Origin of the sequence: Siccirubricoccus phaeus (genome assembly GCF_008360935.1) — a bacterium.
Classification (GTDB): domain Bacteria; phylum Pseudomonadota; class Alphaproteobacteria; order Acetobacterales; family Acetobacteraceae; genus Siccirubricoccus; species Siccirubricoccus phaeus.
Genome location: NZ_SRXO01000019.1, coordinates 55,315 through 112,578 on the forward strand (window position 1 = coordinate 55,315; position 57,264 = coordinate 112,578).

41 protein-coding genes (1 of these 41 only partly in view) are annotated in these 57,264 nt (G+C 72.0%); 22 read left to right on the forward strand and 19 right to left on the reverse strand.

Annotated elements, in window-relative coordinates:
- Nucleotides 1–974: the 3' portion of a Bug family tripartite tricarboxylate transporter substrate binding protein gene (locus E5N76_RS22275; RefSeq protein WP_149539531.1), read on the forward strand. Its footprint begins 43 nt before the window's first position; 974 of the gene's 1,017 nt are visible here — the last part of the coding sequence; its start codon lies beyond the left edge, outside the window; it ends in the stop codon at nt 972–974.
- Between the two features lie 393 nt (nt 975–1,367).
- Nucleotides 1,368–2,435, forward strand: coding sequence for an aspartate-semialdehyde dehydrogenase (locus E5N76_RS22280; protein WP_235907825.1), 1,068 nt, complete (start codon nt 1,368–1,370; stop codon nt 2,433–2,435).
- Nucleotides 2,436–2,867: 432 nt separating this feature from the next.
- Here the strand turns inward: E5N76_RS22280 and E5N76_RS31300 are convergent, their stop codons facing one another.
- The 5 genes from E5N76_RS31300 to E5N76_RS22305 form a co-directional block, all read right to left on the reverse strand.
- Nucleotides 2,868–4,427 (reverse strand): hypothetical protein, encoded by a 1,560-nt coding sequence (locus E5N76_RS31300; RefSeq protein WP_149539532.1) that lies wholly within the window; start codon nt 4,425–4,427, stop codon nt 2,868–2,870.
- Nucleotides 4,428–4,864: 437 nt separating this feature from the next.
- On the reverse strand, nt 4,865–6,409 hold the full coding sequence (locus E5N76_RS22290; protein WP_149539533.1) for a D-aminopeptidase: 1,545 nt from the start codon (nt 6,407–6,409) through the stop codon (nt 4,865–4,867).
- Between the two features lie 257 nt (nt 6,410–6,666).
- Nucleotides 6,667–8,487, reverse strand: a complete 1,821-nt coding sequence (locus E5N76_RS22295) for a glycosyltransferase (protein ID WP_149539534.1) — start codon at nt 8,485–8,487, stop codon at nt 6,667–6,669.
- A 354-nt stretch (nt 8,488–8,841) separates the two neighbouring features.
- Nucleotides 8,842–9,558, reverse strand: coding sequence for a response regulator transcription factor (locus E5N76_RS22300; RefSeq protein ID WP_187830328.1), 717 nt, complete (start codon nt 9,556–9,558; stop codon nt 8,842–8,844).
- A gap of 309 nt (nt 9,559–9,867) precedes the next feature.
- Nucleotides 9,868–11,112, reverse strand: a complete 1,245-nt coding sequence (locus tag E5N76_RS22305) for a glycosyltransferase family 4 protein (RefSeq protein ID WP_149539536.1) — start codon at nt 11,110–11,112, stop codon at nt 9,868–9,870.
- A gap of 366 nt (nt 11,113–11,478) precedes the next feature.
- On the opposite strand from E5N76_RS22305, the gene E5N76_RS22310 reads away from it, so the two are divergent.
- The gene (locus E5N76_RS22310; RefSeq protein WP_149539537.1) at nt 11,479–12,549 is read left to right on the forward strand and encodes a hypothetical protein; all 1,071 of its coding nucleotides are present in this window, start codon (nt 11,479–11,481) and stop codon (nt 12,547–12,549) included.
- Between the two features lie 15 nt (nt 12,550–12,564).
- Here the strand turns inward: E5N76_RS22310 and E5N76_RS22315 are convergent, their stop codons facing one another.
- Entirely contained in the window at nt 12,565–13,602 is a 1,038-nt protein-coding gene (locus E5N76_RS22315; RefSeq protein ID WP_149539538.1) for an ABC transporter substrate-binding protein, read from the reverse strand.
- Between the two features lie 222 nt (nt 13,603–13,824).
- A complete protein-coding gene (locus E5N76_RS29745) occupies nt 13,825–14,274 on the reverse strand; it encodes a hypothetical protein (RefSeq protein WP_207792074.1) in 450 nt (149 codons plus the stop codon).
- Between the two features lie 176 nt (nt 14,275–14,450).
- Between E5N76_RS29745 and E5N76_RS22325 the strand changes: the two genes are divergently transcribed.
- The 6 genes from E5N76_RS22325 (at nt 14,451) to E5N76_RS22350 (ending at nt 24,922) form a co-directional block, all read left to right on the forward strand.
- Nucleotides 14,451–15,989, forward strand: coding sequence for an acetolactate synthase large subunit (locus E5N76_RS22325; protein ID WP_149539539.1), 1,539 nt, complete (start codon nt 14,451–14,453; stop codon nt 15,987–15,989).
- Nucleotides 15,990–16,377: 388 nt separating this feature from the next.
- The gene (locus E5N76_RS22330; RefSeq protein WP_149539540.1) at nt 16,378–17,739 is read left to right on the forward strand and encodes an efflux RND transporter periplasmic adaptor subunit; all 1,362 of its coding nucleotides are present in this window, start codon (nt 16,378–16,380) and stop codon (nt 17,737–17,739) included.
- Nucleotides 17,740–17,933: 194 nt separating this feature from the next.
- Complete coding sequence (locus tag E5N76_RS22335; protein ID WP_149539541.1) at nt 17,934–21,083, forward strand: efflux RND transporter permease subunit; 3,150 nt, start codon at nt 17,934–17,936, stop codon at nt 21,081–21,083.
- A 26-nt stretch (nt 21,084–21,109) separates the two neighbouring features.
- Nucleotides 21,110–22,621 carry a TolC family protein gene (locus E5N76_RS22340; RefSeq protein WP_187830329.1) on the forward strand — a complete coding sequence of 504 codons (1,512 nt, stop codon included), beginning with the start codon at nt 21,110–21,112 and terminating at the stop codon, nt 22,619–22,621.
- A gap of 212 nt (nt 22,622–22,833) precedes the next feature.
- Complete coding sequence (locus tag E5N76_RS22345) at nt 22,834–23,607, forward strand: short-chain dehydrogenase/reductase (protein ID WP_149539543.1); 774 nt, start codon at nt 22,834–22,836, stop codon at nt 23,605–23,607.
- Nucleotides 23,608–23,755: 148 nt separating this feature from the next.
- On the forward strand, nt 23,756–24,922 hold the full coding sequence (locus tag E5N76_RS22350; RefSeq protein ID WP_149539544.1) for an acyl-CoA dehydrogenase family protein: 1,167 nt from the start codon (nt 23,756–23,758) through the stop codon (nt 24,920–24,922).
- Between the two features lie 13 nt (nt 24,923–24,935).
- Here E5N76_RS22350 and E5N76_RS22355 read toward each other — a convergent pair whose 3' ends face one another.
- Nucleotides 24,936–25,328: a hypothetical protein gene (locus E5N76_RS22355; protein WP_149539545.1), complete on the reverse strand. Its 393-nt coding sequence runs from the start codon at nt 25,326–25,328 to the stop codon at nt 24,936–24,938.
- Between the two features lie 278 nt (nt 25,329–25,606).
- A complete protein-coding gene (locus E5N76_RS22360; RefSeq protein WP_149539546.1) occupies nt 25,607–26,416 on the reverse strand; it encodes an alpha/beta hydrolase in 810 nt (269 codons plus the stop codon).
- 159 nt (nt 26,417–26,575) lie between these two features.
- Here E5N76_RS22360 and E5N76_RS22365 point away from each other — a divergent pair, with 159 nt between their 5' ends.
- The 4 genes from E5N76_RS22365 to E5N76_RS22380 all read left to right on the forward strand — a co-directional run bounded on the left by E5N76_RS22365 (nt 26,576) and on the right by E5N76_RS22380 (nt 31,071).
- Nucleotides 26,576–27,250 (forward strand): DUF1194 domain-containing protein, encoded by a 675-nt coding sequence (locus E5N76_RS22365; RefSeq protein ID WP_149539547.1) that lies wholly within the window; start codon nt 26,576–26,578, stop codon nt 27,248–27,250.
- 12 nt (nt 27,251–27,262) lie between these two features.
- On the forward strand, nt 27,263–28,378 hold the full coding sequence (locus E5N76_RS22370; protein ID WP_149539548.1) for a 2-aminoethylphosphonate--pyruvate transaminase: 1,116 nt from the start codon (nt 27,263–27,265) through the stop codon (nt 28,376–28,378).
- A gap of 203 nt (nt 28,379–28,581) precedes the next feature.
- Entirely contained in the window at nt 28,582–29,787 is a 1,206-nt protein-coding gene (locus tag E5N76_RS22375; RefSeq protein ID WP_149539549.1) for an acyl-CoA dehydrogenase family protein, read from the forward strand.
- Nucleotides 29,788–29,943: 156 nt separating this feature from the next.
- Nucleotides 29,944–31,071: an acyl-CoA dehydrogenase family protein gene (locus tag E5N76_RS22380; protein ID WP_149539550.1), complete on the forward strand. Its 1,128-nt coding sequence runs from the start codon at nt 29,944–29,946 to the stop codon at nt 31,069–31,071.
- 275 nt (nt 31,072–31,346) lie between these two features.
- On the opposite strand, the gene creD is transcribed toward E5N76_RS22380, so the two are convergent.
- Complete coding sequence (gene creD / locus E5N76_RS22385; protein ID WP_187830330.1) at nt 31,347–32,663, reverse strand: cell envelope integrity protein CreD; 1,317 nt, start codon at nt 32,661–32,663, stop codon at nt 31,347–31,349.
- A gap of 121 nt (nt 32,664–32,784) precedes the next feature.
- Here creD and E5N76_RS22390 point away from each other — a divergent pair, with 121 nt between their 5' ends.
- Both E5N76_RS22390 and E5N76_RS22395 read left to right on the forward strand, forming a co-directional pair.
- Nucleotides 32,785–33,462: a response regulator transcription factor gene (locus tag E5N76_RS22390; RefSeq protein WP_149539552.1), complete on the forward strand. Its 678-nt coding sequence runs from the start codon at nt 32,785–32,787 to the stop codon at nt 33,460–33,462.
- A gap of 148 nt (nt 33,463–33,610) precedes the next feature.
- On the forward strand, nt 33,611–35,332 hold the full coding sequence (locus tag E5N76_RS22395; RefSeq protein WP_235907826.1) for a sensor histidine kinase: 1,722 nt from the start codon (nt 33,611–33,613) through the stop codon (nt 35,330–35,332).
- Nucleotides 35,333–35,529: 197 nt separating this feature from the next.
- On the opposite strand, the gene E5N76_RS22400 is transcribed toward E5N76_RS22395, so the two are convergent.
- Both E5N76_RS22400 and E5N76_RS22405 read right to left on the reverse strand, forming a co-directional pair.
- Nucleotides 35,530–37,965, reverse strand: coding sequence for a penicillin-binding protein 1A (locus E5N76_RS22400; RefSeq protein ID WP_149539553.1), 2,436 nt, complete (start codon nt 37,963–37,965; stop codon nt 35,530–35,532).
- A gap of 318 nt (nt 37,966–38,283) precedes the next feature.
- Nucleotides 38,284–39,432: an N-acetylmuramoyl-L-alanine amidase family protein gene (locus E5N76_RS22405; protein ID WP_149539554.1), complete on the reverse strand. Its 1,149-nt coding sequence runs from the start codon at nt 39,430–39,432 to the stop codon at nt 38,284–38,286.
- Nucleotides 39,433–40,137: 705 nt separating this feature from the next.
- On the opposite strand from E5N76_RS22405, the gene E5N76_RS22410 reads away from it, so the two are divergent.
- Nucleotides 40,138–43,122: an Rne/Rng family ribonuclease gene (locus E5N76_RS22410; protein ID WP_149539555.1), complete on the forward strand. Its 2,985-nt coding sequence runs from the start codon at nt 40,138–40,140 to the stop codon at nt 43,120–43,122.
- Between the two features lie 215 nt (nt 43,123–43,337).
- Here E5N76_RS22410 and E5N76_RS22415 read toward each other — a convergent pair whose 3' ends face one another.
- Nucleotides 43,338–44,693: an LLM class flavin-dependent oxidoreductase gene (locus E5N76_RS22415; RefSeq protein WP_149539556.1), complete on the reverse strand. Its 1,356-nt coding sequence runs from the start codon at nt 44,691–44,693 to the stop codon at nt 43,338–43,340.
- A 178-nt stretch (nt 44,694–44,871) separates the two neighbouring features.
- On the opposite strand from E5N76_RS22415, the gene E5N76_RS22420 reads away from it, so the two are divergent.
- The 3 genes from E5N76_RS22420 to E5N76_RS22430 all read left to right on the forward strand — a co-directional run bounded on the left by E5N76_RS22420 (nt 44,872) and on the right by E5N76_RS22430 (nt 47,727).
- Entirely contained in the window at nt 44,872–45,570 is a 699-nt protein-coding gene (locus E5N76_RS22420; protein WP_149539557.1) for a CoA transferase subunit A, read from the forward strand.
- An 11-nt stretch (nt 45,571–45,581) separates the two neighbouring features.
- Nucleotides 45,582–46,241: a 3-oxoacid CoA-transferase subunit B gene (locus E5N76_RS22425; protein WP_149539558.1), complete on the forward strand. Its 660-nt coding sequence runs from the start codon at nt 45,582–45,584 to the stop codon at nt 46,239–46,241.
- 175 nt (nt 46,242–46,416) lie between these two features.
- Complete coding sequence (locus E5N76_RS22430; RefSeq protein ID WP_149539559.1) at nt 46,417–47,727, forward strand: NtaA/DmoA family FMN-dependent monooxygenase; 1,311 nt, start codon at nt 46,417–46,419, stop codon at nt 47,725–47,727.
- Between the two features lie 99 nt (nt 47,728–47,826).
- Here the strand turns inward: E5N76_RS22430 and E5N76_RS22435 are convergent, their stop codons facing one another.
- From E5N76_RS22435 to E5N76_RS22445, 3 genes are all read right to left on the reverse strand, one after another.
- A complete protein-coding gene (locus E5N76_RS22435) occupies nt 47,827–48,978 on the reverse strand; it encodes a phytanoyl-CoA dioxygenase family protein (protein WP_149539560.1) in 1,152 nt (383 codons plus the stop codon).
- Nucleotides 48,979–48,989: 11 nt separating this feature from the next.
- A complete protein-coding gene (locus tag E5N76_RS22440) occupies nt 48,990–50,072 on the reverse strand; it encodes an amidohydrolase family protein (RefSeq protein WP_149539561.1) in 1,083 nt (360 codons plus the stop codon).
- Between the two features lie 191 nt (nt 50,073–50,263).
- Nucleotides 50,264–50,797, reverse strand: a complete 534-nt coding sequence (locus tag E5N76_RS22445) for a 4-vinyl reductase (protein ID WP_149539562.1) — start codon at nt 50,795–50,797, stop codon at nt 50,264–50,266.
- Nucleotides 50,798–51,017: 220 nt separating this feature from the next.
- Here E5N76_RS22445 and E5N76_RS22450 point away from each other — a divergent pair, with 220 nt between their 5' ends.
- Nucleotides 51,018–51,746 (forward strand): transporter substrate-binding domain-containing protein, encoded by a 729-nt coding sequence (locus E5N76_RS22450; RefSeq protein ID WP_149539563.1) that lies wholly within the window; start codon nt 51,018–51,020, stop codon nt 51,744–51,746.
- Between the two features lie 369 nt (nt 51,747–52,115).
- Here the strand turns inward: E5N76_RS22450 and E5N76_RS22455 are convergent, their stop codons facing one another.
- The 3 genes from E5N76_RS22455 to E5N76_RS22465 form a co-directional block, all read right to left on the reverse strand.
- Nucleotides 52,116–53,495, reverse strand: a complete 1,380-nt coding sequence (locus E5N76_RS22455) for a sensor histidine kinase (protein ID WP_149539564.1) — start codon at nt 53,493–53,495, stop codon at nt 52,116–52,118.
- Nucleotides 53,495–54,160: a response regulator transcription factor gene (locus E5N76_RS22460; protein ID WP_235907827.1), complete on the reverse strand. Its 666-nt coding sequence runs from the start codon at nt 54,158–54,160 to the stop codon at nt 53,495–53,497. The genes E5N76_RS22455 and E5N76_RS22460 overlap by 1 nt, the downstream gene beginning before the upstream one ends.
- 573 nt (nt 54,161–54,733) lie before the next feature.
- Nucleotides 54,734–55,387, reverse strand: coding sequence for a pyridoxamine 5'-phosphate oxidase family protein (locus tag E5N76_RS22465; protein WP_149539565.1), 654 nt, complete (start codon nt 55,385–55,387; stop codon nt 54,734–54,736).
- 118 nt (nt 55,388–55,505) lie between these two features.
- On the opposite strand from E5N76_RS22465, the gene E5N76_RS22470 reads away from it, so the two are divergent.
- Both E5N76_RS22470 and ruvC read left to right on the forward strand, forming a co-directional pair.
- Nucleotides 55,506–56,255 carry a YebC/PmpR family DNA-binding transcriptional regulator gene (locus E5N76_RS22470; protein ID WP_149539566.1) on the forward strand — a complete coding sequence of 250 codons (750 nt, stop codon included), beginning with the start codon at nt 55,506–55,508 and terminating at the stop codon, nt 56,253–56,255.
- A 283-nt stretch (nt 56,256–56,538) separates the two neighbouring features.
- On the forward strand, nt 56,539–57,051 hold the full coding sequence (gene ruvC, locus E5N76_RS22475; RefSeq protein ID WP_149539567.1) for a crossover junction endodeoxyribonuclease RuvC: 513 nt from the start codon (nt 56,539–56,541) through the stop codon (nt 57,049–57,051).
- The last annotated feature ends 213 nt before the right edge of the window (nt 57,052–57,264 follow it).

The following is a 57,264-nucleotide window of genomic DNA, read 5'->3' on the forward strand; positions in this document are numbered from 1 at the left end:
GGCTTGCCATGCCCGCCCTTGTCCCCGGGGCGGGTGCCCAAGGGAGTGCCCAGGGGAGTGCCCAAGGGAATGTGCAGGGGAATGCCTGGCCCAACCGGCCCATCCGCCTCGTCAGCCCCTTCGCGCCCGGCGGGCCGCAGGACGTGCCGGCGCGCCACTTCGTCGAATGGCTGACGCCGCGGCTCGGCCAGCCCGTGGTGTTCGACAGCCGGGCCGGGGCGGGTGGCGCCGTGGGGATGCAGTACGTCGCGCAGGCGAATGACGGCCACACCTTCCTCATCACCTCCAACGCCATCGCCACCCTGCCGGCGATCCGCCGCAACCTGGGCTTCGACCCCTTCACCGACCTGCTGCCGGTGACGCTGGTGATGCAATCCCCCTACACCCTGGTGGTGCGCGCCAACGGGCCGAAGAGCCTGGAGGATTTCCTCGCCGCCGCGCGGGCGGCGCCGAACCGGCTGACCTATGGCAGTTCCGGCGTCGGCGCCTCCACCCACCTGACCGGCGCCATGCTGTTCCAGAAAGCGGCGGTGCAGGTGACGCATGTGCCCTATCGCGGCGCGCAGCTCGTGATGAACGCGCTGCTGGCCGGCGACATCGACTGCTATATCGGCGATGTCGGCATTCCGCTGGAGCATATCCGCAGCGGCACGGTGCGCTGCATCGCGGTGACGACGACCGGGCGCGCCCCGCTGCTGCCGGATGTGCCCCCGGCCAGCGAGGTGGTGCCAGGCTATGCCTCGACCCTGTGGTACGGGCTGTTCGGCGGAAAATCGACGCCGCCGGAGGCGATCGCGCGCGTGCTGGCGGAGCTGGCGCCGCTGCGCGCGCCGGAAAGCGAGCTGCGCCTGCGCGTGGCGGAGCGCGGTTCGGAACTGCTGCTGACCGGGCCGGCGCCCCTGGCCGAGAGGCTGCGCGGGGAGGTGCCGCAATGGCGGGCGGTGGTGGCGGCGGCGGGGATCGAGCCGGAATAGGGTCGCCGCGGCCGCACCCGGCGGTTCCCCAGCCTTGCCCGCGCGCCGGCTTCGGCCGGCGCCCTCCATCCCGCCTGCAGCAAGGCCGAACCGCATGGCGCCCGGCAACCCGGCCGATCCCGCCGCCCGCTACCGGCGCCTCGCCGCGGTGGAAGCGGCCTGAGCAGCCGCGAAAGCAATTGCCGCCCCGCCGCGCGCCTGCTACGCACCATTCCATGCTCGGCATGGCCACCAGCAAGCGCACGACCGAAAAGACGACCGCTTCGGCGGGGCGTCCTCTGGCGGCTGCGCGGTGACCATCGCGGCATAACCCCCAGCAAGGCCCCGCCGGCAACGGACGGGGCCGGCCAGGACAGGGCGCCCCGTCTCCCCGGCTTCCAGGAGACGCAGCCCATGCCAGACACCATGCCACCTTCGCTTGCCGCCGCCGCCCTGGCGGGCGAGGCGCGCCTGCCGAACATCGCCATCCTCGGCGCCACCGGCGCGGTGGGGCATGCGTTACTGGCCAGCCTGGAAAGCCGCGGCTTCCCGGTGGGCGGGCTGCGCCTGCTCGCCTCGCCACGCTCGGCCGGGCAGCTTCTGGCCTTTCGCGGCCAGGAATTCGCCGTGGAGGCGCTGGCCGAGGACAGCTTCGCCGGCATCGACCTGGCCTTCTTCTCCGCCGGGGCCGCGCTGTCCCGCCAGGCGGCGCCCTGGGCGCGGGCGGCGGGGGCGGTGGTGGTGGACAATTCCTCCGCCTTCCGCATGGACCCCGCCGTGCCGCTGGTGGTGCCGGAGGTGAATGCGGGGGCGCTGGCCCGGCATGCCGGGCTGATCGCCAATCCGAATTGCGTCGCCGCCATCGCCACCGTGGCGCTGGCCCCGCTGGAGCGCGCCGCGCCGATCCGCCGGCTGAGCATCGCCACCTACCAGGCGGCCTCCGGCGCCGGCGCGGCGGCGATGGCGGAGCTGGAAGCGGCCACCGCCGCGGCGCTGCGCGGCGAGGCCTTCACCCCGCGCGTGCTGCCCCACCCCTACGCCTTCAACCTGTTCAGCCACAATGCGGCGATGGACCCGGAGACGGCGCATAATGGCGAGGAGCTGAAGGTGGTGGCGGAAAGCCGCCGCATCCTCGGCCGGCCGGAGCTGCCCATCGGCATCACCTGCATCCGCGTGCCGGTGCTGCGCGCCCATGGCATGGCCATCACCGCGGAGTTCGACGAACCGATGGCGCCGGAGCGGGCGCGGGCGCTGCTGGAAGCGGCGCCGGGGCTGCGCGTGGTGGACAACGCGGTAGCCAACCACTACCCGATGCCGGTCGAGGCCTCCGGCCGCGAGGAGGTGCTGGTGGGGCGCATCCGGCGCGATCTGGGCGACCCCTCCGGGCGCAGCCTGGCGATCTTCGTGGTGGGCGACCAATTGCTGAAGGGCGCGGCGCTGAACGCGGTGCAGATCGCGGAGCTGGTGCTGCGGGGCGGTTGATGCGGGGCTTTGCCCGGTGGCGGCCGTGCCGGCAACCCCCGGCGGGGGTGCAGGGGCAGCGCCCCCGCCAGGGGTAGGCGCACTGCCGGCAACGCTCCCCCCCGGACCCGGCCTGAGTTTCAGACCCAGCGTCCAACCAGCCGACTCACGGCGGGGTCCGGGGGGAAGCCTTCCCCCCCGGCGGAGGTGCAGGAGGCAGAGCCTCCTGCTGGGGGTGGCGGCACTGCCGCCAACGGGCAAAGCCCCCGTTCTTACCCGGCCGGCTGCATCCCCTTATCGCCTAGACCAGATCGCCGGAGGGCGGCATCGCCCGGAGGCGTGAAGCTGCTCTACAATCCATGAGCTAGAGCGGTTTCGCGCTGCACAGTCAGCGTGAAACCGCTCTAACCTCGCGCCCATGGGGCAGAGCCCCTGGTCCGGCTCAGGCCGACGTCACCCGATCAGGATCTGCATCGCCTCCCAGGGCGTCCCGCCCCGGGCCTCCTCCAGCACCCCGGTCAGCAGCGCGGCGGTGGAGAGCCCGGCCAGGCCCTCGGCCCCTGCCAGATGCGCCGCCGCCCATTGCGCATGGTGCAGCGCCGCCTGCGCCGCCCGGGGCAGGGCGGTGACCTCGCCCCCTGCCGCCGCCAGCATGGCGCCCGCCCTCTCCGCCGCGCCGCCGCTGCCCGCGCTGAAATCCGTGGGCAGGCCGAGGGACAGCACCTGCACCTCCGGCGCCGCCGTCACCCACACCCCCGCCGCCACCGTCGCCTGCCGCGCCGCGCCGCTCGCCGCCAGGCTGGCCAGCGCCCCGGCCCAGGACCGGCCCAGCGCCAGATCCTCCGCGATGTCCAGCGCCAGCAGCGGCTGGCCTAGATTCCCCGCCAGCAGCGCGGCGAAGCCGGCATCCGCCAGCTCAAGATGCGAGCCGGCAAAGGCGGCGCCCTCCAGCACGCCCCGGGCCAGCTCCTCCAGCGAGACGCCGATCTGCAACCGGGAGACGGCGATGGCCAGGCTGTCCGCATCCGGCCCGGCGCCGAAGGCGGCCATGTAGAGCCGCAGCACCGCGGCCGCCGGATCCTCCGCCGTGGTCACCAGCGTGCCGTCGGTGAATTCGTAGCGCTCCACCTGGCTGAAGCCGAGCCGGCCGGTGGGCGTCTCCGCCGTGCCGGCGGCGAGGTCCAGCACCACCGCCTCCCGCGCCGCGCCGAGGCGCAGCGTATCGATGCCGGCGCCGCCATCCAGCCGATCATCGCCGCCGCCGCCCGCCAGCGTGTCCTGCCCCACCCCGCCCAGCAGCCTGTCATCCCCCGCGCCGCCCAGCAGCAGATCGTTCAGCGCCGTCCCCACCAGCCGGTCGGCACCCGCACTGCCCTCGCCGCGCACCGCGTTGATGCTGCCGTCCCAGGACCAGACGAGGCCGAGCCCCTGCTCCGCCGCCTGGGTGCCGTACAGCGCCTGCACCGCCGCTTCATCCAGCGGCCGTGGCGCCATGGGCATGCCGGCCGTGCCGGCGGTGGAGGACATCACCGTGACGTCCCGCGTGGTGCCGGCGGGCGGGTGCTCCAGCCCCAGCGCATGGCCGATCTCATGCAGCAGGGTGGCGAAGCCGATGCGCGTCGGGCTGGGCGCCAGGCTGTCCGTGCGGAACAGGCTGAGGGAGAGGGCGACATCCCCGGCGATCACCGGATCTTCCGGCCCCCAGCCGGTGCCGGCCACGCCGAAGCCCAGGCTTTCCAGCCGGAAGCGCAGGTCGATGCCGGCGCCGCCTTGGGTGTCCGGCACCTCGATGAAGGCCAGGCCGCAGACCGCGGCCCAGGCGGCCAGGGCCTGGCGGGTGCTCTCCTGCTGCGCGGCGTTGAAGCCGGCCCATTGGCCGGCGGCGAGGGCGTTGCCCAGCGGGTCCAGCCCGTCCGTGGCGAAGCTGTAGGTCAGCACCAGCGGGCCGCCGCCGCGCCAGCCTGCGGCACCGGCCTCCAGCAGGGCATCCGCGGTGAGGCTGGCTTCGGCCATGCGCTGGGTCCTTCCGGAAGCGAGACATAGAGCGTCTTCACGCTGACTGCGCAGCGTGAAGACGCTCTATCTTATTGATGTAGAGCAGATTCACGCCTCCGGGCGATTCCGCCCTCCGGCGATCTGCTCTAGCCGGGCGTTAACCATTCAACAATCAAAAAAGAGACGATTCATCTTTCGAGGGCATTTTGTGACAATTTCTCAACCATCCAGGGGTGGCCCCGGGGCGAAGCCGCTTCGGCGCAGCGGGCAGCGAACGGGCGGCGCGCCGGGCAGGGCGCGGAGCCTGGCCCCGCCAGCGGTCCGGCGAGGACGTCGGTGTCCCGGCCAGGATGTAGTGTAGCCGCCGGGGCGGCGACCCGCCGGGTCAGCCCCTGCGGCCTGCAGCGCCACCCGCAGGGACTTGCGGCGTGCCGCGGGCCCTTTGCGGCAGGCGCTCAGGCGGCGCGGTCGTAGCGCAGGCCGCGGGCCAGCCAGCACCCGACCTGCGCGCCGGTGACACGCCCTGTCGGGTCACGGGTGAAGGCCAGGGTCCAGTCGCCCGGCGGCGTGTGGTCCAGGGCGCGCGGGCAGGGCAGCAGCCAGAGATCGGGGCCGACCGGCGTCAGCGCCTCCATCCGCCCCTGGCCCAGCGGGCCGGAGAACCCGCCGTAATGCAGCCCGCCGGCATCCGCCACCAGCAACTCCGCCCCCAGCTCGGCGCAGCCGTAGCGGCCGGCGATGCCGGGCGCCGCGACGCCGCCGGCGGGCACCAGGCGGGAGGCGAGATTCTCCCCGCCCCGCTCCAGCCACAGCCCGTCCGCCGCCGGGCGCAGCCGGGTGCGGCCGGATTGGGCGCTGCCATCCGGCAGCAGCTCCAGCAGCTCCGGGTTATGGCCGAAGCGCAGCCGGATGCGGCCGGGGCCGGCCGCCTCCACCCGCGCGGCAAGGCCGGTCTCGCTCTCCCGGTACACGCCCAGCCAGGCGGGCGGCGGCAGCTCGGCGGGCGGCGGCGGCGCGGCCTCCCCCAGCAGCGCGGCCAGCAGGGCCATCGCCGCGGCATTGGCGTCCGAGAGGTGGTTGAACATCACCACCACGGAAATCCGCTCCTCCGGCAGATGCAGCCGGTGGCTGCGCCAGCCGCGCAGCGCGCCGCCATGGCCCGTCATCGGCCGGCCGAAGGCGGTGCTGCGGCCGAGGCCGAAGCCATAGCTGGCCACCGCCCCATCGGCGAAGGCGACCGGGGCGGAAAGGCGGCGGTAGAGCGAGTCCGGGTCCTCCCGCGTCGCGTCGATCCAGCGCTCCCAGGCGATCATGTCATCCAGCGAGGCGGCGAGGCCGGCATCGCCGGTCCAGAGGATGCGGTTCTCCGCGGCGCGGAAACCGAGTGCCGGGTTGCCCTCATAGCCCTCCGTGCCATCAGGCAGGGCGCGGGTATCGGCGGCCAGCAGCGCGCCCGCCATGCCGGCGGGGGCGAAGAGGCGGTGGTGCAGCAGCTCGGCGAAGCCGCGGCCGGTATGGTCCTCCAGCGCGTCCGAGAGCAGGCGGAAATTCTGGTTCACATAGGAGAAGCGGGTGCCGGGCGCGAAATGCAGGCTTTGCGTGCCGGCGATGAGCTGCCGCGCCTCGGCCTCCCCGAACGGCGCCTCCACGGGGGAGCCCAGCAGCATGGCGACCGCCCAGTAATCCCGGAGGCCGGACTGGTTGTGGCAGAGCTGCAGGGCGGTGGGCACCGGGCCTGGCAGAAGCGGCAGGCGGGCAGCGATGAGCGGGTTCAGCACCGCCGGGTCCGGACAGGCGTCGAGCACCAGGGCGCAGGTGAACTGCTTGGTGATCGAGCACATGCGGAAGAGGGTGGCGGGGGTGAAGGGGATGCGCCGCTCGGCATTGGCGTAGCCCCAGGCGTGGCGGGCCAGCACCTCCCCCGCGCGCAGCACGGCGACGGCGCCGCCGGGGCCGGGAAAGTCTCGGGGCAGGGCGGCAAGGGCGATATCGAGCGACATGCCGGGAGTGTGACGTGACGGGGAGGGGGCGGCAATGCGGGGGCGCTGCGGGCGAGGATGGGGGCTCTGCCCCCATGCTCCCGGCAAAGGGCGCTGCCCTCTGCACGCCCGCCGGGGCCCAGGACCTGGCCCGAACCCCGGTCGGAGTCGGCAGGTTGAACCGCAAGACTCACACCGGGGTCCGGGGAGGGGTCCCCTCCCCGGCCGGGTCCAGGGGCAGCGCCCCTGGCGGGGGGTCCGGGGGCGGAGCCCCCGCTTCACCCCTCCCCCAAAATCCGCACCAGCCGCCGCCCGAATCGCTGCCGCGAGAACCGGCACGCCGCCCGCCCTGGCCTTGGCACCTGCGGCCCCAGGGCCGCGCGCAATTGCCGCGCCGCGTGCCGCGCCTCCGGCTCCGCCCAGCGCTGCCCCTGGCCCAGCACGTAATCCCCCGGCCGCAGCTTCACCAGGCGGGACCGCACGCCGAAATAGCCGGGCTCTGCCCGCATATCCGTGTTGCCGGACCAGTCGGTGACCACCGCCTTCGTGCCCAGCAGCAGCGCCTTGGCGATGTTCCGCCCGAATCCCTCCGCCCGATGCAGGGAGACCAGCGCGTCCGCCCGCTGGATCAGCGCCTCCAGCGCCGCATTGTCCCAGGCGCCGTCGATCCACAGCGCGCCCGGCAAATGGCGCAGCTTCGCCGCCAGGCGCCGCGCCTCGCCGCGCCGGCGGCGGCCGCGCGTGGTCTTCACCACCAGCACCGCGCCCTTCACCTGGCGCCGCACCGCGGCGAAGGCGGCGATCGCCGCCTCCGGATTCTTGCGGCTGAGATGGGAGGAGAAGTCGAACACCGTCAGCACCAGCCGCGCCCGCGGCGGCAAGGGCAGCTTCCGCCGCAGCAGCAGCCGCGCCGCCGGCGCCGGCCGCCCCGCCACCTCCACCGAGGAGGTGAGCCGCAGCACCCGCCCCGCCGCGGTGCCGGCGAAGGCCTGCTGCACGAAGCCCGCCGGCGTCATCACCGTGTCGAACATGCCGGCGGCCAGGCGCCAGCCCGGCGGCAGGCCCGGCAGCTCCCAGGGGGTGAAGAGGTCGGTGCGGTGGAACCCCTCGAAGTGGCGCCAATGGCGCAGCGCCCAGACCACCGCCTCGAACAGCGTGTCGCAGAACAGCGCCCGCTCGCCGCGCGGCGCCGGCGCCGCCAGCCCGCCGAGCAGGGCCAGCTTGTCCGGGTCGGCCTCGATCCAGCGGGCCGGGTGGGTGCTCACCACCTCGAAGGGCCGGCCGGCCTCCAGCAGGGCGCGGCAGGCGGAGAAGCAGTCATCGGCGATGCCGAGCACCTGCCGCCAGGGGCCGATCACCGTCAGCAGCCCGGGCCGCGCCTCCGGCGCCCCCGGCGTCTCCAGCCTTATGCCGTATTCCGCCGCAGCATGGCGGCGGAACCAGTCGCGCAGCAGGAAGGGCCGGTCGGCCAGCGCCGCGAGATCCGGGCGGAAGCGGGCGACAGCGCGGAGGAAGAGCGGCAGCCGGGCCTCGTCGCCGGTCAGCAGCAGGCGGCGATCGGGAATCGGCAGCAAATGCCAGGCGCCATGCTCGGCCAGGCCGAAGACGATGACCCAATCCACCATGGCCAGCGGCTCCGGCGGCACCACCGCCAGCATGTCCGGCCGGCGCAGGCGGATGGCATAGGCCAGCAGGCGGAAGAGCAGGGAGAAGCCGCCCGGCCCGGGCGCGGCGAGGCCGGCGGGCAGGTCGCGCGGCCGCAGCTCCGCCAGGGCGGGCAGGGCGGCGGCGAGCAGGGCGCCGGCTTCCGGCCGCAGCGCCAGGCGCTGGGCGAGGGCGCCGAGTCCCGCCCCCTGGCCCGCGCCATCCCGCGCCCAGGCGCCGAGGGCGGCGGCGAAGCCGGCGATGGCCGGCGCGCCGCCCAGCACCCCGAAGCGGTCCAGATGCGCGGCGAGGAAGCCGGGGAAGCGCTCGGCGATGCGCTGCAGATCGGCCGGGGCGAAGCGCTCCCCCAGGCCGATGGCCGCGGGGAAGCGCACCGCGGCGAGGGCAATGCGGAGGAGATCCTCGGCCGGCATGCCGGCGATGCGGTCGGACAAGGGCGGGTCAGCCTGTGGCGGCGGGGCGGGGCCGGAGCCTAGAGGAACTCGCCCAAGGGCGATATGGGCATGGGCGATACAGGTATGGGCGGTCCGGGCGGCGGGTCAGCGCCTGTGCCGGGAGGAGCCTCGGGGCCGGGCCGGCCCGGGATCCTGCGCCCTGGCCGGGACGCGGTGGCGGGCGATGCCGGCTGCCGCAGCAGGACCGCGGAGATCGTCATGGCAAGGCCCCGCCAGGACAGGTCGCAGACCCTGTCGCGGCAGGCTTCCGGGCGCAGGCAGTGCGCCGCCCATGGCCGGTGGCCCTCCCGGCAGTGCGGCGGGGCAGGAGGGGCGGGGGTGAAGCGCCGTCGCTCAGGCCACCGCCACCCTTGTGGTATTGCCGATGAAGCCGGCGAAGAGATAGCCGGCGCCGCGGATGGTCTTGATACTGTCCTGCTGGGTGGCGCCGAGCTTGCGGCGGAGGCGCAGCACGAGATTGTCCACCGTGCGGTCCTCTGCCCGGAAGGGGCGCTTGAACACCCGGGCGGCAATGACGTCGCGGGAGACCGGCTTGCCCATGCTCTCGGCGAGGATCTGCATCAGGTCGAATTCCGCCGTGGTCAGCGGGCATTCGCTGCCATCGGGGCGGAGGAGCTGGCGGCGTTCCGGGATGAGCTTCCAGCCGCCGACCGAAAGCGCGGCGACGGTTTCCACCGCCCCCCAATCGCCCCGGCGCAGCACCGCATGCAGCCGGGCGAGCAGCGCCCGGTGCGGCGTGGCCCGGTCCAGCAGCCCGTCCGCCCCGGCCTCCAGGGCAAGGATCTCGCTGATGTCGTCCGCCTGGCCGGAGAGGATGAGGCAGGGGACGATGGAAAGGTCGCGGATGCGGCGCAGCGTCTGCAGCGTCGCGCTCGGCTCGCCCTCGCAGCCCAGCAGCACGGCCTGGGGAGGGCGGCTGGCGAGGCGGGGCAGGAGGGCGACGGGGTCCGGATGCAATTCCGGGACGAAGCCATGTTCGGCCAGGAATTTCGCAAGCGGACGGCCGAACTGGCCGTCGGCTTCGATGATGGCAACACCTAACTGTCCCATGCTGCCCTCTCGCTGCATGCAGCCCAATTGCCGCCCTTCGGCCCGTCCGCCCGGCAGCCTGATTTATTTGTCCTATCCGGTACGTTTCGGCCCACGCCCCGGTTGCGCGGGCACTCAACCCTGCGGTGCAGAACCGCCGTTCGCGTCGCAACAGGAGTGTGCACCGCAACACAGGGTTGAGGCTTCACAAATCCTATTGGCGAGAGCTCAAAAATTTGTTACTGTAGCTTTATGTAATATTGTGCTGCAAATGGCATGTGGTCCTACTTACGTAATTTTTGGCTTACGTAATTTTGGCGCGCCAGCCGCTCAGATGGCGCGAGGGCATAGGGTGCCGGCCGCGACCTGATCGATCAGCGTCAGGAGCTGTGGCAGGCAAACCTTACTCAAATCATACTGGCTGACGATGGTGTCCCGCGCCGCCCGCCGCAGCGGCGCCATCGCCGTCGGGTCCCGCAGCGCCTGCACCACGGTCCCGGCGATCTCCTCCGGCCGGAAGAAATCCACCAGCAGCCCGTTCTCCCCATGCCGGATCACCTCCTCCACCGGCGGGGTGCGGGAGCCGATGACGAGGCATTCGCAGGCCATGGCCTCCAGCATCGACCAGGAGAGGACGAAGGGGTAGGTCAGGTAGACATGCGCGGCGGAGAGGCTGAGCAGCGCCTGCAGCGCCGCATGCGGCACCTTGCCGGGGAAGTGGATGCGGGAGAGGTCCAGCCTTCCCTCCAGCTCCTGCAGCATCACCTCCTTCCAGGTGCCGCCCTGCCGCGGCTTGCCGCCGTAATGCGGCTCCTCCCCGCCGACCATCACCACCTGGGCCTTGGGGCGCTGCGCCTGGATCTCCGGCAGGGCCCGCATGAAGCTGTGGAAGCCCCGATAAGGCTCCAGCCCGCGGCCGATGAAGGTCACCACCTCGTCGCCCGGGCGCAGGGTGCGGCCATCGGCCAGGGTGAAGGCGGGCTCCGCCAGGCGGCGGATCACCGGGGTGTCGATCCCCTCATGCACCACGGAAAGCTTCCGGCGCACCCAGTCCGGGAAGCGGCTGGCCTGCCATTGGGTGGCGGTATGGCCCCAATCGGAAACCTGCAGCGAGAGCAGATGGTTGGCGTTCAGCAGCCGCACCCGGCAGGCGTCGTCGATCGAGACCTCCCGGCCCGGCGGGTCGAAGCCGACATCGGCGCCGCTCGAGCTGTAATAGAATTCGTAATAATAGAGCAGCCTGGCGTCCGGCCAGACATCGCGGAGGAAGAGGCCCTCCCCCCAGCCCGGATGGCAGCAGACCACATCCGGGGTGAAGCCGCGCTCACGCAGCGCCAGGCCAGCGCGGGCGACCTGCTGGCCGCGATAGGTGGCGTTCTCCAGCCGGCGCAGGTAGCGGTGGGTCTTCTCCGGCCCGGTGGCCGGCGCCTTGTAGCGCACATGCTGCACGCCGGGCAGCTTCTCCCCGGCATTCTCGCCCAGGGCCACCACCTGGTACCCCTTGCGGGCGGCGAGGGCGGGGGCGACATGCCGGTACTGGGCGGGGAAATTCTGGTGGACGAACAAAACCCGCATGCCGAAGGGGCGCCCCTGCTTTCGCCAACCGCGCGATGGCGGCGCTGCCCTTCTGCCGGAAGCCCGGCGGCGGGGCAACGGCAGCTTACTGCCGGCTTTCGGCATGCCTCGCCCGGCACGGCCTGAAATCCGCGCGGGCGCTGCCGGGGAAAGGCGGGGCCGGGGCACGCCGGCCGAAACTCCCCGAAAACCCTGACTCAATCCCGGAGGTTGAAGTCCACCGGCCTTTTATGCCAGAAGCGCAGCGTAAATTCCCCTGCCATCGCGCCGTGGAGTCCCATTATGCGGTTAATTCGGCTGGCGACTTATCTCGCATTGCTTTGCCAATTTCTGTCACCTGCGGCCGAGGCTCAGCCAAGATTGGTGGTGGATGGCGAGCAGCAGACGCTCTATTCTTGGCAGTCCGCCCGGTGCGAAGACGAATACATTCCGGACAGCCCCGCCAGGGCGTTCCGCCGCGCCGATGGCCAGGTGGCGCTGATCGCCACCCACCGCGAGAATTGGATGATGGTGGGACCGGATTTCACCCAGCTCCGCCCGGTCTGCCGCTCCATCCTGCCCCGCGCCGCCTATCAGCCGCTGGGGCTCAACCTGCTCTGGATCCAGGGGATCTATACGCCGGACGGCCGGCATGTGGCGGCGCTGCTGAGCCATGACCGGAGCGCACCCACCAAGCGGGCTGGCTGCGTCCCGGACCCGAGCCGCAGGACGGCCAGATGCTGGCTGAACGACATCCTCGCTGCCGTCTCGGACGATATGGGCGAGAGCTTCCGGCTGCTGCCGCCCGGGGAGCGGCTGGTCGCCAGCCTCGGCGACGCCTATCCGAGCAACGGGACGCACCGCTTCGGCGTCTTCACCCTGAGCAATATCGCGCAGGGGCCGGACGGCTTTCACTACGTGATCGCCGCCGCGGAGGGGGATGGGATCCAGCGGCCGGGCAATTGCCTGCTGCGCAGCCAGGACCCGATGCGGCCGGAATTGTGGCGCGCCTGGGACGGCACCGATTTCACCGTGGACATGCGGCACCCGGGGACGCCGCAGCCCTGTGCCGTGCTGCCCTCGGCCAGCCTGCCGAGCGAGGTCCGTTCGCTGCTGTGGGATGCGAGGCAGCGGAGCTGGATCGCCGTCTTCCAGACGCGCCGCCGCGATCCGGCCAGCGGGCAGGCCTGGACGGGCATCGCCTACAGCGTCTCCCCCGACCTGTTCCGCTGGGGACCGCCGGTCCCCTTGCTGCAGGCCCCGACGCGGGCGCGGGAGGGTGGGGCGCGCTCCTTCATCGCCTACCCGTCCCTGATCGACCCGGCCAGCCGGTCGCGCAATTTCGACACGCTGGAGGGTGATGCGCCGCTGCTCACCTTCGCGGTCCGGCATCTCGACCGGGCCGGCCGGGGCTCCATGAACCGCGACATCGGCTATGTCCGGCTGCGGGTGCAGTGAGCGGCGGGGCCGGGCTCAGGCCCGGCCGATGCCCTTGTTCACCAGCGAGAGGTCGTAGGCCTTCTTCCAGTCCAGGTCGCGCGGCAGCACCCCCACCTCCGCCACCGCGGCATGGAAGCGCTGCCAGCGCGCCTCCGTCATCGCGCCGATGCCGAGCGTCGCGGCATCGCCGGAGCGGACGATGCCGGCCTCGTTCATCATCCGCGTGCCGAAGGCGATCAGCTCGTCCCCCATCTCCGGATTGGCCGATTTGATCAGCGCATTGGCCGGCGCCGTGTCGAAGCCGCCGGCCGGGCCTTGCAGATACTGGTCCCAGCCCTTCAGGCTGGCATCGACGAAGCGCTGCACGACCTCGCGCTTCTCGCTCAGCGTCCGCACGCCGATATTGATGGTGGTGCCGTAATTCTCGAAGCCGGCATCGTGCACCAGCAGCGTATCCGGCGTGACGCCGGCCTGGCGGAGGGAGAAGGGCTCGCTGCCCAGATAGCCCTGCTGGATGAGCTGCCTGTCCGCCAGGAAGGGCTGCAGGTTGAAGGTGTAGGGGCGGATCTGCTCGTCCCGCAGCCCGTATTTCTTCGCCAGGAAGGGCCACCAGGTCACCCGCGTCTCGGCGCCGAGCAGGATGGTGCGGCCGCGCAGCGCCTCGAACCCGGTGAAGCCGGTGCCGGGATGCCCGATCAGCACCGACATGTCCTTCTGGAAGATGGCGGCGATGCAGAGGAAGGGGATGTTCTCCTTCACGAAATTCAGCGCGACGAGGCCGTTGCCCATGGCCATGTCCACCCGCCCGCCGAGCAGGAGCTGGGCCGGGTTGACCTGCGGCCCGCCGGTCCGCAGCTCCACCTCCAGCCCCGCCTCCCGGTAGAGGCCGGCGGCCTGGGCCTGGTAGTAGCCGCCATGCTCCGCCTGGGCCCGCCAATTGGTGACGAAGGAGACGCGGTCCAGCCGGGGCTGGGCGCGGGCGGGGCCGGGGGCGGCCAGCAGCAGCGGCGCCCCGGCGCCGAGCAGGCCGAGCGCCGCGCGGCGCGAAACGGTGAAGCGTTGCACGGTCATGCCTTGGTCCCCTTCCCCCGGTCCTGGCCCTTGCCGCCCTGACGCGACAAAGGTGGCACAGGCCGGGCCCTGCGCAAGCGGCAGCGGCGGGAAACGGACCGGCCCCGGTCGGCAGCTTCAACCCACGGGTCCAAAACTCCCACCGGGGTCCGGGGCCAGGTCCTGGCCCCGGCGGGGGTTCGGGGCAGCGCCCCGATCGTTCTTCCTGTTCTTTCTTCCAGTTCAGCCCCGCAGCCGCAGCGGCCGCAGCAGCAGCAGCGCCGTGCCCCAGCCCCAGGCGCCGTCATAGAGCAGCGCCCGCGCCCAGATCTGCCGGTTCCCGCCCGCCCAGAGCGGCAGGCCCTTCAGCGAGGCCACCAGGGTGAAGGCCACCAGCGTCGGCACCACCGCCCCGAAGAGCAGGCCGAAGAGCAGCGCCGGCACCGGCAGGGCCCGCAGCAGCAGCGCCAGCAGCGCGCCCCAGACCCCGCCCCAGAAGGCGATGGAGATCACCTGCGGCACCCCGAGGGGCGGCACCGGCGCCATGTTGAAGGGCGGCGGGACGCGGCCGAACAGCGCCACGGACGGCCCCAGCCCGTTGCCGACATGGTGCAGCAGGAAGGCGGTGCCCTGGTGGAAGACCAGCACCGCGACGAAGCCGGCGACGAAGCCGTACAGCATGGTCCTGGTCATGGCGGCGAGCCCGGAGCCCCTTCATGCCGACCGGAAGCGGTCGGGGCGAAGGTCGTGCGCCGGGCCGGTAAAGTCCAGGGGCGGGCCGCGCCCCGCCGCCGGCCGCGCGCCCTTGCGGCGGCGCCCCGGCTCGCGCACCTTGCCCCCGGCCATGTCCGGAAGGGAAGGATGACGCCGTGAACGGAGCCGAAAGCCTGGTGCACACCCTGCTGGGGAGCGGCGTCGATGTCTGCTTCACCAACCCCGGCACCAGCGAGATGCATTTCGTCGCGGCGCTGGACCGCATCCCCGGCATGAAATGCGTGCTCGGCCTGCAGGAGAACGTCGTCACCGGCGCCGCGGACGGCTATTGGCGCATGGCGGAGAAGCCCGCCGCGACGCTGCTGCATTGCGGCCCCGGCCTCGCCAACGGCCTGGCCGGGCTGCACGATGCGCGGCGGGCGCGCAGCGGCATCGTCAACATCGTCGGCGACCAGGCCGTCTATCACCGGCCCTTCGACGCGCCGCTGACCGCGGATACCGAGGGCTGGGCGCGCGGCGCTTCCGCCTTCGTCCGCACCGCGACGCGGACCGAGGACGTCGGTGCCGATGCGGCGGTGGCGGTGCAGGCGGCGCGGACCTCGCCGGGCCAGGTGGCGACCTTGATCCTGCCCTCCGACAGCTCCTGGAACGAAGGCGGCGTGCCGGGCAAGGCGCTGCCCGTCCCCGCCGTGCCGCAGGCCGACCCGCATGCGGTGCGCAACGCCGCGAAGGTGCTGCGGGAGAAGAAGAACGTGCTGCTGCTGCTCGGCGGCCTGGCGCTGCGGGAGGCGGCGCAGCGCGAGGCGCAGCGCATCGCCGCCGCGACGGGGGCGAAGCTGCTGGCCGAGGGTTCCAACGCCCGCATCCAGCGCGGCCGCGGCCGGCTGATGCTGGACCGCGTGCCCTATGTGAACGAGCTGGCGGTGAAGGCCCTCGAATCCTACCAGCACATCATCCTGGTGAATGCCAGGGAGCCGATCGGCTTCTTCGGCTATCCCGGCCGCCCCAGCACCTTCTGGGCCCCGGGCTGCGAGCTGCATGTGCTGACCCGGCTGGAGCAGGACGCCGAATCCGCCCTGCGCGCCCTGGCCGAGGAGCTCGCCGCCCCCGCCGCCGCCATGCCCGACCCCGGCCCGCGCCCGGAAGCGCCGCGCGGCGCGCTGAGCCCGGAGGGGCTGGCCCAAACCGTGGCGGCGCTGATGCCGGAGGACAGCGTCATCGTCGATGAGAGCGTGACCTATGGCCGCGGCTTCTTCCCGCAGACCTATGCCGCGCCCGCGCATGACTGGCTGCAGAATTGCGGCGGCGCCATCGGCTATGGCCCCCCCGTCGCGGTGGGCGCTGCCCTCGGCGCCGGCGGCCGCCGGGTGATCGCCCTGCAGGCGGATGGCAGCGCCATGTACACGCCCCAGGCGCTCTGGACCCAGGCGCGGGAGAAGCTGCCGGTGACCACCGTGCTGCTCTCCAACCGCAAGTACCAGATCCTGATCGGCGAGTACCGCAATGTCGGCGCCAATCCCGGGCGGACGGCGATGGACATGCTGGACCTCGGCAACCCGGATATCGGCTGGGTGCAGCTGGCCAACAGCATGGGGGTGGAAGCCGCCCAGGCCAGCACGCTGGAAGGGCTGGGCGACCTGATGGCGCAGAGCTTCGCCCGGCCCGGCCCCTTCCTGATCGAATTGCTGATCTGAGAATTTGGCGGGGCCGGAGCGGCCCCGTTTTCTGACCGAGGGGGTGAGCTTGCGGGTTCCGCCGGGGTCGGGGAGGAGGGCGTGGCCGGCACGGCCGGCAACCACCGGCGGCGGCAGGGCGAGGCGGAGCGGCCGTTCTTCCCACTGATTTCCAAGGCTTTTCCTGCATTCGGCCGATAGGGCCGGGCACCTTGTCCGCAGGAATCTCGGTTCGATATAGAAAATATTTTGCCTGTCCGTGGTTTCAGGTTTCGGCCAATCTTCGAGTAAGCCACTGAGGCCCAATGTAGCGTCGTCCGCATGGATCATCGGCGGGCCTGCCGCCCAAAGGATCGCGGCAGCCAGGAAGCGTGCGGCGCGTGGTGGGTCCTCGAACGCAATGAACATGTTGAACCAGCCGCCCCTTCCGGAGCCCCATCCGGGCGCGGCCTTCCCGGAGCGGCCGGCGGCCGAGGCCGCCCCGGCCCCGTCCGGCGCCGCCGCGGCGCCGGCGGCGGAAGGCGTGCGGGAGGCCGTGCCCGAGGCGAAGCCCGGCACCCGCCGCCGGCTGATCCTTGGCGCGCTGCTGCTGCTCCTCGCCGCCGGGGCCGGCTACTTCTATTACGCCGCACGGCAGGAGGCGCCGCTGCCTGCCTCCCCCGCCGCCACGGTGGCGGAGCCGCTCTCGCAGGGCGAATTCCGCCTCTCCGACCACGAGATGCGGGCGCTGCGGATCGAGCCGATGCAGCTCCACGAATTCCGCGCCGAAAGGCTGGCGGAAGGCCGCATCGCCTATAACGAGGACCGCTCCACCCCGGTCTTCTCCCCCTATAATGGCCGGGTGATGCGGGCCCAGGCCCGGCTGGGCGACACGGTCGCCGCCGGCGACACGCTGTTCGAGATCGAGACCACCGACCTCGCCGGCGCCGCCAACGACCTGCTCTCGGCGGCGGATGCGGCGAACAAGGCGCGCGCCACGCTGGACCAGGCGCGGCGCGAGGAAGCCCGGCAGCAGAGCCTGTTCAGCGCCCGCGCCGCTTCCCAGCGCGATGTGGAGCAGGCCCGCGTCGCCGCGATGACCGCCGCTTCCGACCTCCGCAGCGCCGAGGCGACCCTGGCCGCCGCCCGGGACAAGCTCCGCGTGCTCGGCCGCAGCGCGGAGCAGGTGGCGCGCATCGAGGCAACCCGCATGGTGCAGGCGCAGGTGCCGGTGACGGCGCCGATCGGCGGCACGGTGGTGCAGCGCCGCGTCGGCCCCGGCCAATGGCTTGCCACCGGCGCGGGCGATCCCGTCTATACCATCGCGGATCTCTCCACCATGTGGCTGGTGGCCGCGGTGCGGGAGATGGACGCGCCGATGATCCGCACCGGCCAGCCGGTGGAGGTGACGGTCGGCGCCCTGCCGGGCCGGACCTTCGATGCCCGCATCACCATGGTGGGCGCCGGGCTGGATCCCTCCAGCCGCCGCCTGACCGTGCGCGCCGAGGTGCAGGACCCGGACCATCTCCTGAAGCCCGAGATGTTCGCCACCTTCCGCATCGCGGTCGGCGCCGGGGAGCAGAATGTCGGCGTGCCGGTGAATGCGGTGATCTATCGCGGCGCCGAGGCCTCCGTCTGGGTGGCGCTGGACGGCAACCGCTTCATCCTGCGGCGCATCAGGCCCGGCATCCGCGCCGGCGACATGCTGGAGGTGACGGAGGGGCTGAAGCCCGGGGAGAAGGTCGTCACCGGCGGCGCCCTCTTCATCGACCGCGCGGCCCGGATCGACTGACGCCCTGGTGTCCTGCCCGCTCCGTTCGCTGGATTTCCGGCGAACGGAGCGGACAAGCAGGCCACTGAAAACAAAGCCTGGTGTCCTGAGTCCGAAGTCCGCAGGGCTGCGGACTCAGGCCACCAGCCCGGCGCGGCGGGCCGCGCCGGCCCCCTTTCGCTGCCTCATGCCGCCTGAGTTGCGGAAAGAACCCCATGCGCCAGATCGTCTCCTTCGCCCTGCAGCGCCGGCCGCTGGTCATCCTGCTGTTCTTCGTCTTCATCGCGGTCGGGCTGGTCGGCTTTACCCGGCTGAACATCGAGGCCTATCCGGACCCGGTGCCGCCGCAGGTCGTCATCATCACCCAGAATCAGGGGCAGAGCGCGGAGGAGATCGAGCGCTACGTCACCATCCCGGTGGAGGTGGCGATGGCCGGGCTGCCCAACCTCACCTCGGTGCGCTCCACCAGCCTGTTCGGGCTTTCGGACGTGCGGGTGCAGTTCAACTTCAACTACACCTATGAGCAGGCGCTGCAGCAGGTGCTGAACCGCCTCTCGCAGATCGACGGGCTGCCGGAGGGGGTGCAGCCGCAGATCTCGCCGCTCTCGCCGATCGGCGAGATCATGCGCTACCGCCTGGTCGGGCCGCCCGGCTATTCGCTGGCGGACCTCAAGACGCTGCAGGACTGGGTGCTGGACCGCCGCTTCAAGCGGGTGCCGGGCGTGGTGGACGTCACCTCCTTCGGCGGGCTGACGAAGAGCTACAACGTCGTCATCGATCTGCGCCGGATGGCGGCGCATGGGCTCGGCCTGCCGCAGGTGATCGAAGCGGTGCGCGCCGGCAATGCCACGGTCGGGGCGGGGACCATCCGCATCGGGCCGCAGGCGGCGGTGGTGCAGGGCATCGGCCTGATCCGCGGCCTCGACGATATCCGCAACGTGGTCGTCTCCGCCGCTGCCGGCGGGGTGCCGGTGCTGCTCTCCGACATCGCCACGGTGGAGGTGGGGAATTTGCCGCGGCTCGGCATCGCCGGGCATGCGGAGGATGACGATGTGGTGCTGGCCACCGTGCTGATGCGCCGCGGCGAGCAGACCCTGCCCACCATCCATGGCGTGCAGGCTGAGGTGAAGCGCATCAATGCCGGCGGCGTGCTGCCGCCCGGGGTGAAGATCGTCCCGCTCTATGACCGCGAGGATCTGGTGAAGCTCACCACCCGTACGGTGGTGCACAACATCATCGAGGGCGTTGCCCTCATCCTCATCATCCAGTGGCTCTTCCTCGGCGATTTCCGCGGCGCCATGGTGGTGGCGGCGACGATTCCCTTCGCCTTCCTCTTCGCCATCCTGCTGATGCTGAGCAAGGGGGAGAGCGCCAATCTGCTCTCCCTCGGCGCGCTGGATTTCGGCCTGCTGGTCGATGCCACCGTCATCATGGTGGAGAATATCTACCGCCATCTCGGCCTCGCCCGCAGCCACGCGCATCGCTACGTGGCGCCGGCCAGTTCCCGCGACCTCTCCGGCCTCTCGCTGACCGTGCTGCGGGCGGCCGGCGAGGTGGACAAGGCGATCTTCTTCTCCGCCCTCATCATCATCGCCGCCTTCATCCCGCTCTTCACCCTGGGCGGGATCGAGGGGCGGATCTTCGGCCCGATGTCGAAGACCTATGCCTACGCCATCATCGGCGCGCTGCTCGCGACCTTCACCATCACCCCGGCCCTGGCTGCGGCGCTGCTGCGGGAGGACAGCCGGGAACGCGACACCCCGCTGGTGCGGGTGCTGCGCTGGGGGCATCAGCGGCTCTACGCCGCCGCCATGCGGGCCAGGGCGCTGTGCCTGCTGCTGGCGGCCGGGCTCTTCGCCGCCTCCCTCCTGCTGCTCTCCAGCCTCGGCGCGGAATTCCTGCCGACGCTGGAGGAGGGCAATCTCTGGGTCCGCGCCACCATGCCGGGCACGATCAGCCTGGAGGAAGGCAACGCCACGGTGAACCGCATCCGCGGCGTGCTGCTGGACTTCCCGGAAGTCATCACCGCCACCAGCCAGCAGGGCCGCCCGGATGACGGCACCGACAGCGCCGGCTTCTTCAACGCCGAATTCTTCCTGCCGCTGAAGCCGCCGGACCAGTGGACCACCGCCCGCAACCGCGATGGCCTGGTGCATGCCATGCAGGAGCGGCTGTCCCGCGAATTCGTCGGCATCGAATTCAGCTATTCCCAGGCGATTTCGGACAATGTCCAGGAGGCCGCCTCGGGCGTGAAGGGCGCCAACGCCATCAAGGTCTACGGGCCGGAGCTCGACATCATCGCCCGCAAGGCGGAGGAGATCCGCCAGGTGGTGGCGCAGGTGCCTGGTGTCGCGGACCTCGCCGTCTTCCGCTCGCTCGGCCAGCCGACCGTCGCGGTGCAGATCGACCGCGCCCGGGCGGCCCGCTACGGGCTTTCGGTGGATGACGTCAACCAGGTCATCCAGGCGGCGATCGGCGGGCGGGAGGCCGGGCGGCTCTACGAGCCGGGAGGCGACCGCAATTTCCCCATCATGGTCCGGCTGGACGCGCCCTTCCGGGACAACCTCGACGCCATCGGCCGCATCCCGGCGGGCGGGGATAGCGGCGCGACGCTGCGGGATGTGGCGAATATCCGCCTGGTCTCCGGCGTCTCCTACATCTACCGGGAGGATGCCAGCCGCTACGTGCCCATCCGCTTCAGCGTGCGCGGCCGCGATCCCGCCAGCACGGTGGCGGAGGCGCAGGCGGCGGTGGAGCGGCTGGTGGAGCTGCCCCCCGGCTACCGCCTCGACTGGCTGGGCGAGTTCCGCAACCTGCAGGAGGCGATCGGCAGGCTGACGGTGGTGGTGCCGGCGGCGCTCGGCCTGATCCTCGTGCTGCTCTACGTGCAGTTCAACAACCTCAGGGAGACGCTGCTGGTCTTCGGCATCGTGCCGATGTCCATCACCGGCGGCGTCGCCGCGCTGGCCGTGGCGGGGCTGAATTTCAGCGTGCCGGCGGCCATCGGCTTCCTCGCCCTCTTCGGCATCACGGTGATGGAGGGCATCATCATGCTCTCCCACTTCAACCATTTGCGGCTGGAGGGGATGCCCTGGCGGATGGCGCTGGACCAGGCGGGGCGGGACCGGATGCGGCCGGTCTTCATGACCTGCTTCGCCAGCTTCACCGGGCTGCTGCCCATGGCGCTGGCCACTGGCATCGGCGCCGATGTACAGAAGCCGCTGGCGCTGGTGGTGGTGGGGGGCATCGGGCTGGTGCCGCTCTTCATCCTGGTGGTCTTTCCCGCCGCCATCGACCTGTTCGGCAAGCCGCGCCACATCCGGCGCGCCGAGGCCCGGGCGGGGGCCGGGGCGGTGCGGGCGTGAGGGGCGGGGGCATGCGGAGCTGGGGCGTGCGGAGCTTGGGCCTGCCGCGGGCGGGAATGGGGCTGGTGCTGTGCGGCCTGGCGGTGCCAATGCTGGCGCCCCTGGGGGCGCTGGCCCAGGGCGTGCCGGGCAACCCGCCGCCCGCCGCGTCCCTCGGCACCGCACCCCTGCCGCTGGGCCAGGCCCGGCCGCTGACCCTGGCGGAGGCCGAGGCGCTGCTGCTGGAGCGCAACCTGGCCCTGGTCGCGGCCAGGCGCGGGGTGGATGCGGCGCGGGCGCAGCGGCTGGTCGCCTCCGCCCTGCCGCCGCCGCAGGTCTCGGTCGGCAACACCATCGGCCAGTTCGTCGAGACGGAACGGGGCGGCACGCGCGGCGCGCGGCTGTTCTCCCCCGGCAACAATATCGCGGTCGGCCTTGCCGTCCTGATCGAGCGGGGTGGCAAGCGGGAGCTGCGCACCCGTATCGCCGAGGAGCAGATCGGGCAGGCGGAGGCGCTGGTGCTGGACACGCTCCGCACCCAGCTTTTCCAGCTCCGCCAGGCCTTCCTCGGCGCGCTGCTGGCGCGGGCGAATCTGGAAGTGGCGCTGGGCAACCGCGCCAGCCTGGACCGGACGGAGGCGCTGCTGCGCCGCCAGCTCCGCGACGGCGCCATCCCGGAAGGCGATCTGCTGCGCTTCCAGGCCAGCCGGCTGCAATTCGAAAGCGACGTGACGAACAACGCCCAGGCCTATGCCGCCGGCGTCGCCGCGGTGGCGGCGCTGCTGGCGGCGGACCCGGCGGCCTTCACCCCGGGGGCGGGGCAGATCGCGCCCATGCCGCCCGGCCTCGGCGCCGCGCCCGGCGGCGGGCCCAGCGCGGCGCCGACCACGGCGCGGGCGGTGCTCTCGCCCGTGGCCTTCGACCTGCGCGGGCGGTTCGACCAGGCGCCGCCGCTCGGCATCGGGCGGGACGCGCTGGCCCAGGGCGTGGCCAGCCGCGCCGATGTGGTGGCGGCGCAGCGCCAGCTCAGCGCCGCCGAGGCGAACCGGCTGCTGGCCGAGGCCGGGCGGTCCCGCGACGTGACGGTGAACGGGAGCTGGGCGCGGTCCCGGCTCTCCCAGGATCTGCCGGAATCGCGCGACCGGATCGATGCGGTGAACAGCTTCGGCCTGCAGCTTTCCGTGCCGATCTTCACCCGCCGCATCGTCGAGGGGAATGTCGGCGTGGCCGCGGCGCAGAGCGGCCAGGCGGAGGCCCAGGCGCGCGCCACGCTGCTGCAGGCGCGGGCGGATTTCGCCGCGGCCTGGGCTGGGTACGAGCAGGCCAAGGCGCTGTCGGACCTCTATGCCGGCGGGGCGCTGGGGCGGGCGGAGGAAGCCTATCGCAGCACGGAGCAGGCCTATCTGGCCGGCGGCCGCAGCCTGCTGGATACGCTGGATGCGCTGCGCACCCTGAACGCCACGCGCATCCAGGCCAACCAGGCGCGCTACGCCTATCTGCTGGCGCTGGCGGCGCTGGAACAGGCGACCGGGGTTTCCGGAGTCGCGCCGCGGCTGTAGCCTTCTGTCCTGAGGCGTTGTGTCGAGGAGGGCGCTGCCCTCCTCGAGCTCCACCCGCAAAGGGCCGAAGGGCCCTTTGAACCCTTGAGTTTTGCGCTTCGACCGTCGCGCCTGAAATTCAAGGTTTCCAAAGGCCCTTCGGCCTTTGGCGGTGGGAGTTTGAGGGAGGCAGAGCCTCCCTCAAGAACGCCGGGCATGAGGGGAGAACGTTCATGGACATGCAGATCGCCGGCAAGCGCGTGCTGATCACCGGTGGCTCCAAGGGCATCGGCCAGGCCTGCGCCCATGCCTTCGCCGAGGCGGGGTGCGATGTGGTTCTGGCGTCGCGCGACGCCGCCGCGCTGGAGGCGGCCGCCGCCGGCATCCGCGCCCGGCACAACGTGAACGTGGCGATCCACGCCGCCGACCTCGCCGATGCCGGCGCCCGCCAGGCGATGCACGCCGCCTTTCCGCAGATCGACGTCCTGGTGAACAATGCCGGCGCCATTCCCGGCGGCACGGTGCACGACATCTCGCTGGAGCGCTGGCAGCAGGCCTGGGCGCTGAAGGTCTTCGGCTACATCCATCTGACGCAGCTCTATTTGCCGGGGATGGAGGCGAAGCAGGACGGCGTCATCGTCAACATCATCGGCATGGCCGGCCGGGCCCCGCGCGCGGATTACATCTGCGGCGCCGCCGGCAATGCCTCGCTGATCGCCTTCACCGCGGCGCTGGGCGGCAAGGCGCCGGACAGCAATGTGCGGGTGGTGGGCATCGCCCCGGGGGCGACGATGACGGAGCGCATCATCACCCTCTCCAAATCGCGGGCGAAGACGAGATGGGGCGATGAGAGCCGCTGGGAGGAGATGCTGAGCGGCCTGCCGCTCGGCCGTGCCGGGAAGCCGGAGGAGATCGCCGACCTCGCCGTGTTCTGCGCCAGCCCGCGCGGCGGCTATCTCTCCGGCACCACCATCGAGGTGGATGCCGGCGCGCAATACCGGGGCTAGAGCATCTCCCTCCCCCGCGCTGCGGGGGAGGGAAGGGGTGGGGGGGTGCGATTGAGCCCCTCGCTTTTCGAAGTACGCTCCCACCGGCCCCGACACCCCCCCCACCCCAACCCTCCCCCGCAAAGCGGAGGAGGGGGAGGAGGCAGCGATGGAATTCCGTCTCTCTGACACCCAGCGACAGCTCGTCGGCAGCGTGCGCGAGCTGGCCCAGGCGAATTTCCGCCAGCGCGCCCTGCGCTGGATGGACGGCACCTTCCCCTGGGAGAACATCAAGGAATTGGCCGAGCTCGGCGTGCTCGGCATGACCGTGCCGGAGGAATATGGCGGCCTTGGCCTGCCCGTCTTCGAAACCGCCCTGATCCTCGAGGAGATCGCCAAGGTCTGTTACCCTACCGCCATGGCGGTGCTGGGCGAGGCCGGGGTGCAGACCCGTGTGATCGCGAAATACGCGCCGGAGAGCATCCGCGCCCGCATCCTGCCGCTTGTGGTCAGCGGCGACTGCATCCTCTCCATCTGCATGACGGAGCCGCATGCCGGCACCGATGTGGCGAATTACCGCACCAACGCCGTGGTGAAGGGCGACCGCGTGGTGGTGAACGGCGCGAAGACGCTGATCAGCCGCGCCGAGGAAGCCGGCATGTTCGTCGTCTTCACCCGCATCGACGGCAGGCCGGGCCGCGAGGGCATCGGCTGCGTGCTGATCGAGCGCGGCACGCCCGGCCTCGCCGTGACCGGCACCTACCACACCATGGGCGGCGAGAACCTGCATGAGGTGCAGTTCGAGGATGTCGAGCTGCCGATTGAGAACCTCGTCCTCCGCGAGGATGGCTTCCGCCGCCTGCTGACCGCCTTCAACACCCAGCGCTGCCTCAACCCCTCCATCAGCCTCGGCCTCGCCGAAGGCGCCTTCGACGAGGCTTTGCGCTACACCCGGGACCGGCCGATCTTCGGCAAGCCGATCGCCGATTTCCAGGGCGTGCGCTGGAAGCTGGCCGACATGTACAAGGACATCGAGGCGGCGCGCGGCCTGCTCTACCGCGCCTGCTGGACGGCGAATCCCTTCCCCGATCCCTTCCTCGCCGCGACGGCCAAGGTGTTCTGCAACGAGATGGCGATCAGGGTGACGAACGAGGCCGTGCAGCTCCATGGCGGCTTCGGCTTCACCGACGAATATCCGGTGTCGCGCCTCTATCGCGGCGCCCGCTACGGCTCGCTCGGCGGCGGCGCCTCGGAGACGCTGCGCGACCTCATCGGCCGCAAGCTGGTGGGCGAGGATCCCGGCCCGGACGGCATCCTCGCCCTGGGGTATTTCTGAGCGCGCCGGGCGCTCAGATCGGCCGCTGGAGCTGCTTCAGCGCCCAGGCCAGAGCGGCGCAGGCGCGGTCCGTGCGGCCGCGCGCCACTTCCTCCCGCGCCAGGGCGATGCTGGCCAGCGCGCCTTCCTGGCCGGGCGAGACGCTGCCATGCGCCAGGGCGAGGCGCAGCCTGGTTTCCGCCAGATCCAGGTTGATGGCGGCGGCGTGCGTCTGGTCCTGCCGCACGTCGCGATCGGCGCCCAGCAGCAGATCCAGCACCTGCTGGGCTTCCGGCAGGGTGCCGGGCAGGGCCAGCAGATGCGGCGGTGGCGGGTCGTGGTCATGCGCCGGGCCATGCGCCATGCGCGGCACCAGGCTGGCGACGAAGAGGTCGTAATAGGGATGCGCGGTCTGGGCGGTGGCCATGACAGCCTCCTGGAAAATCGGGGGGCGCCCGGGCAGGGCGCTCTCCTCCCCCGTCCTTCCAGTTAGTCCGCGCCGGCGCCCGCGCTGCTCACATTCGCGTGCACCGTCCGGCGCGCTCGGCTGCCGGCGGGCGGGGCGCCGGGCGAGGCCTGTGCGGCAGGACCGGGCACGAGGCAGCGCGGCGGGCATGCCGGCGCTGTCCCGCCGAGGAATTCAGGCGCCACTGCCGCGAGCTGCCCGCGATGGCCGTCATGCGGCGTCACGATGCATGGCGCGCCTCAGCGCGACGCGGTGCGCGCCATCGCCTCCCGCCGCCGCACCCAGTCCGCGATGTCGTTGGGCGTGCCGGCCAGGCTGGGCAGCCAGGGGCCGGCCATGAGGATCCCCTCATGCCCCACGCCGCCATAGAGCTTCAGCTCCACCTCGCCGCCGGCGGCCCGCGCCGCTTCGGCCAGCTTCTCGCTGTTGTCCGGCGTCACGATCACGTCCAGCCGGCCGGCCAGCAGCAGCATGGGCGGCGGCGTCCGGCCCAGATGGCTGGCGGGCAGGTAGACCCGGCGATCGGGGCTTTCGCCGAAGATCGGCCGCATGATCCGGTGCTCGAACAGCCAGCGCTCATAGATGCCGGCGACGCCGATCAGGCCGGCGAGGCGGTGGTCGCCGAAGCCGGCCTCGGCCAGGTAGCGGCGGTCCAGCCCGATCAGCAGGGCCATGTAGCCGCCGGTGGAATGGCCGGCCAGGTAGATCCGGCTGGGATCCGCCCCCCATTCCGCGGCATGCTCCGCCGCCCAGCGCACCGCCAGGGCGCCGTCCTGAATGAAGGCGGGGAAGGCGACTTCCGGATAGAGCCGGTAATCCGGCACCACCACCACCGCGCCGCGCGCCGCCAGATCCTCCGGCAGGGTGGCGCTGGTGGGTTCTTCCTTGGTGCCCACCGTCCAAAGCCCGCCATAGAAATAGACGATGAGGGGCCGGCCGCCCGGCGCCGCCCCGTGCGGAACGTAGACATCGGCGGTGAAGCGGGGATTGCCCTCGGCGTAGGGCAGGCTGCGCAGGATGCGGTAGCTGCCCTCGACCGGGGCCATCATCTGGCGGGGGGCGCAGGCGGCGAGGCAGAGGAAGAGGCAGAGCGCCCCCAGCCGGGCGCGGCGGCGGAAGGAGAACAGGGGCGTGGTCCTCGTCTGGCCTTGCTATCTATCCGGTATTGCCGCGGCGATTTGCAACCGTAGGTCGAGACCGTTCCGCCGATGACGCCCGTCGATCTCGCCCTCTGCCTCGCCGTCGATGTCTCGGCCAGCGTGGATTACGAGGAATTCGGCCTGATGCTGGGCGGCTATGCCGCGGCCTTCCGGGACAAGGAGATCCAGGCGCTCTGCACCGCCGGGCCGCGCGGCGGCATTGCGGTGGCCATGCTGTTCTGGTCCGGCGCCTGGTCCCCCATGCCGCAGGGCGGCGGCCGGCCGGAGGTGGCGGTGCCCTGGATGCGCGTCGGCGATGCGGCGGCGGCGGAGGCGCTGGCCGCGTCCATGGACGCCGCCCCGCGCCTGCCCCAGCCCGGCGCGACGGCGCCGGGCGAGGGGATGGCCGCCGGCCTGGCGCTGCTGGCGCGCTGCCCGGCGGACTCCACGCGGCAGGTGATGGATGTCTCGGGGGATGGGCGGCACAACCAGGGGCGGCCGCCGGGGCCGGTGCGGGATATCGGCGTCGCCGCCGGGGTGACGATCAACGCCCTGGCGGTGCTGAACGAGGAGCCCGACCTGCTGCAGCATTACGTCGCCGAGGTGATCGGCGGCCCCGGCAGCTTCGCCATGCACTGCCCGGACTACCCGGCCTTCGCCGCGGCGATCCGGGAGAAGCTGAAGCGCGAGATCGGCGGCCTTTTGTTGTCGGAGGCGGATGCGCTATCCCCTCAGGCAGGTTGATAGGTGCCCCGCATGTTGCTGCTGATCCCGGGGCCGGTGCAGACCCGGCCCGAAACCCGCGCCGCCATGGCGCTGGACTACGCCCCCTGGGACAATGATTTCCGCGCCGTCTACGCTGAAATCCGCGAGCGGGTACGCGACCTGGCCGGCGGCGTGGCCGGCGAGCATGCGACGCTCTGCCTGCAGGGCTGCGGCCATTTCATGATGGAGGCGGCGATCCGCACCTTCATCCCCGCCGGCGGCAAGCTGCTGGTGCCGCGCAACGGCGCCTATGCGGAACGCGCGGTGCGGCTGGCGACCGAGGCGGGGCGGGAGGTGGTCTCCCTGCACGCGGTGGATACCGAGGGCGTGGCGCCCGCGGCGGTGGCGGCGGCGCTGGCGGCGGAGCCCGGCATCTCCCATGTGGTGATGGTGCAGAACGAGACGGGCAGCGGCATCGTTAACGACGCGCAGGCCGTGGGTGCGGTGGTGCGCGCGGCGGGGCGGCGGATGATCCTCGATTCCGTCTCCGCCTTCGGCGCGCTGCCCATGTCGCTGGCGGAGCAGCCGGAGCTGGATGCGCTGCTCTTCACCTCCGGCAAATGCCTGGAAGGGCTGCCGGGCATCGGCTTCGCCATTGCGCGGGTGGACCGGCTGGAGGCGAGCCAGGGCCAGGCCGGCTCCTGGTCCTTCGACCTGGCGGATGTCTATCAGCATGCGCTGCGGGCCGGTTGGGGCAGCTTCCGCTTCACCCCGCCAGTGCAGGCGCTGGCGGCCTTCCGGGTGGCGCTGGACCTGCATGCGCAGGAAGGCGGCCAGCCGGCGCGGCTGGCGCGCTACACGGCGAATATGCGGGTGCTGTATGACGGCGTGCAGGCGCTGGGGCTGACGCCCTACCTGACGCGGCAGCACCAGGGGCCGGTGATCGTCACCATCCACCAGCCGGCCGACCCCGCCTTCGCGCTGCAGCCCTTTGTCGATGCGCTGAAGGCGCGGGGCGTGCTGATCAGCAATTTCTACAACACCAAGGCGCCGACCATGCGCATCGGCTGCGTCGGGGCCGTTACGCCCGAGGATATGCGCGGGGCGGTGGCGGCGATCGGCGAGGCGTTGCAGGAGCTGGGGGTCAGGCAGCTCGCGGCGGCTTGAGAGGGGCTCTGCCCCTCTCAAACTCTCCCCGCAAAGGGCCGAAGGGCCCTTTGAACCCTTGAGTCTGGACCCGTCGGTCGAGGCGCAAAACTCGTGGTTTCCAAAGGCCCTTCGGCCTTTGGTGGGGAGAGCTCGAGAGGGGCAAAGCCCCTCTCGACTTGCCCGCCTTCCGGCGCCAGACTTCCCCGCCGGAGGAACCGCCCATGGATCTGCGCTACACCGAGGAAGAGCTCGCCTTCCGCGAGGAAGTCCGCGCCTTCATCCGCGAGAACCTGCCGCGCGACATCCGGGAGCGCATGCGCCTCGGCTACCCGCCGCGGAAGCAGGACACCATCGCCTGGCAGCGCATCCTGAACGCCCGCGGCTGGGCGGCCTATTCCTGGCCCAAGGAATGGGGCGGGCCCGGCTGGAATTCCGTGCAGAAGATGATCTTCCTGGAGGAGAACCTCTCCGCCCCGGCGCCGGAGATCCTCTCCTTCAACGTCACCATGCTCGGCCCGGTGCTGATCCAGTTCGGCACCGAGGCGCAGAAGCGCCGCTACCTGCCCGCCGCCGCCAACCTCGACGAATGGTGGTGCCAGGGCTTCTCCGAGCCCGGCGCCGGCTCCGACCTCGCCAGCCTGAAGACGCGGGCGGTGAAGGAGGGCGACCACTACATCGTCAACGGCCAGAAGATCTGGACCAGCACGGCGCACAATGCCGATTGGTGCTTCTGCCTGGTGCGCACCAACCCCCAGGCGGCGAAGAAGCAGGAGGGCATCTCCTTCCTGCTCATCGACATGAAGACGCCGGGCGTGGAAGTGCGCCCGATCATCTCCATCGATGGCAGCCACCATCTGAACGAGGTGTTCTTCACCGATGTGAAGGTGCCGGCGGAGAACCTGGTCGGCGAGGAGAATCGCGGCTGGTCCGTGGCGAAATTCCTGCTGGGCAATGAGCGCACCGGCATCGCCCGCCTCGGCAAGTCCAAGGAGCGCGTCCGCTTCGCCAAGGAGGTGGCGCGGGAGGTGCGGATGAACGGCAAGCCGCTCATCGAGGATCGCGGCTTCCGCACCCGCGTGGCGCAGTTGGAAGTGGACATGAAGGCGCTGGAGATCACCCAGATGCGGGTGGTCTCGGCCTATGACAAGACGAAGGATGGGCGGCCGGACCCGCTCTCCTCCGTCCTCAAAATCAAGGGCACGGAGCTGCTGCAGGGCACTTCGGAGCTGGTGATGGATGTCGGCGGCCCGCAGGCCATGCCGGCCTGGACGCAGGAACTGGCGCAGCTCACCAACGAGCCGGCGCTGCTGCCCGAATGGGCGCCGCAGATGGCGCCCGCCTATCTCATGCTGCGCGCCGCCTCGATCTATGGCGGCACCAACGAGATCCAGAAGAACATCCTGAACAAGGCGGTGCTGGGACTCTAGCGCCCCACGACGCCGCTGCGCGGCGCCGCGGGGACCCCGGTTCGCTGCCCTCCCCAAGCTCCACACAGCCTGAAGCGGCGAAGCCGCTTCAGGGCAACAGGCAACGTCAGACCCAGCCCGCCGCGCGGGCGGCGACCGCCGCGAAAGGTGCGTGAGATGGATTTCGACCTGACCGACGACCAGCGCCTGCTCGGCGACAGCGTGGCGCGGCTGCTGGCCGATGAATACGCCTTCGACCAGCGCAAGAAGCTGCTGGCTGCGGCGCCGGGCTGGAGCGAGGCGCTCTGGGCCCGCTATGCCGAGCTCGGCCTGCTCGGCCTGCCGATCCCGGAGGAGTTCGGCGGCTTCGGCGGCGGCGCGGTGGATGTGCTGCTGCTGCAGCAGGCCTTCGGCCGGCACCTGGTGCTGGAGCCCTTCCTCGCCACCGTCGTGCTGGGCGCGACCGCCATCCGCGAGGCGGGCGACACGGCGCTGCAGGAGGAGATCCTGCCCGCCATCGCCGCCGGCGAGTGCAAGCTGGCCTTCGCCCATTACGAGCGGCAGAGCCGCTACGACATCACCGACGTGCTGACCACCGCCACGCCGCGCAATGGCGGCTGGGTGCTGGAGGGCGGCAAGAGCGTGGTGCTGCATGGCGATTGCGCCGACCGGCTGGTGGTCTCCGCCCGCACCGGCGGCAGCCGGGAGGAGGCGGAGGGCATCTCTCTCTTCCTCGTGGAGGGCGAGGCGGAGGGCCTGCTCCGCCGCGGCTATGCGCTGCGCGACGGCACGCGGGCGGCGGAGCTGTCGCTCTCCGGCGTCGCGGCAAGGCTGATCGGCCCGCAGGACCAGGCCCTGCCGGTCATCGAACGGGTGGTGGAAGCCGGCATCGCCGCAACCTCGGGCGAGGTGATCGGCGCCATGGAAGCCATGCAGGCGATGACGCTGGACTACCTGAAGACGCGCCAGCAATTCGGCCGCCCGATCGGCGACAACCAGGCGCTGCAGCATCGCGCGGCGGAGATGCTGGTGGCGATGGAGCAGGGCCGCTCCATGGCCATGCTCGCTGCCATGAGCCTGAGCGAGACGGACCCGGCCGAGCGCGCCCGCAGCATCTCCATGGCCAAGGTCGGCGTCGGCCAGGCCGGGCGCTTCGTCAGCCAGAATGCCGTGCAGCTCCATGGCGGCATCGGCATGACGGATGAATACGCCGTCGGCCACTACTTCCGCCGGGTGATGGTGATCGAGCACATGTTCGGCGACACCGCCTGGCATCTGGACCGCCTCGCGGACCAGGTGGCTTAGCCGGCGGCGCTTCCCGCTGGCGGCCGCGCCGTCAGCGGGAGACATCGGGCTTTCCTGGTGTCCCGATTCCGCAGTCCTGCGGAATTCGGTCTCGGGCCACTGGCTTTTGGTTTCAATGGCCTGCTTGTCCGCTGCGTTCGCTGGAAATCCAGCGAACGCAGCAGGCAGGACACTAGAGCGGGATCGGTTGAGCTTCGCTCACCCGTCCCGCTCCAGTTCGTTGTTCGGTCGCCCGATTCATGGCTGCGGTCGAGTCGACCTCGACCGATCACGCTTCAGCCTTCCCAATTCACCCGCCGCGCCGCCAGCATCACCGCCGAGAGGGCGGCGAAGAGGGCCATGGCGCCGGCCAGCAGCGCGTAGCTCTCCAGGCTCAGCACGACGTAGATGAAGCCGAACAGCCCTGCCAGCATGGCGCCGAACAGCGCCGTCAGCCCCGCCCGCCGCGTCACCGCGCCGGTCCAGGCGGTGGCCTGGCCCAGCACCATGGCGGCGCTCAGCGCATAGCCCAGGGCGAAGCCCAGGGCCTCCCCGAAGGCAAGCAGCAGCAGCGGGAAGAGCACCAGCGAAAGCCCCAGCAGCGCGTATTGCGCCAGGTGCAGGCGCAGCTTCCCCACCTGCTCGAACAGCAGGTAGGTCACCAGGCCAAGGGCCAGGAAGAGCATGGCATATTTCGCTGTGCGGTTGATCATGCGGTAGGTCGGCACGGCTTCCAGCAGCGTGACGCCAAGGCTCCGGTTGTCCTCGCAATCCGGCCCGGCCAGGCGCAGCAGCGGCGGGTGCAGGCCGGTCTCCCAGCTTGCGCGGAACCCTGTCCCGTCCTGCGTCACCTCCTGCGGCAATTCGGTGCCGAGGAAGCTGGGGCTGGCCCATTCGCCCCGCAGCGTCAGCGCCACCTGGCCGGCCAGGGGCAGCAGCCGGAGCATGTCCGCTCCGCGCAGCTCCAATTGCGCCCGCACCGGCAAGCTGCCTTCGAAGGGGCGATCCAGGCCGAGCGGGAAGCGCATGAGCCCCATCCTCTGGCAGCTCCATCCGGGCGGCTCCACCAGGTTGGGCTGCAGGGCCCGGCCAGCGGCTTCCAGCGCCGGCGCGGCGGTGCCGGCGCGCCACTGGCTGGCACCGATCACCAGCTCCGCCTCCGGCCAGCGCAGCGTCGCCGTGGCCAGCCCGGGCGGCAGGCTTTGCGGCAGGCTGAACTGCGCCTGCATTCCCATCCGCGCGGTGTAGACCACGGCGGCGAACAGGCCACGGCGGCGGGTCTCCGGCGCCAGGCTCGCCTCCGCCTCCAGGCGCTGCGGCAGCAGGGTCAGGGTGCCGCGCTCCGGCTCGGTGCGGCCGGGGCGCTCCCAGGGCACCACCAGCACCGGGCCCAGCACGGCCTGGGACGGCCCCCAGGCGCCGCCGATTTCCAGCCGGGCCTCCGCCTGGCGCTGCTGCCGTTCGTCGATCAGTTTGCCCACCATGCATTGCGGCAGTTGCAGCAGGGCGAACAGGACGCCCAGGGAGAGCAGGCGGCGCATGGGGCCGGAAAGCAGCGGGCGCCGCGGCAGGATGCCGGGTGGCGCCGCAGCGGCCGGCGGTGCATCGGACATGGCGTGGAACCTCCTCTTCAGGCCGCGCCAGCCTGCAGCCCCCGCATGCAGCCCTGACGAAGCGGCCTTGCAGGTCCCGGGGAAGTTTGGTGCAAATCCCGTGCAGCCCCGTGTCAGGCCCATGCCGAAGATCCTGGTCGCCGACGACGACCCGCATATCCGCAGCGTCATCCTCTTCGCCCTGGCCCGGGCCGGCTTCACGGCGGTGGAGGCGGCGGACGGCCCCGCCGCCCTGGCCGCCTTCGCGCGGGAGGCGCCGGATCTCGTCGTGCTGGACGTCGCCATGCCGGGGATGGAGGGGACGGAGGTCTGCCGCCGCCTCCGCCAATCCTCCGCCGTGCCCGTCATCTTCCTCTCCGCCCGGGATGAGGAGGTGGACCGCATCCTGGGCCTCGAGCTCGGCGGCGACGACTACATGGTGAAGCCCTTCAGCCCGCGGGAGCTGGTGGCGCGCATCCGCGCCCGGCTGCGGCGGCAGGAGGCCGCGCCGCCGCCCGCCCCAGCCCAGGGCCCGCTCGCCCTGGACGCGGAGCGGTTCGAGGCGCGCTGGCAGGGCGCCGCCCTGCCCCTGACGGTGACGGAATTCGCCCTGCTGCGCGCCATGGCCGCCCAGCCCGGCCGGGTCTTCACCCGGGAGATGCTGATGCAGGTCGCCTATCCGGACCACCGCATCGTCAGCGACCGCACCATCGACAGCCATGTGCGCCATCTGCGCGCCAAGCTGGCCGCGGCCGGCGGCGCGCCGATCGGCACGGTGCACGGCCTCGGCTATCGCTTCCTGGCGGAGGCGGGGCGCTGAGCGGCACGGCGGGGATGCCCGGCGCGCTGCCGGAGGGCGATGGCGGCGCGCGGGGCGGGCCGGCGGGGCCGGCAACGGCACCCGGCGCGCCGCCGGGGCATGGCCGCGGGGTGCCGGACGGGTCCTCGGGGCAGGCGGCGAAGCCCCCGTGCTACCGGCGGCCGATGGCGGCGCGCCGGACGGGCCGGCGGAACAGGCGGCGATGCCGGGCCTGATGCCGCGGCGCGATGGCGGCAGCGCCGCCCCGTCGCGCGCCCCCGGCTGGCGCCGTTTCAAGCCGCGGCTGCGCACCGTGCTGCTGGCGGTGAACCTGGTGCTGCTGGTGCTGCCGCTGGGCGGCATCTGGCTGCTGCGGCTCTACGAAAGCGCGCTGGTGCGGCAGACGGAGACGGAGCTGATGGGCCAGGGCGCGGTGATCGCCGCCGCCTGGCGCGCCGCCTGGCTGGCCGGGGCCGGCCAGGCGCCGGCGCCACCGCCCGCCGGCTGGGCGCCGCGCGCCGCCATGCTGGACCTGGCGCGGGACCCCGTCCTGCCCCCGCCCCCGCCGGCCGCCCCGCCTTTGGCCCCGCCCGCCGCCCCGGCGCTGGCCGCCGGCCAGGCGCTGCAGCCGGTGCTGGCGGAGGCGCAGCGCACGACGCTCGCCGCCATGCGGGTGCTGGACGCCGCCGGGGTGGTGGTGGCCAGCACGGGGGGCGAACTCGGCCTCTCCCTGGCCGCGCTGGAGGAGGTGGCGGAGGCGCTTGCCGGCCAGCCCGCCTCCCGCCTCCGCCGCCGCGCCGATCCCACCTTGCCGGTGCCCGGCCCCGCCTCCATCAGCCGCGGCGCCGCGCTGCGCGTCTTCCTCGCCCTGCCGGTGCTGGACGGCGCAACCCCGATCGGCGCCGTGCTGCTCTCCCGCACCCCGGCGACGCTGGACCAGGCGCTCTACGGCCACCGCCGGGCACTGGCCGGGCTGGGGCTGGGGCTGCTGGCGGCGGCGGCGCTGGGGGCCGCGGGGGCCGCCTACACCGTCGCCCGGCCGATCGCTGCCGTCACCCGGGCTGCCCAGGCGGTGGCGGCCGGCGCCCCCTCCGCGCCGCCCCGCCCCCGCCGCAGCGCGGTGCGGGAGGCGGATGAGCTGGCCGCCGCCATCGCCGCCATGGCCGCGACGCTGGAGCGCCGGGCGGAGACCATCCGCGACTTCGCCACCGAGGTGGGGCACGGCTTCAAGACGCCGCTCGCCGGCCTGGCCGGGGCGCTGGAGCTGCTGCAGGACCATGCGGCGACGATGACGCCGGCGGAGCGGGCGCGCTTCCTCGGCCAGGCGGCGGCGGATGTCGGGCGGCTGGAACGGCTGGTGCGGCGGCTGCTGGAACTGGCGCGGGCCGAGGCGCCGCCCGCCGGCGCCGCCGGGCGCTGTGCGGTGGCCGAGGCGGTGCGGGAGGCGGCAACCCCCTTCCAGGCGGCGGGGCTGGCCATCGCCTGGCCGGCGGGGACGGGACCGGAAGCCGGGATCGGCGCCGAAGCGCTGCGCGGCATCCTCAGCATCCTGTTCGAGAATGCTCGCCAGCATGCCGGGCCGAATGCCGCCTGCCGGGTGGAGTGGCGTACCGAGGCCGATGCCGTGGTGCTGCGCGTGGCGGATGACGGGGGCGGCATCCCGGCAGCGATCGCCGGGCAGGTCTTCGACCGGTTCTTCACCACGGCGGCGGCGAGCGGCGGCACCGGGCTCGGCCTTCCCATCGCGCGGCGGCTGGCGGAGGCGGCAGGGGGGACGCTGCAATTGGCGGCGGCGGGGCGGGGGGCATGCTTCGAATTGCGGGTGCCGAGAGGGGCCTCGCCCCCCTCGGGCTCCCCCCATCAAAGGCAGCAGAGGTTTTGGAAAGCTTGAGCTTCAGAGCGGGATCGGTTGAGCTGCGCTCACCCGCCCCGCTCTATCTTATTGATGGTAGAGCAGATTCACGCCTCCGGGCGATGCCGCCCTCCGGCGATCTGCTCTAGCTCATTGTTCGCTCGCGTGATTCACGGTTTCGGTCGATTCGGCCTCAACCGATCACGCTCCAGAGCCGACGGTCCGACCGCAAACCTTCAGTACAGCCCGCCCAGGCCCCGATCCCCGACGGCCGTGCTGCCTTCCCCGCCATCATCCGGCGCCCGGGCGCTGTTCTCCGTCCCCGGCCGGAAGGCTTCCATGGTGCCGTCCGGCAGCCGCACCAGCGCCACGCCGGGCGGCGCGCGGAAGGGCACCGGCGGGCTGCCGCGCAGCGCCGCCTCCAGCACCTCGCGGAAGATCGGCGCGGCATTGCCGCCGCCGGTCTCGCCATTGCCCAGGGTGTGCGGGTCGTCGAAGCCCATCCACACGGCGATGACGATGTCGGGCGTGAAGCCGACGAACCAATTGTCGAAATAATCGTTGGTGGTGCCCGTCTTGCCGGCGATCGGCCGGTTCAGCCCCTGGCCGGCCCGGGTGCCGGTGCCGCGCTGCACCACCCCGGCCAGCAGGTTCACCATCTGGTAGGCGGCGATCGGGTCGGTGATCTGCGCCCGGTCGTCCACCAGCTCGGGGGGGCCGGCATCGGGGCTCGGCGCACCGCAGCCATCGCAGCGCCGCGCCTCGCTGCGCCAGATCACCTGGCCGCGGGCGCCCTGCACGCTGTCGATCAGCGTCGGCGTGACGCGGCGGCCGCCATTGACGAAGCTGGCATAGCCCGCGGCCATCCGCAGCACCGTCGTCTCCCCGGCGCCGAGCGCCATGGAGAGGAAGCGCGGCATGTTGTCGATGACGCCGAAGCGGTGGGCGGTGTCCGCCACCTTGTCGATCCCGACCTCCTGCGCCACCCGGACGGTGACGAGGTTCAGCGATTTCTCCAGCGCCGTCCGGATGCTGACATAGCCATTGTAGGAGCCGGCGGTGTAGTTCGCCGGCCGCCAGACGCCCTGGGCCGTCATCACCTCGATCGGCCCGTCCAGGAAGCGCTGGTTGGGCGGCACGCCGGCTTCCAGCGCCGGCAGGTAGACGAAGGGCTTGAAGGAGGAGCCGGGCTGGCGCTGCGCCTGGGTGGCGCGGTTGAACTGGCTCTTGTCGAAGGACCAGCCGCCGGCCATGGCCTGGACGCGGCCGGTCGCCGGGTCCAGCGCGACGATCGCGCCTTCCACCTGCGGGATCTGGCGCAGCGCCAGGCGTTCCGGCCGGCCGGCGGTGCGGCCCTGGGCGGGGATGGCAGGCAGCACCTCCACCATCACCACATCGCCCACCGCCAGCACATCCGCCATGCGGCGCGGCGCGGCGCCTAGCCGGCCCTCGCTGAGGGCGCGGCGGGCCCAGGCCAGCTCCTCCAGCGACATCAGCGCGTTGCGCGGCTGGGCCGGGCCGCGGGCATCCGGCCGCTCCAGCCAGGCGAGGCGGGCATCGCGCTCGCGCAGCTCCAGCACCACCGCCAGCCGCCATTCCGGCAGCATGCCGCCCGGCTTCGTCACGGCCTCGAGCTGCGGCATCCATTCGGTCGGCGTCGCGGCGATGCGCGCCACCGGCCCGCGCCAGCCGCCGCGGCGGCGGTCATAGGCGGCGAGGCCGTTGCGCAGCGCTATTTCGGTCGCCGCCTGCAGCGCCGGATCGAGGCTGGTGCGGACGACGAGGCCGCTTTCGTTCACCAGCTCGGCGGCGGAGCTGTCGCTGCGGCCCAGGGAGAGGCGGGTGCGCAGCGCCTGATCCTGGCCGATGCGCGCCACCAGCTCACGCCGCACTTCCTCCGTGAAATGCTGGCCGACCGGCACCACATCCGGGCGCCGCGCCGGGCGGGGGATGATGGGCTCGGCCTTGGCCTGCTCGGCCTCCGCCCGGGTGACGGCGCCGTCCTCGGCCATCCGGTCCAGCACCCAGTCGCGGCGGGCGCGGGCGGCGTCCGGGTTGCGCTGCGGGTTGTAGTTGTTCGGCGCCTTGGGGAGGATGGCGAGGAAGGCGCTCTCCGCCAGGGTCAGGTCGTCCAGCCCCTTGCCGAAATAGGCCTGGGCGGCGGCGGCCACGCCATAGGCCTGGGCGCCGAGGAAGATCTCGTTCAGGTAGAGTTCGAGGATGCGCTCCTTCGGCAGCGCGTCCTCGATGCGGATGGCGAGGATCGCCTCCCGCAGCTTGCGGGCCAGCGTGCGGTCGGCGCCGACCAGCATGTTCTTCGCCACCTGCTGGGTGATGGTGGAGGCGCCGCCGAGCCGCCGCCCGGTGCCGTACTGCTCGATATTGGTGATGACGGCGCGCAGGATGCCGATGGGGTCGACGCCGTGATGCTCCCAGAAGCGCTGGTCCTCGGCGCTGACGAAGGCCTGTTGCAGGCGGCGGGGAATGGCTTCGATGGGCACGAAGACCCGGCGCTCCACCGCCAGCTCCGCCAGCAGGCGGCTGTCGGCGGCGTAGATGCGGGACATCTGCGGCGGCTGGTAGTCGGCCAGCCAGGTGTAGTCCGGCAGGGTGGCATCGACGGTGCGGTACAGGGTGTAGCCGCCCACCGCGCCAGCCAGCAGCCCGCCCATCAGCAGGATGAAGAGGAAGCGGAAGAACCCGAAGCCACGGCGCCGCCGGCGCGGGGCCGGCCTTGGGGCGCGGGGTGGCGGCGGCGGCGCTTCGGGCGCCGGGCCTCGGCCGCCCTCCGCTGGCGGCCCCCCGGCTGGCGGTGAGGCTTCGAAATAGGGTTCGGCGCGATGGTCGGGGGCAGCCATGGGCCTGTCCATACACCCTCGGCCGGCGGGCGACGATGCCGGACATGAGGGATATGGGCACGGGTGGATTACCGTGCCATCACCCCGGCGCGAGGGGTGGCCTGCGTGCCGGCCACGCCCCGAACCGCGCCGCTATCCGAGGCCGGCCATGGCCCCGCTCCGCCCCTCCAGATACCCGTGCACCGCCTCGGCCAGCGCCTTGGCGAGTTTCGCCCGGTGCGCCGGGCGGTTCAGCGCCGCCTCATCCGCCGGGTGGGAGAGGAAGCCCATCTCCACCAGCGCCGAGGGCACGTCCGGGGCCTTCAGCACCACGAAGCCGGCGCGGCGATGGGTGTTGGGCAGCAGCGGCACCTGCCCGTCCAGGGAATCCACCACCAGCCGGGCGATCCGGTCCGCCCCGCTCCGCGTCTCCTGCCGCATCAGGCTGAGCAGGATGCGCTGCACCTCGGGCGAGACGCTCGGCAGCCGCAGCCCGCCGGCGCGGTCCGCCTGGTTCTCCCGCTGCGCCAGGGCCGCCGCCAGCCGGTCGCTCGCCGTCTCGCTCAGCGTATAGACGCTGGCGCCGCGCGCGCCCGGCGCGCTGTCGGCATGCAGGGAGAGGAACAGCGCCGCCTCCCGCCGCCGCGCCTGCTCGATCCGCTCGCCGAGCGGGATGAAGACGTCGCGGCCACGGGTCAGCACCACGCGGCAGCGGCCGCCGGCCTCGAGCTGTCGCTTCAGCTCCAGCGCCGCGGCCAGGGTGATGCGCTTCTCATAGGTGCCGCGGGCGCCGATCGCCCCCGGGTCCTTGCCGCCATGGCCGGGGTCCAGCACCACCAGGGGCTTGCCGGCGGGCGGCGGGGCGGCGGCAGCCAGCACCCTGCCATCGGCGAAAGCGGCGAAGCCGGCCGCCGGCCCGGGCCGCAATTCCAGCACCAGGCGCCGCCCGGCCTGGCTCACCTGCGGCGGCGCCACCGGGCCGGTCAGGCTGAGCAGCAATTGCTGCCGCGGCCCGGCCCCCTGGCGCTGCGCATGGGCGACCACCCCGGCGCCGCGCAGCCGGTTGGGCCCCTGCCAGGAAAGGCCCGGCAGGTCCAGCACCAGCCGCGCCGGGTTGGTGAAAGCGGCGAGCTTCCAGGGCAGGCCGGGCGGCAGGTGCAGCACCAGCCGGGTGCGGCGGTTCACCACGCGCAGCTCCGGCGCCGCCGCCGCCGCTTCCGCCGCCAGCAGCGCCAGGCCGAGGCCGAGCACCATGCGGCGCGGCCATGCGGCCCGCCCACCCCCGAATTCGCTGCTTGCCATGGCCCCGATCCCCCTGGGACATGTCCGGATGGCAGCGCCCCCCAGCGCCGCCGCCGGCAGGGTAGCAGCTTGCCGCCAGCGCCACCACCATGGCGCGAGCCACCCCCTACCCGCGGCCTTGTGGAACCCCGGTCACTCTTCTAAGGTAAGTCGCCCCGGCGGCGCCCGCTGCCGGTGGAGGAGTCCGGCGCCACCGCGCCCCCACCCGCCCCCGGCATTGCGACCCGGGCCGGAACTTGCGGGACGCGGTGCGCGGCGGGGCCGGCTTGGGGCCTATGCCCCGCGTTTCGCCGGCCCGCCCCCCGCCAAACCGCCCCGGCACTGGCCGCGGGCCTGGCAGGGCCGCCCCCTTCGCCTGTGCGGGACCTGTCGCGCCAATGGTCCTCGGCGGGCCTCCCTTGGCATGGATATCCGGGCATGGATATTCCTGTCGGCGGCCCGCCCCCGGCGGATGCGTGACCGAACGCCGTTCTGCCCGCCCAAGGCTTGGGCGGCAGGCGGGGCGTGAACCCAGGGGCGCCGCCCCGGGCCGCCGCCGCCAGCCCCGAGACCGGGATGCGCGGCGCGCCCGGACCGGCCCCCGCCGAGCAGGAGGTGGCCGCAACATGCAGATCCTACGCGCCGCGCCGCCCGCCATGCCCGGGACATCCCACCCCGATCCGTCGCGCTGCACCGCAGTGCCGCGCGGCGCGGAGCAGTGCTTCAATGACCAAACGCATGCTGATCGACGCATCCCACGCGGAGGAAACCCGCGTGGTGGTGCTGGACGGCAACCGGCTTGAGGAATTCGACCTCGAAGCGGCCAACCGCCTTCCGCTGAAGGGCAATATCTACCTGGCCAAGGTGGTCCGGGTGGAGCCCAGCCTGCAGGCGGCCTTCGTCGAATATGGCGGCAACCGCCACGGCTTCCTGGCCTTCGGCGAAATCCACCCGGATTACTACCAGATCCCGGTCGCCGACCGGCAGCGCCTGCTGGAGCTGCAGGCGGAGGAGGCCCGCGAGGCCGAGGAAGCCGAGGCGGCCGAGGAAGAGGCGGAAGAGGACGAGGCGGCGGAGACCGCCGCCGAGAGCCTGACCGTCGCGGTGGAAGCGGCGGAGGAGGCGGCCGAGCGCCTGGCCGTGGCGGTGGAGGCGGCGGCGGAGGCCGTCGGCGCCGCGCCCGTGGAGGCGGTGCCCGATCCGGGCGAGGCCGCGCCGGCCGAGGCTGCCGCCCCGGCGGCGTCGCCGGCGGACGCCCCGGCCGCCGAGGCCCCGGCAGAGGCCGAGGCGGCGACCCCCGCTGCCGAGGCGCCGGCCGAAGCGGCCGCGGCGGGCGAGACCCCCGCCCCGGCGTTCGAGGCGGCCGAGCCGCCCCCCGCCCCCGGCGAGGGCGAGCAGCCGGAGATCGCCGGCCGCCCCCCCCTGGCGAACGGCCATGACGAGGCCGGGCTGGACGCCGCCGAGGCCGAGGCCGAGGAGGAGGACGCGCCGCCGCCCGAGACCATCGGCGGCGAGGGACCCGAGGAGGTGGTGCGGGAGCGCCGCGCCACCCCGCGCTTCATGCGCCACTACAAGATCCAGGAAGTGATCCGCCGCCGGCAGATCATGCTGGTGCAGGTGGTGAAGGAGGAGCGCGGGACGAAGGGCGCGGCGCTGACCACCTACATCTCCCTCGCCGGCCGCTTCTCCGTGCTGATGCCGAATTCGCCGCGCGGCGGCGGCGTCTCCCGCAAGATCACCTCCGCCACCGACCGCAAGCGGCTGCGCGAGGTGATCGACGAGCTCGGCCTGCCGGACGGCATGAGCCTCATCGTCCGCACCGCCGGCGCCAACCGGCCGAAGCCCGAGATCCGCCGCGACTGCGAATACCTGCTCCGCCTCTGGGACAACATCCGCGAGCGGACGCTGCAATCCACCGCGCCGGCGCTGATCTACGAGGAAGCCGACCTCATCAAGCGCTCCATCCGCGACGTCTTCAGCCGCGACGTGGAGGAGATCCTGGTGGATGGCGAGGAGGCCTACCAGGAGGCGCGCGAGTTCATGCGCATGCTGATGCCGCAGCATGCCCGCAAGATCCAGTATTTCCGCGACGGCGGGCTGTTCGCGCGGCATCAGGTGGAGCAGCAGCTCGACGCCATGCACTCGCCGACGGTGCAGCTCCGCTCCGGCGGCTACATCGTCATCAACCAGACCGAGGCGCTGGTCGCCATCGACGTGAATTCCGGCCGCGCGACGCGCGAGCGGCACATCGAGGACACGGCGCTCCGCACCAACCTCGAAGCGGCGGATGAGATCGCCCGCCAGCTTCGCCTGCGCGACCTCGCCGGCCTCATCGTCATCGACTTCATCGACATGGAGTCGTCCAAGCATGACGGCATGGTGGAGCGGCGGCTGAAGGAGGCGCTGCGCTTCGACCGCGCCCGCATCCAGGTGGGCCGCATCTCGCATTTCGGCCTGCTGGAGATGTCCCGCCAGCGGCTGCGCCCCTCGCTGACCGAGACCACCTTCGTCACCTGCCCGCATTGCCAGGGCCGCGGCCAGGTGCGCAGCGTGGAGAGCAGCGCGCTGCAGGTGCTGCGGGCGGTGGAGGAGGAGGGCGCCAGGCGCCGCACCGCGGAGCTTGCGGTGAAGGTGGCGACGCCCATCGCGCTCTATCTGCTGAACCGCAAGCGGGACAAGCTGGCGGCGATCGAGGCGCGCTTCGGCATGTCCGTGCTGTTCGAGCCGGATGACAGCCTGATGCCGCCGGCCTACCGGCTGGAGAAGCTGAAGGCGGCCGACCCGAACCGGGCGGTGGAGACGGCGCCCGCCGCGCTGCGCATGGATTACGCCCCGGAACCCGAGCCCGAGCCGGAGGAGGAGACCGCCGAGGAGGCGGCCGAATCCGGTGCCGAGGCGCCGCGGCTGAATGGCGAGGCGGAGGGCGAGGGCAGCCGCCGCCGGCGTCGCCGCCGTCGCCGGCGGAGCGGCGGCCGGGCCGAGCCCGGCGCGCCGATGGAAGCGGCCGCGGATGGCGAGGAGGAGGAGGATGAGGCGGAGGAGGGCGAGGACGCCCCCGCTGCCGAGGCCGAAGCCGAGGCCGGGGCGGCGCCCGCCGAACCGGTGGCGGAGGAGGCGGAAGCGGCCGCCGAGGCGGCCGAGCCTGGCGAGGAGGGCGAGGATGGGCGCGACGGCCCGCGCCGCCGCCGCCGCCGTCGCCGTGGGCCGCGGCCGGAGGGGGCGGAGGGGCCGCGCCCCGCCGAGACGCCGGACGCCCCGGCGCCGCGCTATTCCGGCCCGACCCCGGCGGACCCTTTCGCCGGGCATGTGGATGACATCCTGGCAGCCATGGAGGCGGCGGAGGCCGCAGCCGAAGCCGCCGCTGCCAGCCGCCGCGCCCGTGCCGCCGCGCCGGCCGTGGTGGCGGCTGCCGTGGTGAGCGATATGCCGCCCGAAGCCGAAGCCGAAGCCGAAGCCGAAGCCGAAGCTGAGGCCGAGCCGCCGGCGCCCGAGGCTGCGGCCGAGCCGGTGACGGTGGTGGAGGAGCCGCCCGCGCCCCCGCCGGAAGCCGTGGCGGCTGAGGCTGTTGAGCGAGCGCCGGAGCCGGTGGCAGCCGCGCCGGAGCCAGCCCCTGCGGCGCATGAGCCGGTGGCGGCGCCGCCGATCCAGCCGGTGAGCGTCGATGCGCTGGGCGACGCCGCGCCGCGCAAGCGGGGGTGGTGGAAGCGCTGAGGCCGTGGGTTGAACCGGCAGACTCAGGGCGGAGTCCGGGGGGAAGCCTTCCCCCCGGCGGGGTGCAGGGGCAGAGCCCCTACTAGAGCAGATCGCCGGAGGGCGGCATCGCCCGGAGGCGTGAATCTGCTCTACAATCCATGAGCTAGAGCGGTTTCGCGCTGCACCGTCAGCGTGAAACCGCTCTAGGGGTATGGGGGCGAAGCCCCCGTCACCTACTCCGCCGCCCGCGTCTCCCCCCGTGCCGCGCCGTACCGGTTGGCCGGCGCCTTCACGCCCAGATGGTCGCGCAGCGTCGGCCCGGCATATTCCTCCCGGAACATCCCCCGCCGCCGCAGCTCCGGCACCACCAGCTCGACGAATTCCTCCAGCCCCAGCGGCAGCACCGGCGGGCAGATGTTGAAGCCGTCCGCCGCGCCCGCCGCCACCCATTCCTCCATATCGTCCACGATGCTTTCCGGCGTGCCCACCAGCACGCGCCCGCCGAAGCCGGCGGCGATGGTGGTGTAGAGCTGCCGGATGGTCAGCTTGTCCCGCTGCGCCAGCGCCAGCAGGTTGCGGGAGATGCTCTTGATCATCGGGTTGCGCGGTTCCGGCACCGGCCCGTCCAGGTCATAGCCGGAGAGATCGCCGAGCTGGCCGTAGAGATATGAGAGCCCGATCTCCGGCGCGACCAGCGCATTGATCAGGTCGTATTTCTCCTGCGCCTCCGCCATGGTGCGGCCGATGAAGAGGGTGATGCCGGGCATGATCTTCAGCTCTTCCGGCGCCCGCCCGTATTTCGCCAGGCGGGATTTCAGCTCGGTGTAATAGGCCCGGGCGTGCTCCAGGTGGTGGGAGGCGGAATAGACCACATCGGCGCTCTTCGCCGCGATCTCCAGCCCCTGTTCCGAGGCGCCGGCCTGCACCAGCACCGGCCGCCCCTGCGGCGTGCGCTTGATGGTCAGCGGCCCGCGCACCTTGAAGTGGCGGCCCTGGTGGTGCAGCGGGTGCAGCTTCGACTGGTCGAAGAAGATGCCGCTCGCCTTGTCGAAGACCGGCGCGTCCGCCTCCCAGGAATCCCAGAGGCCCTTCACCACCTCCACGAACTCGGCGGCGCGGTCGTAGCGGGTCTCGTAGTCCAGATGCTTCTCGCGGTTGAAATTCCAGGCCTCGGCCTCGGACCAGCTCGTCACGATGTTCCAGCCGGCGCGGCCGCCGCTGAGATGGTCGAGCGAGGCCCATTTGCGGGCGATGTGGAAGGGCTCGTTATAGGTGGTGGAGGCGGTGGCGACGAGGCCGATGCGCTGCGTCATCGGCGCCAGGGCCGAGAGCAGGGTCAGCGGCTCCAGCTCCAGCGTCTGGTGGGAGCGGCAGAGGGCGCCGGGCGGCTCGTCCTTGGTGCGCAGCCCGATGCCGTCCGCCAGGAACACCATGTCGAATTTCGCCGCCTCTGCCACCCGGGCGACATGCAGGTAATGCGCGTAGGAGGAGGCGGCGTTCGGATCCGCCGAGGGATGGCGCCAGGCCGCGGCATGGTAGCCGAGATAGCGCATCGACAGGCCGAGGCTGATCTGGGGGCGGGCGGGCATGCGGGCTCTCCAGAGGCCGGCGGCGGCGAAGGCCGCTGGCATCGCACGGGGTTGGCGTGTTGGCTGGCGCGCAGGTTCCCGGTGCAGCGCAGCATGTCCTGGCGCTGCGTGCAAGGCGGCTGGCGCCCTGGGCCGATCCGCGCCAGACTCCGCCGCCGAAGGAGGAGACGGCCGCGGCATGATCGATAAATTCGTGCGCTCCATGGCAGAGGCCATGGACGGCATCAGGGACGGGTCAGTGGTGATGATCCCCGGCTTCGCCGAGGTGGGGGCGCCCAACGCCCTGATCGACGGGCTGATCGAACAGGGGGCGACGGACCTCACCGTCATCATCAATGCCACCGGCAAGCCGCGGGTGGCGGGGGCGAAGGTGACGGGCTTCGCCCGGCTGGTGGAATTGGGCCGCGTGCGCAAGGTCGTCACCAGCTTCGTCCGCGCCGGCAGCGTCTGCGGCGATGCGGTGAAGGCGGGCACGGTGGTGGCGGAGGTGATCCCGCAGGGGACGCTGGCCGAGCGCATCCGCGCCGCCGGCGCCGGCATCCCCGCCTTCTACACGCCGACCGGCGCCGACACGCTGGTGGCCGAGGGTAAGGAGATCCGCGAATATCGCGGCCGCCGCTGCGTGCTGGAGGAGGCGATCCACGCCGATGTGGCGCTGGTGGAGGCCTGGATGGCCGATCGCTGGGGCAATCTGGTGTTCCGCGGCGCGGGCCGGAATTTCAACCCGCTGGTGGCGATGGCGGCTGAGCTGACCATCGTGCAGACCCACCATGTCTGCGATTTGGGCCAGATGCCGGCGGAGCAGGTGATGACGCCCGGCATCTTCGTCGACCGCGTGCTGCATCTGCCGGTCGGCGACCCGAAATTGCCGATCTGAGGGAGGCCGCGATGAGCACGACGACGGAACAGGCATGGAAGCCGCTGAGCCGCGACGGCATGGCGGCGCGCGCGGCGCGGGACATCCCGGAGGGGTGGTACGTCAATCTCGGCATCGGCGTGCCGACCTTGATCGGCAACCACATCCCCGCAGAGCGGGAGGTGATCCTGCATTCGGAGAACGGCGTGCTGGGCATGGGGCCGGCGCCGGAGAAGCACAAGGAGAATCCCTGGCTGATCAATGCCAGCAGCCAGCGCATCAGCCTGCGCGTCGGCGCCAGCCTGGTGCATCACGCGGACAGCTTCGCGATCGTCCGCGGCGGGCATCTGGATCTCTGCGTGCTGGGCGGCTTTCAGGTGGCGGAGAATGGCGATCTGGCGAATTGGTCGCACTCGCCGAAGGAGGTGGCGCGGCAGATCGGCGGCGCCATGGATCTGGCGGTGGGGGCGAAGCGCGTCTGGGTGGTGATGGAGCATGTGACGAAGGACGGCCAGCCACGTCTGCTGCGCCGCTGCACCTACCCGCTGACGGCCGGCGCCTGCGTGACGCGGGTCTATACGAATATGGCGGTGCTGGATGTGACGCCGGCGGGCTTCAAGGTGGCGGAGATCATCCCGGGAATGAGTTTTTCCGAGCTGCAGGCACGGACGGAGGCGGAACTGCTCCGCTGACTCCCTCCCCCGCTCGCGGGGGAGGGCTGGGGTGGAGGTTGATCGGGTGCGGAGGGTGTTGGCCCCACGTTTCGTCGGGCGGCACCGCACCCCAACCCGACCCTCCCACGCAGGCAGGGAGGGAGCGGCGGCGCGGGGCTTGCATGGGCCTGGCGCCGAGCAGGAAGGGCCGAGCATGACCGCGCGCCGCAGGATGAGCCTTATCGCCTATCTGAAGGCCGGGCCGAATTTCAGCTATCCCAGCGCCTGGCGCCACCCGGCCTCGGCGCTGGAGGACATATTGACCCCGGAGCGCTGGGAACACACCGCCCGCGCCCTGGAAGCCGCCTGCTTCGATGCCTGCTTCTTCGCCGATGGCCTCGGCATCCCCGACCTCTACAAGCAGAGCTACGCGGATTACGTCGGCCGCGGCGGCCAGCTCTCCCTGCTGGACCCGATGACCCTGCTGCCGATGATGGCGCGGGTGACGCGGCATCTCGGCCTTGGCGTCACCCTCTCCACCACCTTCATGCCGCCCTACATCCTGGCACGCTGGCTGGGCTCGCTGGACATTCTCAGCCAAGGGCGGGCGGCGTGGAACGTGGTCACCACCGCGCGGGATTTCGAGGCGCGGAATTGCGGCCTGCCCGCCCTGCCGCCCAAGGACCAGCGCTACGACATGGCCGATGAGGTGCTGGAAGCCTGCGACGCGCTCTGGACCGGCTGGGATGAGGATGCGCTGGTCTTCGACCGCGAGTCCGGCCGCTTCGCCGACCCGGGGAAGATCCGCCGCGCCAATTACGAGGGGCGGTACGTCCGCACGGAAGGCCCGCTTTCCATCCCGCGCAGCCCGCAGGTGCGGCCGGTGCTGATGCAGGCCGGTTCCTCCCCGCGCGGCCGGGAATTTGCGGCGCGCTGGGGGGAGGCGCTGTTCTGCAGCCCGGCCACCAAGGAAGACGCGCGGGCCTATCGCGCCGATATCCATGCGCGCATGGAGGCCATCGGCCGGCCGCCCGGGCATTGCGCCGTGCTGCCCTCCGTCACGCTGGTGGTGGGGGAGACGGAGAGCATTGCGCGGGAGAAGGCGGCATACCTGGAATCCCTGGTGGATCCGGAACTGGTGCTGGCCGCCGCCTCTTGGTCCGTCGTCGCCGATCTCAGCAAGATCGAGACGCCGGAGGCGCTGGAGGCGGGCAGCGGCAACCAGGGCGTGGCCGGCCATCGCGACCGGATGCTGCAGGTGGCGCGGCAGCATGGCATCAGCTTCGCGGAAGCGGTGCGGCGGCCGCGTGCGCTGCTGGCCGGGACGCCGAAGCAGATCGCCGATTGGATGGAGGATTGGTTCACCTCCGGCGCCTGCGACGGCTTCATCCTGCCGCCTACGGTGCTGCCCGCCACCATCGAGGAATTCGGCCGCATGGTGGTGCCGGAATTGCAGCGCCGCGGCCTGGTGCGGACCGAGTATGCCGGCCGCACCCTGCGGGAGAATCTGCGCGACCCTGGCTAGAGCGGTTTCACGCTGACTGTGCAGCGCGAAACCGCTCTAGCTTATGGATCGTAGAGCAGATTCACGCCTCCGGGCGATGCCGCCCTCCGGCGATCTGCTCTAGATGCTGAGGTCGAGCAGATTGTAGTCCTTCATCCCCGCCTTCGCCGCCGCATCCCAGGTGTAGCGCAGCCCCTCCGCGACATGCGGCCGGTAGACGAAGGGCGTCTCCTGGGGGAAGCGCTGCCGGCGCGCGTCGATGGCATAGCCGATGACGCGGGCGCGCTCGCGGATGCGGTCCGCATCATACACCGCCGGCGCGTTGTGCACGCCGCCGCCCTGCACCCCCAGCACGGAGCGCCTTCGGTGGAAGCCGAAATTCAGCGTCACCCGCCAGTCCCGGCTGGTATTGGCGAAGCTGCCATGCACGGTCTGGCGGTTGGTGATCGCCACATCGCCCGGGGCGCAGAGGATCGGCACCGCCTCCGGCAGCCGCTCCGAGCCTGCTGCCGCCACCATCGCCTTGATGTCGGCCTTGCCGCGCTTGTGGGAGCCCGGCACCACCCAGACGCCATTCGCCGCGGTGCAGCCATAGAGCTGCGCCATGAAATTGAAGCCGTGCACGCCCTCATCCCAATCCGGGCTGGTCCAATGCGTCACCCCATCCTGGTGCCAGGCGACGGAGGCGCCGCGCCCCGGCTCCTTGATGAACAGCGCCTCGTTGAAGGGCGCGAAATCCGGGCCGTTCACCGCCGCCGCCACCGCCAGCAGCCCGGGATGGCCATAGAGCCGCAGCGCGGCTTTCGAGAATTGCAGCGAGCCGAGGATGAGATAGACCACCTCCTTCGGCGCCGCCGCATCCGGCGTCGGCTCGAACATCTTCACCGGGTGGCGGCCATTGGCCAGCTCGGTGCCGCCGAAGGGGTCGCCGAGCGGGCGGGACCAGAACAGCGTCTGCGCCTGGCAATCGGCCGCCAGCGCCGGCCTTCCCTTGGCGTCCAGCGCCGCGCCACGCTCGGCCGGCAGCCGGTCCAGGATCGCCTTCACATCGGCTTCGATATCGGCCAGCTCCTCGGCGCCGATCACGCCCTCGAAGACATAGAAGCCGCAGCGCCGATAGGCTTCCAATATCTCCGGATGCACCGCGCCCTCCGCGGTGAAGCGCAGCTTCCCGCGATTGCCGAGCGCGGCGGCGCGTGCCTCGCCAGCCGCGAGATAGTCGCGCATCGCGGCGCTCTCGCTGCCATAGTCCGGGGCGACGACATGGTTCATGGCGGCCTCCCTTAGGCGTTGATCTTCAGCAGCCGCGCGGCATTGCCGCCCAGCACGCCCACCTTCTCCTCCTCGCTCAGCGAATCGCAGGCGAAGATGTGGTCCACCGGCTTGAGCTGCCAGGGATAGGGGTAGTCGCTGCCCAGCACGATCTGGCTGGCGCCGACCTGCGCCTGCAGATGCCGGATCGCCTCCGCGCCGAAGATCAGCGAGTCGAAATAAAGCTGGCTGAGATATTCGCTCGGCTTCTTCCTGAGCTGGATGTTCGGGTTGCAGCCCGCCGGGCTCACCATGCAGGCATGGTCGGAGCGGTCGGCATAGGAAGGCAGGAAGCCGCCGCCATGCGCGGCGATGATCTTCAAATCGGGGAAGCGATCCAGCGTGCCCTCGAAGATCAGCTTGGAAAGGGCGATGGTCGTCTCCAGCGGATTGCCGATGGTATTGGCCAGCCAGCCATTGCCGGCGAAGCGCTGGCTGAGCTGCGGCGTGCCGGCGGGGTGGATGAACAGCACCGCGCCCAGCTCCTCCGCCTTCTGCCAGACGGGGTGGAATTTCGGGTCGGAGAACTCCGCCGCGCCGACGCTGCCGCCGATCGCGGCACCCTTCAGCCCCTGGCGGCGCATCGCGGCTTCCAGCTCCTGCACCGCCAGGTCGGGCGCCTGCAGCGTCAGGCTGGCGAAGCCGGCGAAACGCTCCGGATGCGCGGCGCAGAGCTCCGCCATCTTCTCATTGTTCAGCTTCACCACGGCGGCGGCCTGGTCGCGCTCCATGCCGTACCAGAAGGGGTTGATGGAGAGCACCTCCATATCGACCTTCTGCGCGTCCATGGCGGCGAAGCGCTGCTGGATCTCGATATAGGTCTCCTCCGCCCCGCGCACGGAACGGTTGATCATCCGTGCCTCATTGCCGTCCAGCAGCGGCAGCGCCTCGCGGAAGACGCAATGGGCGTGGACATCGATGGTCTTCACCCGGCGGCCGCCGACCGTCACGGCCTGGCGAGGCGCGCTGCCCTGCGCGCGGGCGGCCTGCTGCAGGCCACAGGTACAGAAGGCCACGCCGGCGGCGGCCCTGAAGACGCTGCGACGATCTATCATGGCGCGTTTCCCCATGCGGTCTTGCTGCCGCCACAGGAAAGCTGGCGCGGATTGCGCATCGGCGCCAGCGAAAAGGCGCGACACCGGCAGCCTGGGCGCGGGGGCCTTTCCGGTGCCGGAATGCCGGCTGCATGGCGTGCCGGGCCCTGCCCGTGCCGGGCGGGGCCCGGGCGCGTCCAGGGGGCAGGGCGCTACGCCACCGCCTCGCAGCGCAATTCGAACCGACAGGCGGGATGGCCTTCGGCGGCGCAGGCCACTTCCCGGCAGCGCGGCTCGCCCGGCTTGCCGGCTTCCTCCAGCACGTAGCGCATGCCGCCGGCGAAGCTGCCCTCGAACATGTAGCAGACGCGGCGGCCGGTCTCCGGGCCATAGGCCAGGGCATAGGCGGAATGCCGCACCGTGACCTCCGCGCTGCCCGCGGCCTCATCCAGCGCGGTGATGTCGATCAGCCCGTAGCCGCGCTGCGACAGCCGCTTCAGGTAATGGCGGAAGGTCGCCACGGGCGAGAGCCCATGCGTCTTCGCCTCCGCCCGGCACCATTGCAGGGCGGAGAGGTCGGAAGCCTCGTACAGCAGCGCGCGGAAGGCCTCCGGCCCGATCGCCTGCTCCACCGCCTTCTGGATGTTCACCAGGAAATGGCGCGGCAGGTAGATCATCGGCAGCCCGTCGGTGCGCCAGATGCCGGTCGCGGGGTCGACCTCGATCGGAACCTCGGGCGCTGCCATGCCTGCTCTCCCTTCGCGGCCGGCGATGGTGCGGCGCGCGGCGCGGCGGCGCAAGGCTGGAGCGAGGCCGGTTCGCCGCGGCGCGCTGCCGCCCGCCCCGGCTTTTCGTCCGGCCGCGCGATGCACGCTTTCGGCCGGGGCGATCGCGGGCGATCACGCTCTGGCGCCGCCGCCCGTTCCGCTTATGCTGGCCACCCCGAGGAAGCACCGGAGAGCCCGCATGTCGCCAGAAATCGTCGCCGAACTCGCCCCCAGCGGGGTGCTGCGGGCCGGCATCAATATGGGCAATTTCCTGCTCGTTACCGGCCGGGCGGAGAATGGCGACCCGACCGGCGTCTCCCCCAGCATGGCGGCGGAGATTGCGCGCCGCCTCGGCGTGCCGGTGCAATACGTGCAATACGCCCGGCCGAGCGAGCTGGCCGATGCCGCCGGCACCGGCGCCTGGGATATCGGCCTGATCGGCGCCGAGCCGCAGCGCGCGGCGAAGATCGACTTCACCGCCGCCTATGTCGAGATCGAGGCGACCTATCTGGTGCCGCCCGGCTCCCCCATCACCGAGCTCTCCCAGGTGGATGTGAAGGGCAACCGCATCGTCTCCTCCGCCGGCGCCGCCTATACGCTGTGGCTGGAGCGGAACATCAGGCATGCGGAGCTGATCCTGGTGCCGGGCGGCGGCGGCGCGGCCTTCAAGACCTTCCTGGACGGCAAGCAGGAGGTCTATGCCGGCCTGCGCCCCGGCCTGCTGACGGATGTGGAGACGCTGCCCGGCGCGCGCATCCTGGACGGCCAGTTCATGGCCGTGCAGCAGGCGATCGGCACGGCGAAGGCCAACACCAAGGGCGCTGCCTTCCTGAAGGAATTCGTCGAGGAGGCGAAGGCCAGCGGCCTGGTCGCCCGCTTCATCGCCGAGCATAAGGTGCGCGGGCTTTCGGTGGCGCCGGCGGCCTGACGAGGCCTCACGGCGCGAAAACGCCTCATGGCGCCTTCGGCATCGTCGAGGGCGATCCATCGCGGGGACCATGTTTTCGCGCCAGGGAAGCCGCGCAGCGGCATCGCGCGTCACGCCGAAGGCGCGCTGTTCGCGCGACGTGAAGGCGCGCTGTTCGCGCGACGCGCGGCTGCATCCTTGGCACGAAAACCGCAATATGGCCTGGGTCTGAGGTGCGCTCGACGTCGCGCCGGAAGCGCGCCCCCGGCGCGACGTCGAGGGCGCTTCGGCGCGCCCGGCCTTGCCGCCATCTTCCCTTCCCGGCCGGCGGGAAGGCGACGCGTCCGTCCACCCGGGACGGCGGCGGCGTCCCGGCCGGGCGCCGCGCCGTCACCCCGCCACCGGCTCCAGGCTCAGCCGGAACAGCGCCCCGCCGCCTGGCGCATCGCCCACCGTCACGCTTCCCCGGTGCAGCTCCGCCACGCGCTGCACGATGGCCAATCCCAGCCCCGCCCCCCGCCGCCGCCCGGCGCGATCCGCCCGCGCCCGCCAGAAGCGGCGGAATACCAGCGGCTTCTCCTGCTCCGGCACGCCCGGCCCCTGATCCGCCACCTCCACGCTGCCGGGCGGCACCACCGCCACCCGCACCCGCCCGCCCTCCGGGCTGTGCTCGATGGCATTCTGCAGCAGGTTGAGCAGCGCCTGGTACAGCGGCTCCTCATGCCCGGCGACGCGCACCGGCGCCTCCGGCATCGCCAGCTCAAGCTCCACCTCCTGCCGCGCCGCCAGCGGCTCCAGGAAGCTCACCGCCGCCTCCGCCAGCAGGCCGAGATCGACCGGCGCCCCATTCTCCGCCCCCTCCGCCGCATCGATCTCGGCAAGCGTCAGCAATTGCTCGACGATCCGTTCCAGCGCCGCCATATCGGCGCCCAGCCGCCGGCTGGCCTGGGGATCCTGGATCAGCTCCGCATGGGTCTTCAGCACCGCCAGCGGGGTGCGCATCTGGTGCGCCGCCTCGGCGGTGAAATGGCGCTGCGCGGCATGGGCGCGCTCCGCCCGGTCCAGCGCCTCGTTCATCGCCCGCACCAGGGGCTGGATCTCGCGCGGGGTTGTCGCCTCCTCCAGCCGCGCGCCGGCGCCCAGCCGCGGCAGCGCCGCCGCCCGCTCCGAAAGCCGTTCGATCGGGCGCAGGCAGAGCCGCAGCGTGCCGAAGGCCACCGCCGCCAGGGCGAGGAAGGCCGGCAGGATGACCCAGGAGACCTGGCCGAGGAAATTCGCCGCCAGATCATCCGTCAGCACATCCGGGTGGCTCATATTGTCGGCCACCTGGATCACCAGCCTCTCCCCCTCCACCTCCACCGGGGTGGAGACGCCCTGCAGCACCATGCCGCCGCGCCGGAGCTGGAAGCTGGCGGGCTCCTCCAGATCCGAATTGGGCAGCACCACCGGCACCTCCTCGGCCACGCTGTCCATCGAGGAGAGGAGGGCGCGGCCGGCACCGTCCCGGACCGCGTAGAAGGAGCGGCGGTTGCTCGGGTCGAAGCGCACGGCGAGGTCGCGCGGCAGGTGCAGCCGCCACCCCCCGCCCTCGCTCCGCCGCAGGCCGAGCGCCAGGGCCTGCGCCCTCGTGGTGAGCGACTCCACCTCGGTATCCGCCACGAAGATGCTGTTGCGGGCCAGCAGCATGCCGAGCGAGGCGGCGGCCGCCCCGACGGTGCCGAGCAGCAGCAGGATGACGCCGGTCGCGGTGAGCGAGCGGGGACGGCGCATCAGGCCGGCGGGTCCAGCAGGATGCGGTAGCCGAAGCCGCGCTGGTTCTCGATGCGGATCTCGGGCGCCGCCTCCTCCAGGCTGCGGCGCAGCCGGGTGATGTAGACCTCGATCGCCCCGCTCTCGAGCCCGCCCTGGAAGGAGGTGAGGTTCTCCTGCAGCGCGGTGCGGGAGACGAAGCGGCCCTTGGCCTGCAGCAGCGCCTCCAGCACCATGGCCGGGCGCAGCGTCAGCCGCAGCGGCTCCCCGCGCACCGAGGCCATGCGGGAGGCCTGGTCGAATTCCAGCGGGCCGAGGCGCAGCACCGGCGCCGGGGCGCCGGAGGCGCGGCGGGTGAGGGCCAGCAGCCTGGCATGCAGCTCCGCCGTGGCGCAGGGCTTGACCATGTAGTCATCCGCCCCGGCATTCAGCCCGGCCACCCTTTCGCCGATCCGTCCGCGCGCCGTCAGCACCAGCACCGGCATGGTGTCCCCCACCGCGCGCAGGTTGCGCAGCAGCCCCATGCCGTCGCCATCCGGCAGGCTGAGGTCGAGGATCATGGCGCGGTAGCTGGCCACCCGCAGCGCGGCGTAGGCGTCCCCGCAATTGCTCACCGCATCCACCGCCCAGCCCTGGCGGCGCAGCGCGTCGCTCAGCAGCTCGGCCAGCCGCTGCTCGTCTTCCACCAGCAGGATGCGCAGTGCCCGTCCTCCCTCCCTGCGTTGCGATCGGGCTGACATACCAGCCGGGCGCGGCGCTGTCCCGGGTGGGATTGAAAGGAGGGGCGAGGCCGGGGGCTGTCCGAACGATGCCGGCGAAACGCAAGGAGGCGAAATGAAGGCCGGGGAGGCCCTGCCCATTGGCGGCAGCGCCGCCGGCCCGTGCCGCGACCGGCCCGGTATGGCTTGCCTGTGCAACGAACCGATTCGGGTCGAGGCGAAGGTCCTGGCTTCGACGGCCCATGGCAGGAGGCCGTGCCTGCACTCCCCATCCGTGCGAGCGGCCTCGCGGAAACGCCGAACCTGCCCCAAAGGTCCGGCGGCGGATCGGCGAAGGATTTTACGTCCTGGCCAGCAGGTGGGTTTGCCGATGCCGGTGCACCGGCAAGGCCGCGGGGGTCATGCGAACAGTATGCTGGCGCATGATGCCGGGCGAAATGACCCGAGTCGCCCGCCCGCCGCCCGGCCAGCAGCCCCGGCCGCCACCATCGGCATCATCGATGTGCCGGGGCCGAAGCGCGCCGCAGACCCGGCAGGCTCTCAGTACATCGTATCGCGCAGCCGCTGCGGCGCATCCCGGTCATAGCTCTCCGGCTCGACCAGGCCGCCGGTATGTGCGGCGATGAGCTGCCCCATGGTCGGCACCGCCTGCGGCCGGCGCCGCTCGCCCCAGAGCTTCGACCGCATGATGGCCTTGGCGCATTGCATATAGACCTCCCGCACGGAGATCAGCAGCACCGTCGCCGGCGTCTTCCCCTGCTCGACGAAGCGCTCCCGCAGCGCCGGGTCGGCGGTGATGCGCGCCGTGCCGTTCACCCGCAGCGTCTCGCCGATGCCGGGAATGAGGAAGAGCAGGGCGACTTCCGGATTCTCGATGATGTCGCGCAGCCCATCCAGCCGGTTGTTGCCGCGGCGGTCCGGCAGGGCCAGCGTCACCTCGTCCAGCGGCACGATGAAGCCGGGCGCATCGCCCCGCGGCGTCGCATGCGGGCCGTTGCTGCCGCTGGTGGCCAGGATGGCGAAGGGGGAGGCGGCGATGAAGGCCCGCGTCTTCTCCTCCAGCCGGTGGGCCACCTTCTTCATCACCAGCTCCCGCGGCGCATCGTAATGCTGGCCGAGCTGTTCCAGGGTGGTGACGGCGAAGGGGTCGCCAAGGGGGGAGCCAAGGGGAGAGGATGAGGTCAGGGCGTCCATGGGCCCGCAGCCTGCCAGCCCTGGCCCCCCGGCCGCAAGCCCGCCGGTGGCGCGGCGGGCGGCGCAAGGCTATAAGCCGGACTTCATCCACGATCTGAAGTGACCGGAGACACCGGCCATGGCCGGCCATTCGCACGCCAAGAACATCATGCACCGCAAGGCGGCCCAGGGCGCCAAGAAGGCCCAGGCCTTCGGCAAGCTGATCCGCGAAATCACCGTCTCGGCCAAGCAGGGCCTGCCGGACCCGGCGATGAACCCGCGGCTGCGCGCCGCGGTGAAGGCCGCGCTGGTGGCGAACATGACGCGCGACACGATCGACCGCGCCATCAAGCGCGCCAGCACGGCCGGCCAGGGCGAGGACTATCAGGAGGTGCGCTACGAGGGCTACGGCCCCTATGGCGTCGCCGTCATCGTCGAGGCGCTGACCGACAATCGCAACCGCACCGCGGGCGATATCCGCTCCGCTTTCGCCAAGGCCGGCGGGGCGCTGGGCGAGACCAACAGCGTTTCCTTCCAGTTTGAGCGCAAGGGGGTGATCTGGTACCCCGGCCTGCAAGGCAAGGATGAGGAGATGCTGGAGGCCGCCATCGAGGCCGGCGCCCTGGATGTGGACTCCGACGAGGAAGGCCACGAGATCACCTGCGCGCCGGAGGATTTCTTCGCGGTGCGGGATGCGCTGGAGGCGCGCTTCGGCAGCCCGGACAGCGCCAAGGTCGAATGGGTGCCGAATGTGCGCATCGACCTGGATGAGGAGAAGGCGCGGGAGGTGCTGAAGCTGCTCGACCGGCTGGACGAGAGCGACGACGTGCAGAATGTGTATGCCAATTTCGAGGTCTCCGACGCCGTTTCCCTGAAGCTTTCGGCCTGAGGCGACGTGACCGGCGCCGTCCGATCGCGGAGCGCTGCGGCGCAGCGAGGAGCGCAGCGTGAATCGGACGGCCATACATGATCGCCCGATCGCGGAGCGCTGCGGCGCAGCGAGGAGCGCAGCGTGAATCGGACGGCCATGCATGATCGTCCGATCGCGGAGCGCTGCGGCGCAGCGAGGAGCGCAGCGTGAGTCGGACGGCCATGCATGATCGCCCGATCGCGGGGCGCCGCGGCGCAGCGGTCCGGCGCATGCGCCGGACCGGCGCGTGAATCGGACCGCCATGCATAGCGTTCGCTTGCTCGGACTCGACCCTGGCCTGCAGCATACCGGCTGGGGGCTGGTGGAAAGCGCCGGCAGCCGGCTGCGGCATCTGGGGGATGGGGTGATCTCCACCGACGCCGATGCGCCGCTGGCCGAAAGGCTGCGGGCGCTGCACCTGGCGCTGGCGGCGCTGATCGAGGCATGGCGGCCGGATGAGGCGGCGGTGGAACATACCTATGTCAACAAGAACCCGGGCGCGGCGCTGAAATTGGGCCAGGCGCGGGGGGTGGTGCTGCTGGCGCCCGCGCTGGCCGGGATTCCCGTGGCGGAATACCAGGCGATGGAAGTCAAGCGCGCGGTGGTCGGCACGGGCCATGCCGAGAAGCCGCAGGTGGAGGCGATGGTGAAGCGGCTGCTGCCGGGGGCCACGCTGAAGCGCGCCGATGCAGCGGATGCGCTGGCGGTGGCGATCTGCCACGCGCATCACCGGGGGACGAAGCTGGCGCTGGCGCGGGGGTATGTGCCGGTATGACCGGCGCCGTGGCACGAGGGGGGCGTTGCCCTCCCCGACCCCCCACCAAAGGCCGAAGGGCCTTTGGAAACCTTGAGTTTGGCGCTTCGACCGACGGGTCCGGACTCAAGGGTTCAAAGCAACTGTCTTGGCGGTTATTTCGCTGTGTTCATGTTCTGGCTGGAATGCGTGGGGTTCCAGGGCTTCCGGGTGCGGAGGATGGCGTTGAGGGTG

Coding starts and splice junctions, on each gene's coding strand:
- E5N76_RS22430 (WP_149539559.1), top strand. CDS start 46,417: ATGACCGCGCGCCGCAGGATGAGCCTTATCGCCTATCTGAAGGCCGGG.
- E5N76_RS22380 (WP_149539550.1), top strand. CDS start 29,944: ATGGATTTCGACCTGACCGACGACCAGCGCCTGCTCGGCGACAGCGTG.
- E5N76_RS22350 (WP_149539544.1), top strand. CDS start 23,756: ATGGAATTCCGTCTCTCTGACACCCAGCGACAGCTCGTCGGCAGCGTG.
- E5N76_RS22455 (WP_149539564.1), bottom strand. CDS start 53,495: ATGCGCCGTCCCCGCTCGCTCACCGCGACCGGCGTCATCCTGCTGCTG.
- E5N76_RS22300 (WP_187830328.1), bottom strand. CDS start 9,558: ATGGGACAGTTAGGTGTTGCCATCATCGAAGCCGACGGCCAGTTCGGC.
- E5N76_RS22315 (WP_149539538.1), bottom strand. CDS start 13,602: ATGACCGTGCAACGCTTCACCGTTTCGCGCCGCGCGGCGCTCGGCCTG.
- E5N76_RS22280 (WP_235907825.1), top strand. CDS start 1,368: ATGCCAGACACCATGCCACCTTCGCTTGCCGCCGCCGCCCTGGCGGGC.
- E5N76_RS22375 (WP_149539549.1), top strand. CDS start 28,582: ATGGATCTGCGCTACACCGAGGAAGAGCTCGCCTTCCGCGAGGAAGTC.
- E5N76_RS22425 (WP_149539558.1), top strand. CDS start 45,582: ATGAGCACGACGACGGAACAGGCATGGAAGCCGCTGAGCCGCGACGGC.
- E5N76_RS22305 (WP_149539536.1), bottom strand. CDS start 11,112: ATGCGGGTTTTGTTCGTCCACCAGAATTTCCCCGCCCAGTACCGGCAT.
- E5N76_RS22360 (WP_149539546.1), bottom strand. CDS start 26,416: ATGATGGCCCCGGTCGAGGGCAGCTACCGCATCCTGCGCAGCCTGCCC.
- E5N76_RS22465 (WP_149539565.1), bottom strand. CDS start 55,387: ATGGACGCCCTGACCTCATCCTCTCCCCTTGGCTCCCCCCTTGGCGAC.
- E5N76_RS22445 (WP_149539562.1), bottom strand. CDS start 50,797: ATGGCAGCGCCCGAGGTTCCGATCGAGGTCGACCCCGCGACCGGCATC.
- E5N76_RS22405 (WP_149539554.1), bottom strand. CDS start 39,432: ATGGCAAGCAGCGAATTCGGGGGTGGGCGGGCCGCATGGCCGCGCCGC.
- E5N76_RS22450 (WP_149539563.1), top strand. CDS start 51,018: ATGTCGCCAGAAATCGTCGCCGAACTCGCCCCCAGCGGGGTGCTGCGG.
- E5N76_RS31300 (WP_149539532.1), bottom strand. CDS start 4,427: ATGGCCGAAGCCAGCCTCACCGCGGATGCCCTGCTGGAGGCCGGTGCC.
- E5N76_RS22420 (WP_149539557.1), top strand. CDS start 44,872: ATGATCGATAAATTCGTGCGCTCCATGGCAGAGGCCATGGACGGCATC.
- E5N76_RS22290 (WP_149539533.1), bottom strand. CDS start 6,409: ATGTCGCTCGATATCGCCCTTGCCGCCCTGCCCCGAGACTTTCCCGGC.
- E5N76_RS22355 (WP_149539545.1), bottom strand. CDS start 25,328: ATGGCCACCGCCCAGACCGCGCATCCCTATTACGACCTCTTCGTCGCC.
- E5N76_RS22415 (WP_149539556.1), bottom strand. CDS start 44,693: ATGCCCGCCCGCCCCCAGATCAGCCTCGGCCTGTCGATGCGCTATCTC.
- E5N76_RS22470 (WP_149539566.1), top strand. CDS start 55,506: ATGGCCGGCCATTCGCACGCCAAGAACATCATGCACCGCAAGGCGGCC.
- E5N76_RS22345 (WP_149539543.1), top strand. CDS start 22,834: ATGGACATGCAGATCGCCGGCAAGCGCGTGCTGATCACCGGTGGCTCC.
- ruvC (WP_149539567.1), top strand. CDS start 56,539: ATGCATAGCGTTCGCTTGCTCGGACTCGACCCTGGCCTGCAGCATACC.
- E5N76_RS22410 (WP_149539555.1), top strand. CDS start 40,138: ATGACCAAACGCATGCTGATCGACGCATCCCACGCGGAGGAAACCCGC.
- E5N76_RS22365 (WP_149539547.1), top strand. CDS start 26,576: ATGACGCCCGTCGATCTCGCCCTCTGCCTCGCCGTCGATGTCTCGGCC.
- E5N76_RS22390 (WP_149539552.1), top strand. CDS start 32,785: ATGCCGAAGATCCTGGTCGCCGACGACGACCCGCATATCCGCAGCGTC.
- E5N76_RS29745 (WP_207792074.1), bottom strand. CDS start 14,274: ATGACCAGGACCATGCTGTACGGCTTCGTCGCCGGCTTCGTCGCGGTG.
- E5N76_RS22370 (WP_149539548.1), top strand. CDS start 27,263: ATGTTGCTGCTGATCCCGGGGCCGGTGCAGACCCGGCCCGAAACCCGC.
- creD (WP_187830330.1), bottom strand. CDS start 32,663: ATGTCCGATGCACCGCCGGCCGCTGCGGCGCCACCCGGCATCCTGCCG.
- E5N76_RS22400 (WP_149539553.1), bottom strand. CDS start 37,965: ATGGGCGGGCTGCTGGCTGGCGCGGTGGGCGGCTACACCCTGTACCGC.
- E5N76_RS22435 (WP_149539560.1), bottom strand. CDS start 48,978: ATGAACCATGTCGTCGCCCCGGACTATGGCAGCGAGAGCGCCGCGATG.
- E5N76_RS22335 (WP_149539541.1), top strand. CDS start 17,934: ATGCGCCAGATCGTCTCCTTCGCCCTGCAGCGCCGGCCGCTGGTCATC.
- E5N76_RS22440 (WP_149539561.1), bottom strand. CDS start 50,072: ATGATAGATCGTCGCAGCGTCTTCAGGGCCGCCGCCGGCGTGGCCTTC.